Annotated in this window: 48 protein-coding genes, 4 tRNA genes, 5 pseudogenes and 1 riboswitch (1 of these 58 running past the window's edge); of the genes and pseudogenes, 23 read left to right on the forward strand and 34 right to left on the reverse strand. The window is 70.4% G+C overall.

The annotated features are described in order from the left end of the window. The 6 genes and pseudogenes from tadA to IPJ78_06320 form a co-directional block, all read left to right on the forward strand. On the forward strand, positions 1-573 hold a 573-nt coding region (tadA, locus tag IPJ78_06295; protein MBK7906163.1), incomplete at its 5' end, for a Flp pilus assembly complex ATPase component TadA. Next, on the forward strand, positions 504-1,265 hold the full coding sequence (locus IPJ78_06300) for a response regulator (protein ID MBK7906164.1): 762 nt from the start codon (positions 504-506) through the stop codon (positions 1,263-1,265). The genes tadA and IPJ78_06300, both read left to right, overlap by 70 nt. Before the next feature lie 2,456 nt (positions 1,266-3,721). Then, positions 3,722-4,009 (forward strand): hypothetical protein, encoded by a 288-nt coding sequence (locus IPJ78_06305; GenBank protein MBK7906165.1) that lies wholly within the window; start codon positions 3,722-3,724, stop codon positions 4,007-4,009. Then, positions 4,002-4,313, forward strand: a complete 312-nt coding sequence (locus tag IPJ78_06310; GenBank protein MBK7906166.1) for a hypothetical protein — start codon at positions 4,002-4,004, stop codon at positions 4,311-4,313. Before IPJ78_06305 ends, IPJ78_06310 begins: the two co-directional genes overlap by 8 nt. Then, positions 4,306-6,007: pseudogene (locus IPJ78_06315) on the forward strand (GMC family oxidoreductase). The gene IPJ78_06310 and the pseudogene IPJ78_06315 overlap by 8 nt, the downstream one beginning before the upstream one ends. After that, positions 6,004-6,900, forward strand: a complete 897-nt coding sequence (locus IPJ78_06320) for a TIM barrel protein (GenBank protein MBK7906167.1) — start codon at positions 6,004-6,006, stop codon at positions 6,898-6,900. Before IPJ78_06315 ends, IPJ78_06320 begins: the two are co-directional and overlap by 4 nt. Positions 6,901-7,079: 179 nt before the next feature. On the opposite strand, the gene IPJ78_06325 is transcribed toward IPJ78_06320, so the two are convergent. Both IPJ78_06325 and IPJ78_06330 read right to left on the reverse strand, forming a co-directional pair. Further along, positions 7,080-9,986, reverse strand: a complete 2,907-nt coding sequence (locus IPJ78_06325; protein ID MBK7906168.1) for a glycosyl hydrolase — start codon at positions 9,984-9,986, stop codon at positions 7,080-7,082. After that, complete coding sequence (locus IPJ78_06330; protein MBK7906169.1) at positions 9,983-10,204, reverse strand: hypothetical protein; 222 nt, start codon at positions 10,202-10,204, stop codon at positions 9,983-9,985. The genes IPJ78_06325 and IPJ78_06330 overlap by 4 nt, the downstream gene beginning before the upstream one ends. A 1,040-nt stretch (positions 10,205-11,244) precedes the next feature. On the opposite strand from IPJ78_06330, the gene IPJ78_06335 reads away from it, so the two are divergent. Both IPJ78_06335 and IPJ78_06340 read left to right on the forward strand, forming a co-directional pair. Further along, the gene (locus IPJ78_06335; protein MBK7906170.1) at positions 11,245-12,525 is read left to right on the forward strand and encodes an aminotransferase class I/II-fold pyridoxal phosphate-dependent enzyme; all 1,281 of its coding nucleotides are present in this window, start codon (positions 11,245-11,247) and stop codon (positions 12,523-12,525) included. Positions 12,526-12,584: 59 nt separating this feature from the next. Beyond that, positions 12,585-14,225: a transporter gene (locus tag IPJ78_06340; GenBank protein MBK7906171.1), complete on the forward strand. Its 1,641-nt coding sequence runs from the start codon at positions 12,585-12,587 to the stop codon at positions 14,223-14,225. On the opposite strand, the gene IPJ78_06345 is transcribed toward IPJ78_06340, so the two are convergent. Both IPJ78_06345 and IPJ78_06350 read right to left on the reverse strand, forming a co-directional pair. Next, positions 14,214-15,125, reverse strand: coding sequence for an FkbM family methyltransferase (locus tag IPJ78_06345; GenBank protein ID MBK7906172.1), 912 nt, complete (start codon positions 15,123-15,125; stop codon positions 14,214-14,216). The two genes, IPJ78_06340 and IPJ78_06345, sit on opposite strands and share 12 nt — an antisense overlap. Continuing rightward, the gene (locus IPJ78_06350) at positions 15,122-16,171 is read right to left on the reverse strand and encodes a DUF5009 domain-containing protein (protein ID MBK7906173.1); all 1,050 of its coding nucleotides are present in this window, start codon (positions 16,169-16,171) and stop codon (positions 15,122-15,124) included. The genes IPJ78_06345 and IPJ78_06350 overlap by 4 nt, the downstream gene beginning before the upstream one ends. 193 nt (positions 16,172-16,364) lie before the next feature. On the opposite strand from IPJ78_06350, the gene IPJ78_06355 reads away from it, so the two are divergent. Beyond that, complete coding sequence (locus IPJ78_06355; GenBank protein MBK7906174.1) at positions 16,365-17,951, forward strand: 4-coumarate--CoA ligase family protein; 1,587 nt, start codon at positions 16,365-16,367, stop codon at positions 17,949-17,951. On the opposite strand, the gene IPJ78_06360 is transcribed toward IPJ78_06355, so the two are convergent. The 6 genes from IPJ78_06360 to IPJ78_06385 form a co-directional block, all read right to left on the reverse strand. Then, a complete protein-coding gene (locus tag IPJ78_06360) occupies positions 17,843-18,922 on the reverse strand; it encodes a phosphodiester glycosidase family protein (protein ID MBK7906175.1) in 1,080 nt (359 codons plus the stop codon). The two genes, IPJ78_06355 and IPJ78_06360, sit on opposite strands and share 109 nt — an antisense overlap. A gap of 1 nt (position 18,923) precedes the next feature. Further along, positions 18,924-20,225: an amidohydrolase gene (locus IPJ78_06365; protein MBK7906176.1), complete on the reverse strand. Its 1,302-nt coding sequence runs from the start codon at positions 20,223-20,225 to the stop codon at positions 18,924-18,926. Next, a complete protein-coding gene (locus IPJ78_06370) occupies positions 20,222-20,680 on the reverse strand; it encodes an amidohydrolase family protein (protein ID MBK7906177.1) in 459 nt (152 codons plus the stop codon). The genes IPJ78_06365 and IPJ78_06370 overlap by 4 nt, the downstream gene beginning before the upstream one ends. Before the next feature lie 71 nt (positions 20,681-20,751). Continuing rightward, positions 20,752-21,003 (reverse strand): DUF2132 domain-containing protein, encoded by a 252-nt coding sequence (locus tag IPJ78_06375; GenBank protein MBK7906178.1) that lies wholly within the window; start codon positions 21,001-21,003, stop codon positions 20,752-20,754. Positions 21,004-21,047: 44 nt separating this feature from the next. After that, a complete protein-coding gene (locus tag IPJ78_06380; protein MBK7906179.1) occupies positions 21,048-22,037 on the reverse strand; it encodes a hypothetical protein in 990 nt (329 codons plus the stop codon). Then, complete coding sequence (locus IPJ78_06385) at positions 22,034-22,807, reverse strand: hypothetical protein (protein ID MBK7906180.1); 774 nt, start codon at positions 22,805-22,807, stop codon at positions 22,034-22,036. The genes IPJ78_06380 and IPJ78_06385 overlap by 4 nt, the downstream gene beginning before the upstream one ends. 155 nt (positions 22,808-22,962) lie before the next feature. Further along, positions 22,963-23,050: riboswitch (cyclic di-GMP riboswitch) on the forward strand. Positions 23,051-23,134: 84 nt separating this feature from the next. Here IPJ78_06385 and IPJ78_06390 point away from each other — a divergent pair. Next, positions 23,135-25,978 carry an Ig-like domain-containing protein gene (locus tag IPJ78_06390; GenBank protein MBK7906181.1) on the forward strand — a complete coding sequence of 948 codons (2,844 nt, stop codon included), beginning with the start codon at positions 23,135-23,137 and terminating at the stop codon, positions 25,976-25,978. Positions 25,979-26,026: 48 nt separating this feature from the next. On the opposite strand, the gene IPJ78_06395 is transcribed toward IPJ78_06390, so the two are convergent. Both IPJ78_06395 and IPJ78_06400 read right to left on the reverse strand, forming a co-directional pair. After that, a complete protein-coding gene (locus tag IPJ78_06395) occupies positions 26,027-26,806 on the reverse strand; it encodes a creatininase family protein (GenBank protein MBK7906182.1) in 780 nt (259 codons plus the stop codon). A gap of 121 nt (positions 26,807-26,927) precedes the next feature. Beyond that, positions 26,928-27,146 (reverse strand): hypothetical protein, encoded by a 219-nt coding sequence (locus IPJ78_06400; GenBank protein ID MBK7906183.1) that lies wholly within the window; start codon positions 27,144-27,146, stop codon positions 26,928-26,930. 587 nt (positions 27,147-27,733) lie between these two features. Here IPJ78_06400 and IPJ78_06405 point away from each other — a divergent pair. After that, positions 27,734-28,129, forward strand: coding sequence for a hypothetical protein (locus tag IPJ78_06405; GenBank protein MBK7906184.1), 396 nt, complete (start codon positions 27,734-27,736; stop codon positions 28,127-28,129). A gap of 67 nt (positions 28,130-28,196) precedes the next feature. Here IPJ78_06405 and IPJ78_06410 read toward each other — a convergent pair. The 21 genes and pseudogenes from IPJ78_06410 to IPJ78_06510 all read right to left on the reverse strand — a co-directional run bounded on the left by IPJ78_06410 (position 28,197) and on the right by IPJ78_06510 (position 44,455). Next, positions 28,197-28,270 (reverse strand) — tRNA-Met (locus tag IPJ78_06410). A gap of 109 nt (positions 28,271-28,379) precedes the next feature. Then, a tRNA-Met gene (locus IPJ78_06415) sits at positions 28,380-28,453 on the reverse strand. Positions 28,454-28,555: 102 nt separating this feature from the next. Further along, positions 28,556-28,933 (reverse strand): septum formation initiator family protein, encoded by a 378-nt coding sequence (locus IPJ78_06420; protein ID MBK7906185.1) that lies wholly within the window; start codon positions 28,931-28,933, stop codon positions 28,556-28,558. Positions 28,934-28,947: 14 nt separating this feature from the next. Further along, positions 28,948-30,234, reverse strand: coding sequence for a phosphopyruvate hydratase (gene eno, locus IPJ78_06425; GenBank protein MBK7906186.1), 1,287 nt, complete (start codon positions 30,232-30,234; stop codon positions 28,948-28,950). Between the two features lie 134 nt (positions 30,235-30,368). Next, positions 30,369-31,025, reverse strand: coding sequence for a 1-acyl-sn-glycerol-3-phosphate acyltransferase (locus IPJ78_06430; protein MBK7906187.1), 657 nt, complete (start codon positions 31,023-31,025; stop codon positions 30,369-30,371). Further along, positions 31,026-31,556: a hypothetical protein gene (locus tag IPJ78_06435; GenBank protein ID MBK7906188.1), complete on the reverse strand. Its 531-nt coding sequence runs from the start codon at positions 31,554-31,556 to the stop codon at positions 31,026-31,028. A gap of 1 nt (position 31,557) precedes the next feature. Next, positions 31,558-31,980, reverse strand: a pseudogene (locus IPJ78_06440) (thiamine-phosphate kinase). After that, positions 31,977-33,023 carry an NAD(P)H-hydrate dehydratase gene (locus IPJ78_06445; GenBank protein ID MBK7906189.1) on the reverse strand — a complete coding sequence of 349 codons (1,047 nt, stop codon included), beginning with the start codon at positions 33,021-33,023 and terminating at the stop codon, positions 31,977-31,979. Before IPJ78_06445 ends, IPJ78_06440 begins: the two are co-directional and overlap by 4 nt. 1 nt (position 33,024) lies before the next feature. Beyond that, a pseudogene (locus IPJ78_06450) lies at positions 33,025-33,513 on the reverse strand (bifunctional ADP-dependent NAD(P)H-hydrate dehydratase/NAD(P)H-hydrate epimerase). A 24-nt stretch (positions 33,514-33,537) separates the two neighbouring features. Further along, on the reverse strand, positions 33,538-33,924 hold the full coding sequence (locus IPJ78_06455; protein ID MBK7906190.1) for a hypothetical protein: 387 nt from the start codon (positions 33,922-33,924) through the stop codon (positions 33,538-33,540). A 40-nt stretch (positions 33,925-33,964) separates the two neighbouring features. Further along, a complete protein-coding gene (locus IPJ78_06460; protein MBK7906191.1) occupies positions 33,965-35,242 on the reverse strand; it encodes a serine hydroxymethyltransferase in 1,278 nt (425 codons plus the stop codon). Continuing rightward, a pseudogene (gene rpiB / locus IPJ78_06465) lies at positions 35,239-35,684 on the reverse strand (ribose 5-phosphate isomerase B). The gene IPJ78_06460 and the pseudogene rpiB overlap by 4 nt, the downstream one beginning before the upstream one ends. Positions 35,685-35,686: 2 nt before the next feature. Then, positions 35,687-36,762: pseudogene (locus tag IPJ78_06470) on the reverse strand (Glu/Leu/Phe/Val dehydrogenase). 149 nt (positions 36,763-36,911) lie between these two features. After that, positions 36,912-37,997 (reverse strand): acyl-CoA dehydrogenase family protein, encoded by a 1,086-nt coding sequence (locus IPJ78_06475; GenBank protein MBK7906192.1) that lies wholly within the window; start codon positions 37,995-37,997, stop codon positions 36,912-36,914. A 69-nt stretch (positions 37,998-38,066) separates the two neighbouring features. Further along, complete coding sequence (locus IPJ78_06480; protein MBK7906193.1) at positions 38,067-38,918, reverse strand: 3-hydroxybutyryl-CoA dehydrogenase; 852 nt, start codon at positions 38,916-38,918, stop codon at positions 38,067-38,069. 43 nt (positions 38,919-38,961) lie between these two features. After that, positions 38,962-39,735, reverse strand: coding sequence for a CPBP family intramembrane metalloprotease (locus IPJ78_06485; GenBank protein MBK7906194.1), 774 nt, complete (start codon positions 39,733-39,735; stop codon positions 38,962-38,964). An 8-nt stretch (positions 39,736-39,743) separates the two neighbouring features. Beyond that, positions 39,744-40,955, reverse strand: a complete 1,212-nt coding sequence (locus IPJ78_06490; protein MBK7906195.1) for an acetyl-CoA C-acetyltransferase — start codon at positions 40,953-40,955, stop codon at positions 39,744-39,746. A 17-nt stretch (positions 40,956-40,972) separates the two neighbouring features. After that, a complete protein-coding gene (locus IPJ78_06495; protein ID MBK7906196.1) occupies positions 40,973-41,506 on the reverse strand; it encodes a hypothetical protein in 534 nt (177 codons plus the stop codon). After that, positions 41,503-43,491, reverse strand: coding sequence for a threonine--tRNA ligase (gene thrS, locus IPJ78_06500; protein MBK7906197.1), 1,989 nt, complete (start codon positions 43,489-43,491; stop codon positions 41,503-41,505). The genes IPJ78_06495 and thrS overlap by 4 nt, the downstream gene beginning before the upstream one ends. Continuing rightward, a complete protein-coding gene (locus IPJ78_06505) occupies positions 43,488-43,649 on the reverse strand; it encodes a hypothetical protein (GenBank protein MBK7906198.1) in 162 nt (53 codons plus the stop codon). The genes thrS and IPJ78_06505 overlap by 4 nt, the downstream gene beginning before the upstream one ends. Positions 43,650-44,128: 479 nt before the next feature. Then, positions 44,129-44,455, reverse strand: a complete 327-nt coding sequence (locus IPJ78_06510; protein MBK7906199.1) for a hypothetical protein — start codon at positions 44,453-44,455, stop codon at positions 44,129-44,131. Between the two features lie 115 nt (positions 44,456-44,570). On the opposite strand from IPJ78_06510, the gene IPJ78_06515 reads away from it, so the two are divergent. From IPJ78_06515 to IPJ78_06550, 8 genes are all read left to right on the forward strand, one after another. Further along, positions 44,571-45,092: a BON domain-containing protein gene (locus tag IPJ78_06515; GenBank protein MBK7906200.1), complete on the forward strand. Its 522-nt coding sequence runs from the start codon at positions 44,571-44,573 to the stop codon at positions 45,090-45,092. Between the two features lie 9 nt (positions 45,093-45,101). Beyond that, positions 45,102-47,858 carry a valine--tRNA ligase gene (locus tag IPJ78_06520; GenBank protein MBK7906201.1) on the forward strand — a complete coding sequence of 919 codons (2,757 nt, stop codon included), beginning with the start codon at positions 45,102-45,104 and terminating at the stop codon, positions 47,856-47,858. After that, positions 47,855-49,333, forward strand: a complete 1,479-nt coding sequence (locus IPJ78_06525; protein ID MBK7906202.1) for an Ig-like domain-containing protein — start codon at positions 47,855-47,857, stop codon at positions 49,331-49,333. The genes IPJ78_06520 and IPJ78_06525 overlap by 4 nt, the downstream gene beginning before the upstream one ends. Next, positions 49,330-50,667 (forward strand): L-seryl-tRNA(Sec) selenium transferase, encoded by a 1,338-nt coding sequence (selA, locus tag IPJ78_06530; protein ID MBK7906203.1) that lies wholly within the window; start codon positions 49,330-49,332, stop codon positions 50,665-50,667. The genes IPJ78_06525 and selA overlap by 4 nt, the downstream gene beginning before the upstream one ends. 49 nt (positions 50,668-50,716) lie before the next feature. After that, positions 50,717-51,307: an HAD family hydrolase gene (locus IPJ78_06535; GenBank protein MBK7906204.1), complete on the forward strand. Its 591-nt coding sequence runs from the start codon at positions 50,717-50,719 to the stop codon at positions 51,305-51,307. 32 nt (positions 51,308-51,339) lie between these two features. After that, positions 51,340-51,948, forward strand: coding sequence for a phosphoribosylglycinamide formyltransferase (purN, locus tag IPJ78_06540; GenBank protein MBK7906205.1), 609 nt, complete (start codon positions 51,340-51,342; stop codon positions 51,946-51,948). Positions 51,949-52,030: 82 nt separating this feature from the next. Next, positions 52,031-53,563 (forward strand): bifunctional phosphoribosylaminoimidazolecarboxamide formyltransferase/IMP cyclohydrolase, encoded by a 1,533-nt coding sequence (gene purH, locus IPJ78_06545; GenBank protein MBK7906206.1) that lies wholly within the window; start codon positions 52,031-52,033, stop codon positions 53,561-53,563. A 111-nt stretch (positions 53,564-53,674) separates the two neighbouring features. After that, complete coding sequence (locus IPJ78_06550; GenBank protein MBK7906207.1) at positions 53,675-55,951, forward strand: DUF2723 domain-containing protein; 2,277 nt, start codon at positions 53,675-53,677, stop codon at positions 55,949-55,951. Here the strand turns inward: IPJ78_06550 and IPJ78_06555 are convergent. Continuing rightward, on the reverse strand, positions 55,942-56,295 hold the full coding sequence (locus IPJ78_06555) for an Hpt domain-containing protein (protein ID MBK7906208.1): 354 nt from the start codon (positions 56,293-56,295) through the stop codon (positions 55,942-55,944). The two genes, IPJ78_06550 and IPJ78_06555, sit on opposite strands and share 10 nt — an antisense overlap. 119 nt (positions 56,296-56,414) lie before the next feature. On the opposite strand from IPJ78_06555, the gene IPJ78_06560 reads away from it, so the two are divergent. From IPJ78_06560 to IPJ78_06575, 4 genes are all read left to right on the forward strand, one after another. Then, positions 56,415-56,497 (forward strand) — tRNA-Ser (locus tag IPJ78_06560). A 47-nt stretch (positions 56,498-56,544) separates the two neighbouring features. Further along, complete coding sequence (locus IPJ78_06565) at positions 56,545-57,237, forward strand: hypothetical protein (GenBank protein MBK7906209.1); 693 nt, start codon at positions 56,545-56,547, stop codon at positions 57,235-57,237. A 65-nt stretch (positions 57,238-57,302) separates the two neighbouring features. Then, a tRNA-Ser gene (locus tag IPJ78_06570) sits at positions 57,303-57,393 on the forward strand. A 62-nt stretch (positions 57,394-57,455) separates the two neighbouring features. After that, positions 57,456-57,671, forward strand: the beginning of a protein-coding gene (locus IPJ78_06575; protein ID MBK7906210.1) for a glutamate--tRNA ligase. Its footprint extends 1,248 nt past the window's final position; only the first 216 of its 1,464 coding nucleotides appear in the window; it begins with the start codon at positions 57,456-57,458; the stop codon falls past the right edge of the window.

The following is a 57,671-nucleotide window of genomic DNA, read 5'->3' on the forward strand; positions in this document are numbered from 1 at the left end:
ATCGTCACGGTCGAGGATCCGATCGAGTACCATCTCGAGGGGATCAACCAGGTGCAGGTGAACGAGAAGGCCGGGCTCGGCTTCGCCGCCGCGCTGCGCTCGATCGTGCGTCAGGACCCGGACATCATCCTCGTCGGCGAGATCCGCGACGCCGAGACCGCGGGCATCGCGGTGAAGGCGGGCCTCACCGGCCACCTCGTGCTCTCGACGCTCCATACCATCGACTCCTCGTCGGCGATCGGTCGGCTTGCCGACATCGGTGGTGTGGAGATGGGCGCGCTCTCGGGCGCGCTCAAGGGCGTCGTGGCACAGCGGCTCGTGCGGCGGCTCTGCGAGTCGTGCTGCAGCTCGATCACGCTCGCCGACCTGCCGGTGGCGCAGCAGGCGCTGCTGATCGGCCGGAAGACGGAGAAGCTGCGCCGTGCCGTGGGCTGCGAGGCGTGCCGCGGCACCGGCTACCGCGGCCGGATGGTGGTCGCCGAGGTCCTGCTCGTCTCCGACGGATGCGGAGCGCGATCGCGCGACGCGCCGACCGGGTGGAGCTGCTCGAGCTCGCCAAGCGCGGCGGAATGATCCCGATGTGGGAGGCGGGCCTCCGACGCGTCGTGGAAGGCCTGACGTCGCTGCCGGAGCTGTTGGACAACGTGCCGGCGCCGATGGCGGAGCAGCAGGCGGAGCAACTGGATGTCGACGCGGTCGTGGCGCGACTGCTCGGGCGGACTCCGCCGGGCGCTTCGTCGGGTGCGCCGGCCGCCGCACCCGCCCCGGGCGCGGCGACCGCGGTCGCCGCGCCGCCGATGGCGATGACTCCGGTCGTGAGCGCGCCTGCCGGCCCGTCGCACCCGGTCGTGCTGCGACCGCCGCGGCAACTCCCCGCCGACGCGCCCCGCGTGCTCGTGGCCCTCGACTCACGCGACGAGCGGCGCGCCGTCCGCAGCGCGCTCGAGGACGCCGGCTGCTCGGTGATCGAGGCCGCCGACGGCGAGGCCGCACTCGCCTACACGCGACGGCTCGCCCCCGCGCTCGTGATCACCGAACTCGTGCTGCCCAAGCTCGACGGCTACGCGCTCGCGCAGGCGCTCGGCGACGACGGCGGACCGCCCTGCATCGCCTTCACGGTGCAGAGCGACGAGCAGGCGCTCGTCTGGGCGCGGGAGTGCGGCTGCTGCGCGGTCGTGCCCGCGCACGACGGCCCGGCCGCGCTCGCGACCGCCGCACGCGAGGCGCTCGCGGCGGCGGGACGGCAGATCCGGCTCGCGATCTGAGCCGGCGGCCGGCAGCGGCGGAAGAGGTATCGACAGCTTCAGGAAGAAGCGCGTCGCTCGTGCGGAGGACGCGCTCCAGACGGAACGGCTGCGGCTCGAGCATCCGTGCGCCGTACCCGAGATAGACCACGGTGCCGGGCTGAGGCGTGTAGGCGAGGAGCAGGTCGCCGCTCAAACGGTTGGTCTGCCCGGAGGTCGTACGGACATAGGTCCCGTTGCGATCGCGCTGGAGGAGCGGGTAGTCGGTCCGCGAGTCGTCGCGCAGCGCGTCGGTGGCGGAAGCGACGTACTCGCCGATGACGCGCACGAAGAAGGGGCGGGAGACCTGGTACTCGATCTTGAGGCGCGGATTGCGCGTGATGCCGACCAGCGAGTGGTCGGTACGGCGCTTGTACTCCTGGATCTGGTACGTCGCGTCCACGCGGATGCGCTCCGACGGCCGCGCGTTCAGCGTGAACTGGGCGTACAGGATGTCCGCCGAGGCCCACTCGAAGAAGTTCTCGTCCTGCCCCCACACGAGCGACCCGCTCGCCTGGAAGTACTTGAATCGCGGCGACGTGAAGCTCGCGACCCAGTCCCGGTTCGGGAGCCGCGGCGTGCCGACGAACGGCAACGTGTCGAGCCCGCCGAGGCCGTCCGGCGCCTCGATGCGGTAGAGATCGGCGTAGAAGCTGGGGTCGTAGCCGAAGGTCTCCACGAGGAGCGAGCCGCCGATGATCCAGCCGCCTCGGAACTGCGTGCTCGTGTTGAAGTGCAACTTCTTGTCGCGCGCATCGCCGCGCTCCATGAAGCGCGCGTAGTTCCAGGTGCCGTCGAACAGCATGCTGTACGCGAAGGTCTCGATGCGGGCGCCCCGCTCGAAGAACCAGGTGTAGCGCGGCGCGATGCTGGCGTGCACCTCGCCGGGGCGCGAGATGAAGCCGGAGCGCGTGACGAAGTCCTGGTCGATGCCGCTGAACGCCGCGCGCACGCCGAAGGCGCGGCCGTCCCGCGCGAGATTGGTCTGGAACAGCGGGGCGGTCGTGACGATGCCGTTCACCGCATTGCGCGCGGCCGCGAGCTGGAACGACCCGGAGTAGATCCGGTTCGTGACCGCGCGCCCGTCGACGCTCAGCACGCGGTTGCTCGCATCGCCGTCGATGCGGTCGGTGTAGGTGAGCGCGAGGCGCGACTGCGCGCCGAGGTCACGCGACACGCGCAGGATGTTGAAGAGCGGGTTGTCCCCCGTCGCCGACGTGCTGCGGTCGTCGACCGCGGTCATGTAGGCGACGTTGGTCGCGCCCATCTTGCCGGCGACCTTCGCCGCCGCCTCCGGCCGGACCAGGCGGCGCGTGTACACGAGGTTGTTCGGGGTCTGGAACTGCTCGATGCCGTCGATGAAGAACGGACGCCGCTCGGGGAAGAAGACCTGCCGCCGCGGGTCGAAGTTCACCTGATTGACGTCCGCCTCGACCTGCGAGAAGTCGGGATTGAACGTGCCGTTGAACGTCAGATTGTTGGTGATGCCCCACCGCACGGTCGCACCGAGCTGCGGCTTCCCGGTGCTGTAGTCCCACGACGTCGGGCCCGGCAGACCGTCGACACGGTCGGTGAGTTCGGGCGTCACGTCGAGCACCAGGCCGCGGTGCAGGTCGGTCAGCCCCTTGAGCGTCCCCGACTGGGCGATGAAGCTCGCGTTGCCGCGCAACGCCGGCGTCCAGCTGTCCTCGTAGTTGGAGTGCTGCACCTTCCGGACGACGTTGAATCCCCACGTCTGATCGGCCACCGACTGGAAACGGAGGCTCTTGAACGGGATCGTGACCTCGACCTCGTACCCCCAATCGGTGAGTCGGCCCTTCGACCGGAAGACGTAGTCCTGCGAGAGATCCGCGCTCTCGCGCGCCGCGGTCGCGCCGCCGCTCATGAAGCCGCCGCCACGGTTCCCCCGACTCCTGAGCGAGCCGTCGGACTGGATGCCGAACGGATTCACCGCGAACATCACCGCCTGCCGGCCATCGTTGAACGTACCGATCAGGGAACTGCACCTGGTCGTCGGTCGAGATGCGGTCGCGCTCGGCCAGCGTCGCGCGTACCGTCCCGTGCGGCTCGAACGCGCGCACACCGAAGTGGATCGCGGTCGCCGAGTACCAGACGAGGACCTGCGTCGAGTCCGAGGCCGGGATGCCGTCCTGCGGCGAGAACTGGGAGAAGCCGTTGAGGATCGCGGCCTGCTTCCAGACCGGCTCGTCGAGCTTGCCGTCGACGACGATCTCCGCGGCGACGCGCGGGGGCCGCACCGCGGTCTCGCCGGCACGTCCGTTGTGCACCGGCGGATCGCTGGCGACGAGCGCGAGAAGGAGCGGGAGAGCGAGCATGGCGAGGGGTCGGAGGGTCGGGGTAATCTGGGGTGCCCCAGCCGCCTACGCATCCCGCGGACGAAAGGTTGCCGCCCCGCGACGGGCGGTGCAACGTTGGGCATGACTTCCCTCTCCCGCCGCGCGCTGCTCCAGCTCGCCGGCCTCGCCGCTCTCCCTTCCCTCGCCCGTGCGGATCAGGCCGCGGACGGATGGGAGGACCTCGTCCACGAGCGCGCGCACGAACGCGCGCACGACGCCGGTCGCTCGGCCCCGCCGGTGCCGTTGCGCGCCGACGAGCGCGCGACCATCTCGGCGATCGCCGACGGCCTGCTGCCGCGCACCGACACGCCGGGGCACTCGACGTCGGCGCGGTCGGATTCGTCGAGGTGCTCGTCGCGGAGTGGATGACCGAGGGCGAGCTCGTCGAGTTCCGCGGCGGCCTCGCCGCGATCGACCGGCATGCGGTCGCGACGCATGGCCGCGCTGGCCGGCGCTCGGTGCGGACGAGCGCGAGCGCGAGTTCGCCTTCCTCGAGGACACCCGCGATCCCGCGCTCGAGGAGCGACGCACCTACCGGCGGCTGCGCGGCCACCTGTTGCACGGCTATCTCACGAGCGAACGCGTGCGGCGCGAGGTGCTCAAGGTGAACATCACGCCGGGGCACTACCGCGGCGACGTGCCGGTCGCGGTGCGCGGAGGCGGCGATGCCTGAGTCCAGCGGTCGGCAGCAGCGGCGGTACGACGCGATCGTCGTCGGCTCGGGGATCAGCGGCGGCTGGGCGGCCAAGGAACTCACCGAGCGCGGACTGCGGACGCTCGTGCTCGAGGCCGGCGGGCCGATCGACCCCGCGACGGACTACGTGGAGCACCTGCAGCCGCATCAGTTGCGCTTCCGCGGCTACGGCGACCGCGACAGGCTCCAGCGCGAGCAGCCCGTGCAACGGGACTGCTACGCCTGCGACGAGTACAGCGGCAAGTTCTTCGTCAACGACATCGAGAACCCGTACACCACGCCCGACGACGCGCCGTTCAAGTGGATCCGCGGCCGACAGGTGGGCGGGCGTTCGCTGACGTGGGGACGGCAGGTCTATCGCTGGAGCGACCTCGATTTCGAGGCGAACCTCAAGGACGGACACGGCAACGACTGGCCGATCCGCTACGCCGACCTCGCGCCCTGGTACTCCCACGTCAAGCGCTTCATCGGCGTGAGCGGCGCGCGCGAGGGCTCGAGCACTCTCCCGACGGCGAGTTCCTCCCGCCGATGAACATGAGCGTCGTCGAGCGGCACACGCGCGAGAAGGTGCTCCAGGCGTTCGGCGGAGAGCGCGTCTGGACGATCGGGCGCGCGGCGATCCTCACGCAGACGCACAACGGCCGCGCCGCCTGCCACTACTGCGGCCCCTGCGAGCGCGGTTGCAGCACGCACTCCTACTTCTCGAGCAACGGCTCGACGCTCCCGGCGGCCGAAAAGACGGGACGCCTCACGGTCCGGCCATGGAGCGTCGTCGCCGAAGTGGTGCTCGACCCGCGCACGGGCCGCGCGCGCGGCGTCCGTGTGATCGATGCGCGCACGAAGGTCGAGACGGTCTTCGAGGCGCGCGTCGTCTTCCTCTGCGCGTCGGCGTTCGAGTCCACGCGCATCCTGCTCAACTCGACGAGTGCCGCGCACCCGCAGGGCATGGGCAACGCGAGCGGCACGCTCGGCAAGTACATCATGGACCATCACATGCTCTGGGGCGCCGGCGGGCAGATGCCCGGCTTCGAGGGCTACAAGAGCGAGGGGAGCCGGCCCAACGGCATGTACGTCGCGCGCTTCCGCAACACCAACCGTTCGGGCCAGCATCCCGACTTCGTGCGCGGCTACGGCATGCAGGGGGCGCGGGCGGCCGTGGCCGCTGGTCGGGCGCCGGGCACGGCGCCGACTGGAAGAAGCGGATGCTCACCGAACTCGGTCCCTGGGGCATCGGCATCAACGGCTGGGGAGAGACGTTGCCGCACGAGGCCAACCGGCTCACGCTCGACCCGACGGTGAAGGACGCCTGGGGCATCCCGGCGCTGCGGATCGACTGCAAGTGGCGCGAGAACGAGCGCGCGATGATGCGCGACATGGTCACGACCGCGACCGAGATGCTGGAAGCCGCCGGTGCGACGAACATCTACCAGAACCGGCCCGATGTGGCCCCGGGGCTGTGCATCCACGAGATGGGCGGTGCGCGCATGGGTCGCACCGCCGACGTCTCGGTCCTCGACGCGAACAACGCGCTCTGGGAGGTGCCGAACGTCCACGTGACCGACGGCGCCTGCATGGCGAGTTCGGCCTGCCAGAACCCGAGCATCACCTACATGGCGATCACGGCCCGCGCGTCCGCGCGCGCCGTCGAGCGCCTCCAGCGAGGCGAACTGTGAGCAGCTCCCGTCGTGACGTGATCAAGCGCGGCCTCGCGGCGGTGGCGGGCGCCGCGGCTGCGGGCGCCGCGCTCCCCGGCTCCGCCGGCGCCGCACTCCCGCTCGCCGAGACCCACCGCATGCTCGAACCGTTCGCACCCGCCTACAAGCAGAGCGTCGCCCGCTGGTGCTTCTCGTCGATGCCGCTCGCCGACCTCTGCATGGAGTCGAAGCGGATCGGCCTGCACGCGGTCGACCTGCTGAGCGAGAACGAGTGGGACGTGCCGAAGGCGCATGGACTCGCCTGCGCGATCGCCAACGGCCCCGGCCCCATCGCCGACGGCTGGAACCGCCCCGACCTCCACGACAAGCTCGTCGCCGAGGGGGAGCGCCTGCTCCCGCTCGTCGCGAAGTCCGGGATCCCGCAGATGATCGTGTTCTCGGGCAACCGCCGCGGCATGAGCGACGGCGAAGGCATCGCCAACTGCGTCGCCGGCCTCAAGCGACTGGTGCCGAGCGCGGAGCGGCACGGCGTCACGCTCGTGATGGAGATGCTCAACAGCAAGGTCGACCACCGCGACTACCACGCCGACCGCACCGAGTGGGCCGCGCAGGTCGCGCGCGGGCTCGGCACCGAGCGGTTCAAGCTGCTCTACGACGTCTACCACATGCAGATCATGGAAGGCGACGTCGTGCGGACGATCGGGCAGTACGCGCCGTTCATCTCGCACTACCACACCGCCGGGGTGCCGGGGCGGCACGAGCTCGACGACACGCAGGAACTCAACTACGCGCGGATCGCGCGGGCGATCGCGGCGACCGGGTTCGGGGGGTATGTGGCGCACGAGTTCATGCCGACCACCGCGCCGCTGGTCAAGCTCGCCGAGGCGCAGAGGATCTTCGCTGGACCCTGACTGCAACTGCTTTCACCACAGAGTCACAGAGGGCACAGAGAACTGCGGAGAACTGCTTCTGCCTGGGGGACCGCAACTGCCACGACCCGAACGCGCAGTCCCCCAAGGAGTCGCCTCCGCCGTCCTCTGTGCCCTCTGTGCCCTCTGTGGTGAACGCCGTTGCAGTTCAGCGAAGCACCTCAGGGCAGCGGCGCACACCCCACCACGTTGGCGCACTTCGGATCGAGGGGCGGCAACCCGAGCCGCGCGAGTTCCTTGTTCACGGCCGCGAGGTCCGTCGACCAGACCTGCTGCAGCCGGTCGGTGTACCCCTTGAGCTCGCGTTCGAGGATGCCGTAGATCTCCGGCATGTTGGTCGTCGGCCGCCCGTCGCCGCGCTCGGCCATCGAGAGCAGGTTCGCCAGCCGGTTGTTCACGCGGATCGGGAAGTTGAGCGGATCCTGCCCGCTCTGGTTCTTCACCTGGTAGACGTCGTCCTCGACGTCCGAGGCGTTGCGCACGAGGGTCGCACCGGCGGTGCGCAGGCGGCGGTCGTCGTTGCGCTTCTGCCGCTCCTCGAGCTGCGCCTTCACGCGCCGGATCTCGATCACCGCCATGTTCGCCTCGTTCGCCTTGTCGCGCACCATCCGACCGAACTGGTACTGCGCGTGGAGGTCGGCATCGGTGACCTCGGGCAGGAACGGATTGCGCTGCACCGTCAGCGGCGCGGTCATCGCCTGGCCGTCGGCGACGAGCCGCACCGTGTAGCGGCCCGCCGGCACGGCGGGCCCTGCGAGTCCCGCGCCCCAGAGGATCATGCCGTCGAAGCCGGTGATCGGCGTCGTGCGCAGATCCCACTCGAAGCGATTGAAACCCGGATTGACGGGGATGAAGGCCGCGCCGCCTCCGCGACGCCGTCCGCCTGCAGCGCCCGCGGCGGCCGGTCGCGCAGGCGACGTGTCGTTCTCCCAGCGCCGCAGCACGGCGCCCGTCGAGTCGAGCACCTCGAGGGTCGCGCGGCGCGGCGCCTGCGCGAGCCGCCACGTGAGCTGCACCGGAGTTCCCGAGCGGACCGCAGCGGGCGGCGCGTAGAGGTGCGCCGCCGCCGACGCCACCGACGCGGTCACCTGCCGCAGCGGCGCGACGTTGTCGAGCACCCAGAAGCCGCGACCATGCGAGGCGATGACCAGCTCGTTGCCCTCGACGATGAGATCCGCGACCGGCACGTCGGGCATGTTGAGACGCAGCGACTGCCAGTGGTCGCCGTCGTCGTACGAGATGTACACACCGTGCTGCCCCGCGGCGTAGAGCAGGCCGCGACGGTTCCTGTCCTCGCGCACCGCGTGGATGTAGTCGTCGGCGCGGATCCCGTCGACGATCCTCGTCCAGCTACGGCCGAAGTCGGTCGTGCGGAAGATGTACGGCGAGAAGTCGTTGAGCAGCGGCTTGCGCACCGAGACGTACGCGGTGCCGTCGTCGAACGCCGAGGCGTCGATCTGGCTCACGCGGCCGAAGTCGGGCATCCCGGGCGGCGTGATGTTCGTCCACGTCTTGCCGCCGTCGCGGGTGACGTGCACGAGCCCGTCGTCCGAGCCCACCCAGATCACGTTCACGTCGCGCTTGCCCGGCGCCACGGAGAAGATCGTCCCGTACACTTCCGGACCGTTCATGTCGCCGGTGATCGGCCCGCCCGACGGTCCCTGCGTCTCGGGCGCGTGCCGCGTGAGGTCACCCGAGAGCGCGGTCCAGTTCTGCCCGCCGTCGGTCGTCATCCAGAGCCGCTGCGACGAGACGTAGAGCCGCTTCGGATCGATCGGCGAGAAGATGATCGGGAAGGTCCACTGCCACCGCTCCTTGATGTCGCGCGACGGCTCGCCCGAGTAGAACCACGGGTACGGATTCACCTCGCGCGAGAGCCCGGTGCGGCGGTTGAACTTGTCGAGATAGCCGCCGTTGTTCGTGCCCGAGTAGAAGAGGTCGGGATCGAGCGGATCGGTGGCGATGTAGCCCGGCTCGCCTCCGCCGGCCTGGTACGAGAACGCCATCGCCCCCGCGGCGGGATCGCGATAGCCGGCGCCCGGTCCACCGCTGCCCGCCGCCGGCGCGGCGCCGAAGCGCTGGCCCCCGCCGAGGTTCCAATTGAACGGCACGCAGAGCGTGCTGTTGTCCTGCTGCGAGCCGCAGACGTGGAACGGGATGTGCTTCGTGGTGATCGCGTGGTACCACTGCGCCGTCGGGAAGTCCTGCGCGGTCCAGTTGCGTCCGAGATCGGTCGTGACCGCACCGCCGCCATCGTTCGCGCCCACCAGGTGGTTCGGGTCGGCGGGGTCGATCCACAGGTCGTGGTGATCGCCGTGCGTACCGTTGCCGATCGACGTCAGCGTCTTCCCCTGATCCGCCGACCGGAAGAGCGACGTGTTCTGCGCATACACCACGTCGGCGTTCTGATGGTCGGCGAAGAGATGCGTGTAGTAGAACGCGCGCTGCCGGATCGAGCGGTTGTCGTTCATGAGGGTCCACGTCGCGCCCGCGTCGTCGCTCTTGAAGAGTCCGCCCTTCTCGTTCTCCACGAGCGCGTAGACGCGGTTGGGATTCGCCGCCGTGAGCGCCACGCCGATCCGCCCGATCAGCCCCGCCGGCAGTCCGGGGTTTCGCGTGATCTCCTTCCAGGTCTCGCCGCCGTCGGTGCTCTTGAAGAGTCCCGATCCCGGGCCGCCCGAGCTCATCTGGTATTCCTTCCGGAACGCCTCCCAGAGCGCCGCGTACATGACGCTCGGGTTCGTGCGGTCGATCGCGATGTCGATCGCGCCCGACCGGTCGTCGCGGAACAGGACGCGCTTCCACGTCTTGCCGCCGTCGACCGTCTTGAAGACGCCCCGCTCCTGGCTCGGCACGCTGTACTTGCCGAAGCTCGCGACGAAGACGATCTCGGGGTTGGTCGGATGGATGCGGATCTTCGAGATGCCGTGCGACTCGCCGAAGCCCACGTGCGTCCACGTCTTGCCGGCATCGGCCGACCGGTAGACGCCATCGCCCGGCATGATGTTGCCGCGGATCGCGGTCTCTCCCATGCCGATGTAGACGAGGTCGGGGTTCGACTCGCTCACCGCGACCGCCCCACCGACGCCGACCGCACCTGGCCGTCGGTCACCGGGAACCAGGTCTCGCCGCCGTCCATCGTCTTCCACAGGCCGCCGCCGGTCGCGCCGAAGTAGGCCTCGTTCCGTCGTCCCACCACGCCCGACGAGGCAATCGAGCGGCCGCCGCGATCGGGGCCGATGTTCCTCCAGCGGAACGCCGAGAGGAAGGCGGAGTCGAGCGTCACCTGCGTCAGCGCGGGCGCGCGCGCCTGCGCGCGGACCTGCCCGGGCAGGCAGAGCGAGAGGGCGACGAGCGCGGCCGCAGCGGCGGCGCGGGCGAGCGGGGGGCGATTCGGATCGGCATGTCGGGACTCTGGCGGGGGGTCGGTGCGCGCACACGTTCAGGTACGTGCGGAGAACGTTGCGCCCATCGCGTTCGTTGTGCCAGCCGCGCGGTCGCCGCCGCGGGTCGATATCTTCTCCCCATGCAACGCACCCGCGCCGTCACGGTCGTCCTGCTGGTCGTGGCGATCCTCACGTCGCCCTTCTGGCTCGCGAACCTGGTCTGGCGCGCCCGGCCCTGGCGCGCCGAACGCGTCCAGCTGGTCGACTACTCGGTCCCGTACGTCTCGGGTCGCGAGCACCAAGGGGCCGTCTGGCTCCTCAATCATGAGAAGTACCGCCCGCCCACCGGCGACCGATGGGAGCTCATCGGCAGCCACGCCGGCTACGACCCGACCGACCGCGACCATCCGCGCCCGATCAGCGCGCTCGACCTCTCGAAGACCGACTGGCTCTACGTCACCGACGCCTACGGCGTGTACGAGGACGACCTGAAGCAGATCGGGGCGGAGATCGCGCACATGGACTACAACCCGAAGGTCTTCGGCGGATTCTCCGACGCCGACGCGCAGGCGATCGCCGACTTCTCGGCGCGAGGCAAGCACGTATTGCTCGAGTTCAATTCTCTCGAGGAGCCGACCACACCGGCCGCGCGTGCCCAGCTCGAGTCGCTCTTTGGCGTGACGTGGACCGGCTGGACCGGCCGTACGTTCATGAGCCTCTACGACACGCTCGACGTGCCGCGATGGGTGCCACGCGTGTTCAAGCAGCAGTACGGGCACGACCGGATGCCGCGCGGACCGACGCTCGCGCTCGTGCACCGCGACGGTCGCCTCCGCCTGATCAGCGACCCGATCCCGACCCGCGTGGCGCCGCGCATCGAACTCACGACGCTGGGCCGGCGCACGCTCCGCAACGTGCGCGACGGCGCGGCTTATCCTAACTGGTTCCCGATCTACCGGGCGGACTCGGCGACCGAGGTGCTCGCCGAGTTCGTGCTCCCGGCGCGCCCGGCCATGAACGTCTGGCGCGAGGAGGAATCGATCCCGCCGCGGATCCCGCTGCTCACCCGCCGCACCGACGGCGGCTCGCATCGGATCTATCTGATGGCCGACCTCGCCGAGACGGGATTCCCGCCCGGGCGCTACGCCTTCACGGGCCTCGCGCGCTATCGCGCGGCGACCCAGCCGGAGATCGCCTCGACGATCCAGAGCCGCGCGCCGGCCTCATCCGGCTCGACAGCAACGAGAACCCGAACGGCCCCGGAGCCCGCGCGATCGAAGCGCTGCACGGCGCGATCAGCGAGGCGAATCGGTATCCCGACGCGAGCGAGGTGACCTTGATGGCCGCGATCGCGCGGGCGCACGGCGTGTCGCCGGAGAACGTCGTGCTCGGTGCGGGCTCGAGCGAGACGCTGCGCATGTGCGTCGAGGCATTCACCTCGCCCACGCGGCACCTGGTGAGCGCATCGCCGACGTTCGAACCGCCCGCCGAGTTCGCGCGCCTGCTCGGACATCCGGTGGCCGAGGTGCCCGTCGACTCGGCGTTGCGGCTCGACCTCGAGGCGATGGGCGCACGGAGCGTCGGCGCGGGGCTCGTCTTCTTCTGCAACCCCAACAACCCGACGGCGACGGTGCACGGCGAAGCCACCGTGAAGTCGTTCATCGCGCGCATCAGGCGCGCCTCGCCCGAGACGGTCATCCTCGTGGACGAGGCGTACCACGAGTACGTCGACCATGCGGCGTACGCGACGTCGATCCCGCTCGCGGTCTCCGATCCCAACGTGGTCGTCTCGCGCACCTTCTCCAAGGTCTTCGGCATGGCCGGTCTCCGCGCCGGCTACGCGATCGCGCACCCCGACACCGCCCGTCGGCTCCAGGGCTGGCGGATCGGCTCCGGCGTGAACGTGCTCGCGCTCACCGCCGCGCAGGCGTCGATCGGCGACCTCACGCACGTCGCGGACGAGCAGCGGAAGAACCGCGAGGCGAAGGCGTACACGCGCGCGTTCTTCGAGCGCGCCGGCTTCACCGTCGGGCCGAGCGACACGAACTTCCTGATGATCGACCTGCGGCGCGATCCCCAGCCGGTGCGGGTCGCCTGCCGCGAGCAGGGGGTCGCCGTCGGGCGTCCCTTCCCGCCCCTGCACAGCTGGCTGCGCGTGTCGATCGGCACGATGGACGAGATGCGGCAGGCGACCGAGGTGTTCCGGAAGGTGCTCGGCTGACCGACGGCGCACGGTATCCATCCGCGCGCGGCGGGACTCGCGGATAGCTTTCAGGGGTCATGATCGAGATCCTCCGCGCGAGTCCGCTGCTCCTGCTCTTCGCCGTCGCCGCAATCGGCTACCCGCTCGGTCGCCTGCGCATCGGCCGCAGCAGCCTCGGCATCGCGGCCGTGCTCTTCGTCGGCCTCGCCTTCGGCGCCCTCGACCCCGCGCTGCAGTTGCCGGAGATGGTCTACCAGCTAGGCCTGGTGCTCTTCGTCTACACCGTCGGTCTCAGCAGCGGCCCCGCCTTCTTCGACGCGCTGCGCCGCAAGGGACTCCGCGACAACGCGTTCGTGGTCGTGATGCTCCTCGTCGCCGCCCTGCTCGCGATCGGATCGCACGAGGCGCTCGGGCTCGGCGCCGGACAGACGGCCGGTCTCTTCACCGGCGCCCTCACGAACACGCCCGCGCTCGCCGGCGTGCTCGAGTACCTCAAGCTGAACGCGGCGCCGGGGCTCGGCCGGGAGACTCTCGACTCCCCGATCGTCGGCTATTCGATCGCGTATCCGATCGGCGTGCTCGGCGTGATCACCGCGATCGCGGTCGCGCAGCGGCTCTGGCGCGTCGACTACCGGCGCGAGGCGCATGCGCTGCGCGACCTGGGCGCCACGCAGGCGCCACTGGTGAGCCGTACCATCCGCGTCGTGCGGCCCGACGGGCGGACCGAATCCGCCGCCGCGCTCGCGAAGCGGAGCGACTGGCAGGTGCGGCTCGTCCGCCTGCAGCGAGGAGACGAGCTCTCCCTCGTCGGCGAGGGTACGATCCTCCGCGACGGCGACCGCGTGAGCGCGATCGGCGAGGTCGACGACGTCGACCGGCTGACGGCGTTCCTCGGGGTCGAGGAGGGCGACGCGCTCGAGCTCGACCGCGGCACGCTCGACTTCCGTCGCGTCTTCGTCTCGGCGCCGCGCGTGCTCGCCCGCCGCATCGGCGATCTCGACCTGCGGCGGCGGTTCGGCGCGACCGTCACGCGCGTGCGCCGCGGCGACATCGACTTCCTCGCGACCGACGACACCGTGCTGGAGCCGGGCGACCGCGTGCGCGTCGTCGCACCGCGCGAACGGATCGAACAGCTCAACGAGTTCTTCGGCGACTCGTATCGCAACCTCAGCGAGATCGACGTCCTCACCTTCAGCCTCGGACTCGTCGGCGGACTGCTGCTCGGCCTCCTGCCCGTGCCGCTTCCCGGCGGCGGAGACTTCCGCCTCGGCATCGCAGGAGGACCGCTCCTCGTGGCGCTCGTCGTGAGCAAGCTCGACCGCACCGGGCATCTGGTGTGGAGCCTCCCGTACGGCGCCAACATCACGCTGCGGCAGTTCGGCCTCGTGCTCTTCCTCGCCGGCATCGGCACGCGCGCCGGCGACGCCTTCCTCACGACGCTCCTGAGCCGCGGCGGCCTCGCGCTCTTCGCCTCGGGCTTCGCCATCACCGTGACGACGGCCGTGCTCACGCTGTTCATCGGCTACCGGCTGCTCAAGGTGTCGATGAGCCTGCTCGTCGGGATGCGCGCGGGGCGGCAGACGAATCCCGCGGTGCTGAGCTACGCGACCGAGCAGACGGGCAACGACGTGCCGAACGTCGGCTATGCGACGGTGTATCCCGTGGCGATGATCACGAAGATCATCCTCGCGCAGCTGCTGGTGGCGCTACTCGCCTGATCGCCGGTGCCGTGCATGCAGGTCGTGCCAGCCGGGGACCTCGCCCCCGGTGAAGCGCCGAAGCCACCGCGCCGCGAAGGTGCGCAGCCGCCCATGCCCGCGGAACCGCCAGCCGTTCATCAGGCCGTCGTCGCCGAGGAGCCAGTAGCCGAGGCGGATCGCGCGGTACTGACGGAGCACCGCGCGCTCGTTGCGCCACTCCCCCGGCAGCTCCGCCCCGAAGAGCCCCGACGCTCCTTCGGGGAACCGGTGCGCCACGTACACGCCCTCGCGCGCGGGCGAAGGAGCGATCTGATCCTGCACCACCGACTGCTCCACCGCCTGGAACCTGTCGTAGCCGAGCGCGCTCAGCTCGCCGACCTCGCGCGCGATGCTCGCGAAGCTCGTCTTGTCCGACTCGAGCGAGACGAAGTCGGGACGCGCCTCGAACGCGCCGAGCGCGCGCACGCAGACCATGTCGACGCCTTCGATGTCGACCTTCATGTAGTGCGGCACCCCGTGCTCGCGGATCACGTCGGCGAGATCGAGCACCGGCACGTCGATCGAACGGCTCTCGGCGCCGAGCCGCGCGTTGCGCTCCGCCCACTCGGGGCGCACGGTGCCCCAGACGGGATTCGCGTCGTTCTTGAAGAAGCGCACGGTGCGCTGACCGGCGGCGAGCAGCGCCGGCTCGACGATCGCCCCTTCGATCAGCGTGAGGCGCCCGGCGTCGATGAACGTCCGCAGCCGCTCGCGACACGCGGCCGCGAGGTCCGGATCGGCCTCGATCGCGACGACGCGGAATCCCTTCCGCAGGTAGTACTCGGAGTCCTCGCCCCGGTGCGCCCCGATGTCGAAGATCAGGTCCCCGTGCTTCGGCGGGTGCGTCGGGCCGGACCGGGCAGCGGCGACATCACTCATACCTTGAACACGATCCCACGCCGCTGCATCACCCGCAACACGCCGTACCAGAAGAGCACGAAGCAGATCGCGAACGCGAGCGAGGCGTCGCGCGGCGGCAGCCAGGATGCGAACGCGCCGCGGTACACGATCGCCTGCACGGCGACCTGACGGCCGTCCACCTCGACCTTCACCAGCGTGTAGATGAGTTTCGCCATCAGCCCGGACCCGAGGAAGGCCGCCATCGGGTTGAGTCCGTACGTCACGAAGAAGCCGGTCCATTTCGTGACGCGATGCACGTCGGTGATCCACATGATCGTGGCGATGCTCACCGCGGCGAGGCCGCCGGTGAAGAGCACGTAACTCGACGTCCAGAGCGACTTGTTGATCGGGAAGGACCAGTGCCACATCAGGCCGAGCATCATGCCGAGCGCGCCGGCGGCGAACATCCCGTTCAGGCGCTCGGAGAGCGGTCGCGGCGAGAGGAGCCAGCGCCCCGTGAACACGCCGAGCATCGCGGTGCCGATCGCGGGCACCGTCGAGAGGATGCCCTCCGGATCCCAGGTGCGGCTCGACTTCCAGAGGTGTCCGTCGAGCAGGAGCCGGTCGAGCCAGGAGGCGATCGAGCGGTTCGGGTCGTCGAGCAGGTTCGCGCCGATGCCACCCTGCCCGGGCACCGGCAGCAGCGTCATCGCGAACCAGTAGCCGTAGAGCAGCACCACCAGCGTGATCACCTGCGACTTGAGCGATCCGCGGCGCGTGAGCAGCGCCGCGCCGATGTACGCGAGACCGATGCGCGGCAGCACGCCGGGGAGGCGCAACTCGGTGATGCGCGTGATCGGCCAGAACGGGAAGGCCGAGAGGAGCCAGCCGAAGAGGATGATCAGCGCGCCGCGGCGCAGGACCTGCCGCAGGATCGCGCCTTCGTCGTCGCCGCGCGCGCGTCGGCCCTCGGCCGAGATGTGCGTCGTGATGCCGACGATGAACAGGAAGAACGGGAAGATAAGATCGGTCGGCGTCCAGCCGTTTCCACGCCGCGTGGGCGAGGGGTGGTAGATCGCCCCCAACTGCCGGGATTGTTCACCAGCAGCATTCCCGCGACGGTCGCGCCGCGGAACACATCCAGCGCCAGGAGGCGCTCTCGGGGGGAGGCGGTCATCGGCGGAAGTTCGCGCATCCCGCGCGCCCGCGCGAGGGCCTCATTGCCACCCCCTGCGGGTGGTGCTATATCCGTCCGACCAATCCACCCGAGGCGCGCGCGTGATCTTCCGCAGCCGATTCCCCGACGTCGTCATCCCGGATGTCTCGCTCGCCGAGTTCGTGTTCGAGCACGTCGCGGGATTCATCGACCGGCCTGCGCTGATCGACGGCCCCAGCGGACGCGTCGTCACGTACCGCGCGCTGCTCGGGCTCATCGGCCGCGTCGGCGCGGCGCTCGCGGCGCGCGGCTTCGGCAAGGGCAGCACCGTCTGCATCTACAGTCCGAACATCCCCGAGTACGCGGCGGTCTTCTTCGGCGTCTCGCGCATCGGCGCCACCAACACGACCGCCAATCCGCTCTACACCGCCGACGAACTCGGCAAGCAGCTCGCCGACTCGGGCGCGCGGATCATCTTCACCGTGCCGCAACTCGCCGAGCGCGCGCTCGCGGCCGCGAAGGGCGTCGGGGCATCGGTCGTCGTGTTCGGCGAGGCTCCGGGCTGCCTCTCGTTCGCGGAGTTCCTCGCCGAGGGCGGCGCCGCCCCCGAAGGCCTCGACGCGCTTCGCCCCGCCGTCCCGATCGACTCGGCGCGCGACATCGTGACCCTGCCGTATTCGAGCGGGACCACTGGGCTCCCGAAAGGCGTGATGCTCACGCATCGCAACCTCGTCGCGAACGTGGCGCAGTGCGACTTCATCGATCCGAGCGGCCCAGGCGATCACACGGTCGGCTTCCTCCCGTTCTTCCACATCTACGGGATGGTCGTGATCCTGTGCATGGTGATGCGAAAGGGCGCGACGGTCGTGACGATGCCGCAGTTCGACCTCGAGACCTACCTGCGGCTGAACGCGGAGTACAAGTGCCGCACCGCGTATCTCGTGCCGCCGGTCGCCCTCGCGCTCGCCAAGCACCCGATGGTCGACCGGTTCGACCTCTCGTCACTCATCATGGTCAACTCGGGTGCGGCCCCGCTCGGCGCCGAGCTCGAACTCGCGGTCGAGAAGCGTCTCGGATGCCTCACGAAGCAGGGCTACGGCATGACCGAGGCGAGTCCGGTCACGCACTTCACGCCGAACGATCCCGCGCTCGTGCGCCATGGCGCGTGCGGTCTCGTCGTCCCGAGCACGGAGGTCCGCGTGGTGGACCTCAAGACGCGGCAGGACGTCGGAATGGGCGAGCTCGGCGAGCTCTACATCCGCGGCCCGCAGATCATGAAGGGCTATCTCAACGCGCCCGAGGCGACCGCCGAGGCGATCGACCGCGAGGGATGGCTCCACACCGGCGACGTGGGCTATGCCGACGCCGAGGGCTTCTTCTACATCGTCGACCGGCTGAAGGAGTTCATCAAGTACAAGGGCTATCAGGTGGCCCCGGCGGAGCTCGAGGCGCTGCTGCTCACGCATCCTGCGGTCGCCGACGCCGCGGTGATCCCGAAGGCGGACGCGGAGGCGGGTGAAGTGCCGAAGGCGTTCGTGGTGAAGCGCGGCGAGATCACCGCGGAGGACATCATGGCCTTCGTCGCCGAGCACGTCGCGGCCTACAAGAAGGTCCGCGTCGTCGAGTTCATCGAGAAGGTGCCCAAGTCGGCGTCGGGGAAGATCCTGCGGCGCGAGCTGATCGCCGCGGAGCGCGCGAAGGGCGCGTGACGTTGCGCGCCCCCAGCGCGCGCACCGCGATCCGACCGCGGACTCCAGCGCGCCCGACACCCCCGCACGATCGCCAACGCGTTCCCCACCGCGCGCTCGCCGGTCGGATCCGACGGGTGGTTCGCGAGCCGCATCATGCCGGCCGAGTCGGGATCGGCGTACACGAGCGCGGTCGAACCGCCGCCGTCGAGATTGAGCGCATCGGGTGCACCGAGCGCGAGCATGAGCGTCGCGAGCTCGCGGAGCGTCATGCCGTCGCTGTAGCCCGCCTGTCGCCCGTCCACGACGACGAGGAGGAGCCGCCGGCCGCCGTTCGCGATGCCGACGGCCGTGCGCGGATGCCTCGCGGTCGCGAAGCTCGCCTGCCCTTCCGTGTCGACACCGTCCGCGATCACGCTGTCGCGCGCCAGCACGGGGCGTCCTCCCACGGCCTCGAGCGGATGGAACGGCAGCAACGACGCCGTCGCGAGCGCCGGATCGTCGACGACCATCGTGCGCGGGTCGCGCAGCCTGAGCGTGGTGATGTGCGGCTTGCCGGCCGAATCGATCGCGAACACCGGCTTCGCCGACGGCGGCGTGACCACGCGACCCGCCGACACATGCGCGCCGGTGGGGACGCCCGGCGGAGTGAACAGGAAGAAGTCGGCGTTCACACCACCGACGACCTCGCAGCTCTGCGCGAGCGTCCGCATCAGTTCCGACGTCTTCGCGCGCCCCACGGCACCCGGTGCGCCCTTCACCGCCCGCGCCGAGTAGCCGCGATCGAGTCGGACGTCGAGCACCTGGATCGCCCACGGCCCGCGCGGCGAGTGGACCGAGTGCAGCAACGCGCCGTCGGCGACGCGGCGGACGCGCACGCTGTCGACCGGGAACGGGAATGCCGAGGGCGCGAGCGTCGCCAGCGGCGGTCGTGCGCACGCGGTGAGGAGCAGCAGGCAGGCAGTGCTGACCAGCATCGGACGGTTGCGCATCTCAGAAAGGCCCTCCGGCCGCCGTGTACACCACCTTCCCGTCGAACACCGTCAGCAGGCAGCGCATCTCCTTCAGGTCGGCCGTCGCCGCCGAGTATGGATCGCGGTCCCACACGGCGAGGTCGGCGAGCTTCCCCACTTCGAGCGAGCCGATCTTCGTGTCGAGGAACATCTGGTGCGCGGTCCAGATCGTCGCCGCGCGCAGCGCGGTCCGCACGTCCACCGCCTCGTCGCGACCGAACGGGTCACCGGCGTAGCGGTCGAGCATCGTCGTGCGCGAGACGGCGGCCCACACGCCGTAGCGCGCGGCGAACGGGGTCACCAAGAAGTCGGACCCGTTCGCCCAGATCATCCCCTTCCGCTGGAAGGTCCGGAAGGGATTGAGCCGCCGCGACCGGGCCATCCCGAAGTTGCCCGCATAGTTGTCGCCGATCCACCATTGGAAGGTCGCGCTCGGCTCCGGATAGCCGGCATCGAAGTCGCGCTGCAGTCGCGCCATCACGTCGATCGCATGATCTGTCGGGATGTTCGCGTGGATGATCCCGTGGCGCATCCCCTTGGAGGGCCGCTCGCGCAGCGCTGCGTCGTAGCTGTCCACCACCCAGTCGATCGTCCGGTCGCCGATCGCGTGTGTGCTCACGTGCATCCCCGCCGAGTGATACATCGCGATCATCCGGCGCAGCGTGTCGGGATCCATCGCCGGATAGCCGCGGTTCCCCGCGTCGGTCCCGCTGAGTCCGACGTTCCATTCGTCGTAGAGCCAGGCGGTGCGCGCCCCGCCCGAGCCGTCGGCGAAGAGCTTCACGCCACCGGCGATCACGTGGTCGTCACCCGTCGACGCGTACGGCCGCGCCAGCGCGGCACGCTCGCGGATGAGGCGCTCGGCCTGCGCCACGCTGCGGCCTCCCGAGAAGAGTACGAACACACGCAGCGGCAGCGCGCCTTCGGCGGCGAGCCGGCGATAGGTGTCGAACGTGGTGCCCGAGACCCCGGGCTCCTTGAAGCCGGTCATCCCTTCGGCATTGAAGTCGCGCACCAGCGCGCGCATCGCCTCCTCCTCCTGCGCGGGCGTGAGCGGAGGGATCAGCCGTTGCACCAGCCCCTGCGCCGACTCCTTGAGCACACCCGTCGGCGCGCCGTCGGCGTCGCGGTCGATCGTACCGTTCGCGGGATGGGGCGTGTCGCGCGTGATGCCGGCCATTCGCAGCGCGACGCTGTTAGCCACCACGTAGTGCCCGTGGTGTTCGTGGAGCACCACCGGGTGCGACGGCGACGCCGCGTCGAGGTCGGCCGCGGTGATCATGCGGCGCTCGGCGAACTTCCCTCGTCCCACCCGGCCCCTTCGATGAAGCTTCCGGCAGGCCGCGCGGCCGCGCGCGCACGGACGGCAGCGACGATGTCGGCGATGCTCTTCACCGCGGGGTAGCCGACGTCGAGCAGGAAGTACCGGTCGGTAGCTCCGCCGCTGAAGTGCGCATGCGCGTCGAGCAGCCCCGGCGTCACCGCGCGCCCGCCGAGATCGATCCGGCGCGTACCGGCGCCGGCGAGCCGCAGCACCTCGGCGTCGGTCCCGACGGCCATGATCCGGTTGCCGCGGATCGCGATCGCCTGCGCCACGCGGTCCTGCGCGTCGACCGTGATGATGCGACCGTGATGCAGGATCAGGTCGGGGGCGGCGGGCTGCGGCGCGCGCGGGGTGAACGGCACGGCGGCCAGCAGCAGGCCGACGGGAGCGAGGACGAGGGTCGTGAGGCGCATGGGCGTGAAGATGGCACCACCACGCACACTCGGCGAGCGCCGGCCCGGCGCGCCGCCGTGGATACCTGGACCTACGTCGCCTTCGATCCGTCCCAGTCGCCGCGATAGTCGAGGTAGAGGTTCTCGACCTTCTTCCGCGCCCAGGGCGTCTTGCGCAGGAACTTCAGGCTCGACGAGACGCTCGGATCGGTCGTGAAGCAGGCGATGCGAACCTCATCGGCCATCTTCTTCCAGCCGAGGTGCTCGACCATCTCGGTGAGCATCCGCTCGAGCGTGATCCCGTGCAGCGGGTTGTTGGGCTGGGCGCTCGGCGTGGACATGATGCAAAGCTAGCGGCTCCGCCGTCAGCGCGGCTCCGCGACCGGCTTCAGGGTGGCGGCGGCGCGATCCGCACATCGGCCGCGAGCCAGACGGCAGCCGGCGTCACCACGAGATCGCGCGGACTCACCTCCAGCTTGAGCTCGCGCCCCCCGCTCGGCACCGTGCGCTCCAACACGATCGGCAGTCGCACCGGGCGGAAGAATTTCTGCGGGATCCGCACGAGGAAGCCGCGCTCCACCCGCGCGACGAGCAGGTCGCTCACGCGCACCTTCTCCACCGCGATCCCGCAGAGGCCGCCCTTGGTGGCAAGCAAGCTGTCGAGCGTCGCGACCGACGCTTCGGATGGGTCGGCGAACACCCGGATGGCGAGTGCCGGGAACTCCGGGTCCACGAGAACGGCACCGTCGCGCGCACTCAGGTGCAGTTCCCCGATGGCGATGTGGCGCGAGGGCCGCACCGTGCCGCGCACCGGTTGCTTCGCCGCGAGGTCGCCGCACACGGCGTTCGCGAGCCCCTTGGAATCCCAGTCGATCGCAATCGTCGCCTGCACGCTCCCGCCGGTGACCTGCACAGGCAGCGCGACCTTGATCAGGTCGCCACCGAAGTTCAGCGCCGGCGCGGAGGCGGTGAGCCGGCCGCGGATCTCCTCGAACGCGATGTCCATGTCGTAGCTCCCGATGCGCCGACGCCCGAGCGCACCGAGCCGCGCGCGCACGTCGCCCGCCTTGTGGAAGCGCAGCCCGCGCAGCGTGATCTCGACGTCATCGAACCAGCCGGTCACGATGTCCTGAACCAGCGCGTCGACGAACGGCGTGGGCAGTCCCACGAGCACATCGCCCGCCGGTCGGCGCGCGAAGAGCGGGCTCGCCTCGGCCTCTGCCCAGACCAACGTGCGCAGGGAGTCGCGCTCGTGCGTGAGGCGAGCGATCTCGCGTTCGACCGACGCCGGCGACTGCTCCGGTCCGGCGCTGAGGAGCAGCAGGACGGCCACTCCGGCGATCACGCTCGCCGGGATCCAGACCCACCGTCGCCTCATGGCGGACCGCCTGCGGCTGTGGCCGAGTCGGCGCTTGCGCCGACCGGCGCGAACAGGCCGCGCTCCACCGTCAGGATGAACCAGAGCCGGCCCTGGAACGCGATCACGCGCGACGCCGACACCGCGAGCGGCGCCTGCACCGCGCCGACGGAGAGCGCCGCGTCCCCGCCGAACGCGGGCAGCGTCATCTCCCGATCGAGCCGCACCGGGATCGCGACGGCGGGGAGCATCGCGGCGAGCGTCGGCAGTCCACGCTCGACGATCCGTTGGAGCAGCGTGATCGCGATCGGGTCGAGCACGCCCGGCACCCCGCTCGGCGTGCCCACCGTTGCGTCGTCGATGGACATCCGGGCGCGCAGGACGCGGCCGGAGTCGACGGCGAAGCCGTCGATCGCGCCGCGCAACGCGACCGCCGCGGCGACCGCCGGGAACCGCGCCCGTCGCAGCTCCCCAGCAAGATCCACTCGCGCCACGTTGCCGCGGAACGTGACCGTCGCGCCGGTGAGCGTGACCGTCACGCCGCGCGAGAGCGGCGCCGTGACCGGGAAGGAGGCGTCGAGCAGCGCGCGGATGAGCGTGTCGCTCACGCTCACGAGCACCTCGCGGTCACCGGCGAGCATCCCGTCGCGCGCGATCGACTCGAGGCCGCGATAGCCGGCCACCTCGCGGACGAGCTGGTCACGTTCGGCGCGGCGGGAGCGGGCGGCCGGACCGGTGTCGGCGCAGGCGGCGGCGCCGAGACAGGCGAGGAGCACGACGGTGCGACGCATCCCGCATGCTAGCGCCGGGACCGTCACGGCGTGACGCGGAGCCCCCATCGCAGGATGTGACGGTCGCGTTGCATGACGTGCCGTCTCCCGGTGAGCTTCGGTGCGTAAGGACATGCCTCAAGCTTCCTCGGGACCTGCCGAGACTTGAGTCCATACGCTGCTCAGAGCAAACCCGTCGAAAGACGGCGACGCAGAGCCACGGAGCTACAGCGGGTCTTCCGCCATGCCAGCCGAGCCGCCAGCCAACGACCGCACGATCGGTCCAAGCTGGCGGTTCTTCGCTTGTGTCGGCCGATGCGGATCCCCACCTGCTGAGGAGTTGGCTCCATGGTCTACATCTCGAAGCTCACCAAGCGACTCGCGGCCGGCCGATGGGCGGTGGTGCTCGTCGCCGCACTGGCCGCCTGCTCGACGACCGACGTCGTCGCCGCCTCGGAGGAGCCGGTCCTGCCCGAGGTGACCGACGTGCGGGTGCTCCCCGAATCCGTGTCGCTGCCGGTCGGCCGCTCGGTGCGGCTGAGCGCCGACGTCCGCGACAATCAAGGCAACGTGATGTCGGGCCAGTCGATCACCTGGTCGAGCTCCGACGCGACCGTCGCGACCGTCGACACTGCCGGCGCCGTGCAACTCGTCAATACCGGGACCGTCGAGATCCGCGCCTCCGTGCGCGGCAAGTCCGCGCGCTCCCTCGTCACGAGCACGCCGATCCCGGTCGCCGCCGTCCGCATCTCGCCGTCGTCGGTGAGTCTGCAGGTGGGGCAGCAGGCCTCGCTCGCGGCGGCGACGCTCAGCTCCACCGACTCGGTCCTCTCGGGGCGCACGGTCACTTGGTCCTCCGGCAATGCCGCCGTCGCTTCCGTCGACGCCGCGGGTCGGGTCACCGCCGTGAGTTCCGGCAGCGCCACCGTCACCGCCGCCAGCGAGGGGATCCTCGGCGTGGCCTCCGTCACGGTGCAGGCCGTTCCCGTCGCCGCACCCGGTACGGTGAGCGACCTGGCCGTGACCGCCGTGAACGACACGACGGCGACGCTCCGCTTCACCGATGCCGGCAACGGGATCGGCGGCGGCGCGCGCTACGTCGTGCGCTATGCGCTGCCGCCGATCGCGTGGGCGACCGCGAGCAACGTGGCGCGCGGCACCTGCGTCACGCCGGTCAGCGCCGCCTCCGCCGGTGCGGTGGTGAGCTGCACGATCCGCGGCCTCACCCCGGGCACGGGATACCGTTTCCAGGTGATGGCGTACCGCGGCACGATCGGGACCGACGCCGTCTACGGCGCGGTCTCCAACACGGCGTCGGGCACGACGACCGTCGCCGTCCCCGTCGTTGCATCCGTCGCCGTCGCACCCGGGACCGCCTCCATCCTCACGGGCGCCACCGCGACCTTCACCGCCACCGCGCGTGATGCCGGCGGCAACGTGATCGGGGGTCAGACCATCACCTGGAGTTCCACCAGCACCGGCGTCGCCACGATCTCAGCGGCGGGGGTCGCCACGGCCGTCTCCGCGGGGACCACGACGGTCCGCGCGACCATCGGCGGCATCAGCGGCAACGCGACCCTCACGGTGAGCGCGCCGGTCGTCGCCGTCGCCTCCGTCGCCGTGACCCCGGGTAGCGCGTCGATCGTATCGGGCGCCACACAGACCTTCGCGGCGACCCCGCGCGACGCGGCCGGGAACGCATTGACCGGCCGCAGCGTGACCTGGACTTCGACCAACACCGCCGTCGCCACCGTCTCGGCTGCCGGCGTCGCCACGGCCGTCGCCGCGGGCAGCGCCACCATCCGTGCCACCGTCGAGGGCATCGTCGGCAACGCCGCACTGACGGTCACGGCACCGGTCATCACCGTCGCCTCGGTGGACGTGGCACCGAACACTCGCACGCTCTCCACCGGTGCGACCCTCACGTTCACCGCGACGCCGCGCGACGCGGCAGGCAACGCGATCGCCGGGCGCACCGTGACCTGGTCATCGACGAACGGCGCCGTGGCGTCGGTCTCGGCCGCTGGCGTCGCAAGCGCGCTCGCGGTCGGCAGTACGACGATCCGCGCGACGGTGAACGGGATCGCCGGAGACGCGGCGCTCACCGTCACCGCGCCGGCGGCGACGAGCGGCTTCACGAACGAGCCGGCCGGCTTCGCGACGCTGGGCGAGTGGCGCAACGCCGCCGGCCTTGACGCGAACGGCTGGTACGATGACGGCAATCCGAACCAATGGGGCTCGAAGACCCGAGTCACCACCGGCTACGCTGGCACGCCGCGCATCGGCGGCGCGGCGGTGATCCGGAGCTTCTATGCGGCCGGCGTCGCCGGAGGCTACGACCCGGGCCGCATGCAGCTCAACCTTCCCAGCGGCACCGACGAGATCTTCTTCGCAGCCGAGGTTCAGTTCGGACACGACTATCCGATGTCTACATCGTCGGGCGGCAACAAGCAGATGTTCGTGACCTTCTCCGGCGGCGGTCGCTACTTCCTGAACCTCGATGACGGTCAGGCGCAGGGCAAATGGGGCGTGTACCAGCAGTCCACGCCGCTGGTGCAGTCGAACATCGATCTGGTGTACGGCGCGTGGGTGAAGGTGGAGTGGTATCTCAAGAAGGACACCGGCACCGGCAACGGCATCATGCGGCTGTGGATCGATGGCGTACTGGCGGTGGAACGCACGAACCTCACTTTCCCGGCGGGCTCGATGTCGATGGCCTATGACGACGGATCGAACAACGGGAATCACCTGGTCGAGGGAGACGTCCGTACCATCCGTTATGAGCATGGCGCGGCCGTGGACGCCAACCGCTGGATGTCGGTCCTTCGGGTCTCGACGCCCCGCGCTGATGCCCGGGCGCGTGAGCGCGCGGGATTTCGAACGATCCTCGAACCGCGACGGCCTGCCCGGGAATCTCCCGGGCAGGCCGTCGTGCATGCAGCGGTGGTAGCTTCGTCCATGGATCCGATCGATCTCTTCGCGCGGTCCCCCGTCATCGGGGCGGTGGTGCTCTCGGCGTTGCTCTTCGTCGGCCTGCTCGGGGCGACGAAGCTGCGGCGGAGCAAGCGCGGGCCGAAGCCGCCGGAGGAGACGGGCACGAGATTCACGAACGCGCCCGATCTTGCGATCGTCCTGATCGGACTGCTGCTGTTGGGCCTCGTGGTGAGCCGGTTGGTGCGCTTCCTGACGTGAGCGCGCATCGCGGTCCGCGCGTGCGCGCTACGCGCCAGACGCGTCGGCTCAGCGCGTCGGCTTCTCGATAAGGTCCGCGAGCTCCGTCGCCGCGAGCTCCACGAGGAAGCCCGCGATGCGTTCGCAGACCGCGGCCGAATAGGCCTCGCCCTTCTCGCGCGTCGCGGCGCGCGGATCGCCGATGCCCGTATCCGCCGTGACGCGCGTCCACGGGCGCGGTGCCCAGGCCCAGCCTTCGCGGAAGGCCGCGATCCGCCATGCGTTCGCGTGGCCGTCGCCGGCTTCCGCGAGCGGCCGCACGAGCGCCGGCGCGACCTGCTGCATCACGCTCGTCTCCAGCTCTCCGGCGTGATCGCCGAGGTCCGCGAAGTAGGCGCGGCCGTCGACCACCTGCCACCAGTTGAGCGCGCTCAGGAAGACCGGTGTGCGCGGCTGCAGCTCGCGGATGAGCGGCTTGAAGTCGTTGCCGCCGTGCCCGTTGAAGATCACGAGCTTGCGCACGCCCTGCCCCGCCAGCGCGGAGACGAGATCGCCGAGCAATGCGAGCTGCGTGCTCGGATTCATGTTGAGCGTGAACGGGATGTCGAGCTGCGTCGTGTTCACGCCGAAGGGCACCGTCGGGAGCACCGCCACTCGCGCCCCGCGCTCCCATGCGAGCCGCGCGGACTCCGCCGCGAGCGCATCGCACTGGATGGTGTCGGTGCCGTACGGGAGGTGCAGGTTGTGCGCCTCGGTCGCACCCCACGGCAGCAGGGCGACCTCGTAGCCGGCGCTGCGGACCGCGGGAAAGGTCTGCTCGGCGAGGATCCAGGGGCGGGGTGTCGACATGCCCAAAAGTACGTCACTTGGGCCGCCAAGTCGGAAGCCAAGGGCGCGCTATTTTGACCCGCCAATCCGGCATTCCCGACTGCCCCTTCGCGAGATGTACTAGTAGGGGATCTCAAATCGCTCAGCCGGGAGGCGAGTAGGCCGCACCACCGTCCACACGCGCCCACACCGACCACGTCACCGCACCGCCGATCACACGCGTCGCACCACTGGTGAACGCCGACGCACCGGCGACGAACCGCCATGCACCGGCGACGAGCCGCGACGCACCAGCGTCGACGCCCGCTGCACCGCTCGCCAGCGGCGACGCACCGCCGGCGAGCGGGCCGCCCCGGCGCACACGCTCGTTGCACCGCCGACGAGCCCCGACGCACCAACCGCCACCCGGGAGGAACTCCCGATGAGCCGCATCGCACCGGGCACGATCGCGGACGCACTAGCGACGAATCGCGACGCACCGCCGGCGACGCGGAGTCAACCGCCGCCGACACGCATCGCACCGTCCGAAAGGCAGGCACGCCATGGATCGCAGCGGTTCTCCGTCCCTTCACTTCTCCTTCGGAGGTTCAACGATGCACGCGAAGCAGCAGCAGGTGGTCCAGTCGTTCATCCGGGTGCGCGCATTCCTCGAGGCACATCCCGCGACCGGGGAGTTGACCTATCGCGGCGCGCGGGAAACGCTCGACGAAGTCATCGATCGGTTCTGGGTGCATGCGGGAAACCAGATCTCCGGGAGAGCGCTCGACCGTGGCGAAGTGCGCGCTCAGGCGAAGCTGATCACGCGCCTGCGGGACCGGCACATGCGACCGATCGCTGACGATCGCGCGCGCGCAGATCGAGCCGCACTCGGACGCGCGCCTGCCGGTGGCGGTCCGGATGCCGAGGGGCCGGCCCGGCGTGACGAAGATGCTTCAGGCCTGCGATGGGATGATCGAGGCCGCGCGTGTGTTCGAAGCGGTACTGATCGAGCACGGACTGCCGTCCGACTTCCTCACCCGGTTCAGGACCGACCGGGACGAGTTGGAACGGACCTGCTCTCGGCGCGCGACCATGACCGGATCGCATGTGGGCGCGCGCACGGGACTGCAGGTGGAGCTGCGCCGCGGGCGTCTGGCGGTGGACCGACTCGACGCCGTGGTGCGGGTGGCGTTCGAGGGGGACGAGGTGGTGCTGGCCACGTGGCGCGCCACGAAGCGCGTGCGTCAGCTGCCCGGTGGTGCGGGCACGCAGAGACCGACTGGCGACGATGCGCGCGAACCGGTGGGCGAGCTGGTGCCGGAGCCGACCACGAGCGACGTGAGCAGGCCGCGATTGGTGGCTTGAGAAAGGTCAACGGCTTGCCCTGGGAGGAATCCGGGCAAGCCGTTGGGGTCGAGCGCTTGAACAACGATAGCTGGGGCGGGACTCGAACCCGCGACCCCGGCATTATGAGTGCCGTGCTCTAACCAGCTGAGCTACCCAGCCCTGACAGCATCCAAAGATAAGGGAGGCCGCGACCGGTTCCAACCCCGGCCCGCGGCTCCCGGAACGAGAACAGGGCACCCCCGAAAGGATGCCCTGTTTCGTGAACCAGTAGCGGGGGCGGGATTTGAACCTGCGACCTTCGGGTTATGAGCCCGACGAGCTACCAGGCTGCTCCACCCCGCGTCAGTGAAGGGAATAATAGACGGCGGACCCGGAAAAACAAGCGGGTCACGCCACCCATTTCACTTTTTTTTTTTTTTTTTTTTTTTTTTTTCCCTTCGCCGGTCACCGTTCAGGCGAGTCAGCCGGGTCCACGAACCGGTAGAGGATCTCCTTATCCCCCTTCACCATCCCGAACTCCTCCCGCGCGATCCGCTCCTGCGTCGCTGGATCGCTCTCGACGGCCTTCTTCTGCAACTTGAGCGCCTCGACGGCCTTCGTCAGCGAATCCACCGCCGCGCGCTCGCGCGCGAGCTGCCGGCGCTGGCGGAGCAGGTCGATCGTGCCGTACTCCCCGCCCTGCACCGCGAACGCCACGATCGCGAGCGCGCAGCAGCCCACCACCACGCGCCCGATGATCTGCTTGTTGGTCAGCGGCTCGCCGGGGGCGCGACGGCCCCTCGGCTTCGCGGCCCCGCCTCCCCCGGTCTTCTTCGCCGCCACGTCGCTTCCTCTGCTCAGTCGTTGAGGCCGTAGATCGCGCCGCCCGGGAACTCGGCGTGCGCCCCCAGCTCCGCCTCGATCCGCAGCAGCTGGTTGTACTTCGCCACGCGGTCGGTGCGGCTCGCCGAGCCGGTCTTGATCTGGCCCGCGTTCGTCGCGACCGCGAGGTCCGCGATGAACGTGTCCTCGGTCTCGCCCGAACGGTGCGAGATGATCGAGCGGTAGCCGTTGCGGCCCGCCATCTCGATGGTCTCGAGCGTCTCGGTGAGCGTGCCGATCTGGTTGAGCTTCACGAGGATCGCGTTCGCCACTTCCTCCTCGATGCCGCGGGCGAGCAGCTCGACGTTGGTGCAGAAGAGGTCGTCGCCCACGAGCTGCACCCGGTCGCCGAGCTTCTCGGTGAGATAACCCCAGCCCTTCCAGTCGCCTTCGGCGAGGCCGTCCTCGATCGAGACGATCGGATACTTGTTGAGCCACTTCGCGTACATCTCGACCATCTCCTCGGCGGTCTTGATGCCGGCGCCGCTCTTCTTGAAGGTGTACTTCCCCTTCACGTACAGCTCGCTCGCGGCGCAGTCGAGCGCGATCGCGATCTCGGTGCCCGGGTCGTAGCCGGCGGCGGTGATCGCTTCCATCACGACCTGCAGCGCTTCCTCGTCGCTCTTGAGGTCGGGGGCGAAGCCGCCCTCGTCGCCGACGCCGGTCGAGAGCTTCCGCTTGACCAGCACCTTCTTGAGCGCGTGGAACACCTCGGCGCCCATGCGCAGCGCCTCGGAGAAGGTCTCCGCGCCCACCGGGACGATCATGTACTCCTGGAAGTCGACCGTGTTGGTCGCGTGCGCGCCGCCGTTGAGGATGTTCATCATCGGCACGGGGAGCGTGCGGGCCATCGGGCCGCCGAGGTACTTGTGCAGCGAAAGGTCGACGCTCGCGGCCGCGGCGCGCGCCGAAGCCATGGACACGGCGAGCATCGCGTTCGCGCCGAGCTTCGACTTGTTCTTGGTGCCGTCGAGCGCGATCATCGCGCGGTCGATCGTCATCTGCTCCGTCACGTCGAGGCCGATGAGCTCGGGCTCGATCAGCTTCGAGACGTTCGCGACGGCCTTCTGCACCCCCTTGCCGAGATAGCGCTTGGCGTCGCCGTCGCGCATCTCGTTGGCCTCGTGCTCACCGGTCGAGGCGCCGCTCGGCACCGCCGCGCGGCCGTAGGTGCCGCCTTCGAGGATGACGTCGGCTTCGACGGTGGGATTGCCGCGCGAGTCGAGGATCTCGCGGGCCTGGATGCCGATGATGATGGACATGTCGCTCAGGCTGAAGGATGTAGGGAGAAAGATAGGGCGCTCACGCGCCCCGGAAGGGGGGAGAGGCGATGCCGTACTTCTCGAGCAGGCAGGCGGCCATCGCCTCGTAGGTCTTCCGCGCCAGTTCGTCGCGGTCATCGTAGTCGAGTCCGGCGGTCTGGATCGCCGGGAGATAATGCATGTGGATGGTGCCGGGATACACCTTGAACTGCCCCTTGTACTGGCGCTCGAGCGCGCCGTACACGAGCACCGGGACGATCGGCGCCTGTGTCTGGATCGCGAGCACGAACGGCCCCTTCTTGAACGGCCGCAGCGGATACGCGTTTCCGCGGGTGCCCTCGGGGTAGACGCCCACCGAGGCGCCCTGCTGGATCCGGCTCGGTGGCCGCGGTATAGCTCGCGAAGGCCGACTTACGGTTCGCACGCTCCACCGGGATCATGCCGGCACGGGCCATCGCCGGGCCGAGCAGCGGCACCCGGAACAGCTCCGCCTTGGCGACGAACTTGATCCAGGGCAGCTTCGCCGCGAGCGCGAAGACGTCGAAGTTCCCCAAGTGGTTCGCGACGAAGATGTGCTGCGCGCCGGTCTTGTGCTGCACGTCGTGCTCGATGACGTCCACGCCGCCGACCCAGAGATGCGGCAGGCCCCAGTAGTTGGGGCACCACGCATACGGCGACTTCGGCGAGTCCTTCACGCGGAAGAGCGCCGAGAGCAGCACGATGCCACCGAAGACGGTCGTCGAGATCACGAGATTGAGCGCGACCAGGCAGGCGCGCAGGGTGGCGATCATCTAGCGCACCTCGGCGAAGTGGTCATGCGTGCGCGGCAACGCGACGGGCACGCCGCGCTCCTCGGCCACCACTGCGGCACCGGCGCCGGGGGCCAACGACTCCACGCGACCGATCGCGGTGAGGCGGAGTCCGCCGTGCGCCGCCGCGAAGGCGTGGACGTCCAGCGCCGGCGCCGCCACGAGCAGTTCATACTCCTCGCCGCTCATGCTCGCCTCGCGCTCCGTCGCGCCGGCGACGCACGGCACCGCGTCGAGGACGATCACACAGCGCACGCCGCTCGCATGCGCGATGTGGGCGGCGTCGCCGCCGAGTCCGTCGCTGAGGTCGATCGCGGCGGTCGCGCCCTGCGCGGCCAGCCACTGTCCGGCCGCGATGCGTGCCTCCGGTCGGGCGAAACGCGCGCGCGCTCCGACGGTCGGGGTGCGGCCGTGCAGCCACGCCTCGAGCGCGGCACCCGGTCCCCCGAGCTCGCCGGTCACGTAGAGCGTGTCGCCGGGCCGGGCGCCCGCACGCGAGCGGGCGCCCGCCATGCCCGAGCACCGTGATCGCGAGCGCGAGGCGGTCGCCGTCGGTCACGTCACCGCCGACGATCGGCGCGCCCTGCGACTTGGCGGCGGCGCCGATGCCTTCCGCGAGGGCGCCGAGCGACGCGCGCCAGCGCTGCGGCACGGTGAGGGCGAGCAGCACGCCGAGCGGCGCGGCGCCCATCGCCGCGAGGTCCGAGAGCGCGGCCATCGTCGCGCGCCAGCCGATCTCCTCGGGCGTGAGCCAGTTCGCACGGAAGTGCACCTCTTCGACGGTGCTGTCGGTGCTCACCACGAGACGCGACCCTGCGGGCACGTCGAGCACCGCACCATCGTCGCCGATGCCGATCGCCGACGTGCCCCACTGCGCGAGCAGGCCGCGCACCGCGTCGAACTCCGCGCCGGGCCCCAGCGTGAGATGGCGGCTCATCGCTGCATCCCGACGGCGGGAAGCGAACCGATCAGGGGCGACTGGAGCGCGGCGCCGTCGATCGCCCAGACGTCGCGCAGCGCGGTGATCACGTCGCCGAGTGAACTGCCGCGCACCGAACCGGCCGATGCCGCATGCTCGCCGGCGCGGCCGTGGATCCAGGCGGCGCTCGTCCCCGCGGCGAAGGGATCGTTGGTCTGACCGAGCAACGTCGCGGCGATGCCCGAGAGCACGTCGCCGCTGCCGGCGGTGCCGAGCGTCGGCGCACCGGCGGCCGAGACCGCCACGCGGCCGTCGGGCGTGGAGATCACCGTCGGCGGTCCCTTGAGCACCACCGTCGCGCCGATGGTCTTCGCGAGTTCGGCACCGATCTCGAACCGCCGCTCGAGCACCGTCGACACCGGAAGGCGCATGAGGCGCCCCGCCTCCACCGGATGCGGCGTCACGATCGCCGGCCGCGCGCCGAGCAGCGAGCCGAGCGTGCGCGGCTCGCCCTCGAACACGTTGAGCGCGTCGGCGTCGAGCAGCACCGGACCGCGCCAGGCGACGAGCAGCCGCTCGACGAGCGCGCGCGTCATCGCGGTGCGGCCGAGCCCGGGACCGATCAAGAGCACGTGCGCCCAGCCGAGCACGCGCTCCTGATCCTCGGCGGTCACGGGCCAACGCGCCGCCATCGTCTCGGGGAGCGCCGCCTGCACGACGGGCACGTTGTTGGGATTCACCAGCAGTTGCACCATGCCGATGCCGCTCCGCATCGCGCCGCGGGCGGCGAGCATCGGCGCACCGGCCATGCCGTCGCCGCCACCGACGATCGCCAGGCGGCGACGCACACCCTTGTGCGCGTCGGAGGGGATCGGCGGGATCGCGCCGCGCACCCAGTCGGCGTCGACGAGTTGCGGTGCGCCGTCGGCGAGCTCGGCGTGGTGGGCGAGGCCGATGTCGAGCACGAGGATCGCCCCCGCCTCGTCGCGCCTGATCAGCAATCCGCGCTTGAGGGTGCCGTACGTGCAGGTGCGCGTCGCGCGCACCACCGGTGCCGCCACCACCGGTGGTGGCGTCGAGCCCGCTCGGCACGTCGATCGCGACGACCAGCGTGCCGCGGGCGCCGAGCTCGTTGAGGCGCGCGATCGCCTGCGCCGACTCTCCCTTGGCCTCTCCGGTGGTGCCGGTGCCGAGGATCCCGTCGACGATCACCGCCGGCCAGTTGGCGCGCGCCGCGTCGTCGACCGCCACGAGTGCCTCCGCGCGCGCACGGGTCGCGTCGGCGCTGCGCGGGTCGCCGAGGGAGTCGACGCTCACGGGGCAACCGGCACGCGCGAGCGCGCCGGCGACCACCCAGGCATCGCCACCGTTGTTCCCGGTGCCGGCGAAGACCAGCGCGCCGCGCTCGCGCACCTCGGGGATGCGTGCGAGGATCAGCGCGGCGGTCGTCTCGCCAGCGGCGCGCATGAGCGCGTACGACTCCACGCCGGCGGCGAAGGCGGCCGCTTCGCGTGCCGTCGATTGTGCCGCCGAGGTGATCCGCACGCTCATGCCCTCACTCCTGTCGCATGCGGGTCAGGCCGACGGCGTGGCGTTCCACGGGTAGTCGCGATCGAACGCCTGATGGAAGTCGAAGGCGCCGATGAAGTCCGCCTTGGAATCGTTCGGCTGGCTCGAGAGCAAGCCGACCTCCACGAGGGTGAAAACGACCTCGCCGAGGTCCGCCGAGTCGCGGACGCCCCAGTGATCGAGCACGGTGCGCGCGAGCACGCCGTAGCGCTGCAGCGCGAGATCGCGGCATCCCTCGGCCAGCTCGCGGCCGGTGAGGTGCCGGCGCTCGGTCAGCCGTTGCTGGCAGAACTCGAGGGCGGCGAGCACGAACAGGTACGCGCGCTCGTCGTAGCGAGCCTCGCGCAGCCTGATCCGGTCCATGACGCCATCGCGGAAAGCCAGTTCGGGCATTGATGAACTGCGGGTGGGAGGTGGGAGGTGTGAGGGGGCGCTACAGATACAGAGGGAACTCGGCGGCCAGCTTCTTCACGCCCACGTGCACGTCCTTCAGCACCGCTTCGTCGACCGGCGCGGCGAGCACGCGGTCGATGAGTTCGGCGATCCGCAGCATCTCCGGCTCGCGCATGCCGCGCGTGGTGACCGCGGGCGTGCCGATCCGGATGCCGCTCGTGATGAACGGCGACTGCGTCTCGCGCGGCACCGTGTTCTTATTCACCGTGATCCCCGCGCGGTCGAGCGCCTGCTCGGCCACCTTCCCCGTGAGCGTCGCGCTCTTGGGGCGCAGGTCGGCGAGCATGAGGTGATTGTCGGTGCCGCCGGAGACGATGTGCACGCCATGGCCGACGAGCGCGCCGGCGAGCACCTTCGCGTTCGCGACCACCTGCTTGCAGTAGTCGGTGAAGGCGGGCGCGAGCGCTTCCTTGAACGCGACGGCCTTGGCGGCGATCACGTGCTCGAGCGGCCCGCCCTGCGTGCCGGGGAACATCGCCTTGTCGATCGCCTTCGCGTGCTGCGCCTTGCAGAGGATCAGGCCACCGCGCGGACCGCGCAGCGTCTTGTGCGTGGTCGTCGTGACGACGTCGGCGAACGGGACCGGGTTCGGGTACACACCGGTCGCCGCGAGGCCGGCGAAGTGCGCCATGTCGACCATGAAGATCGCGCCGACCTCCTTGGCCGCGTCGGCGAACTGCTGATAGTCGAGCACGCGCGAGTAGGCGCTGTAGCCGGCGATGATGAGCTTCGGCCGCTCCTTGCGGGGGGTCTCGCGCATCGCCGCGTAGTCGATCAGCCCGTCGTCGGTCACGCCGTAGTGCACCGCGCGGTAGTTGAGCCCCGAGAAGTTCACCGGCGAGCCATGCGTGAGGTGCCCGCCCTGCGAGAGGTCGAGCCCCATCACCGTCTCGCCCGGCTTGAGGAAGGCCAGGTACACCGCCGCGTTCGCCGTCGCACCGGAGTGCGGCTGCACATTGGCGTGATCGGCGCCGAAGAGCTGCTTGGCGCGGTCGATCGCGATCTGCTCGACCTTGTCCACCACCTCGCAGCCGCCGTAGTAGCGCTTGCCCGGCAGTCCCTCGGCGTACTTGTTCGTGAGCGACGACCCCATCGCCTCGAGCACCGCCGGCGACACGAAGTTCTCGCTCGCGATGAGTTCGAGTCCCTCGCACTGGCGGCGCGTCTCCTCGGCGATCAGCTCCGCGATCTCGGGGTCGCTGCCGATCAGGGCGGCGCCGGGCAGGCGACGCTCCCAGGTGTTGTAGCCGGGCTTCATGCGTTCTCCGGTTCGATCTTGTCCACCCGCTTTCTGGTGGCGACCGCCCTCGAAGGGCGTGTCGAGGAAGTTCTTGAGGATCTGCACCGCGTCCGTCTCGCTCACGAACCGCGCCGGGAGCACGAGCACGTTCGCGTCGTTGTGGCTGCGCGCGAAGGTCGCGATCTCGGGGCTCCACACCACCGCCGCGCGCACGCCGTGATGCCGGTTGGCCGGCATAGCACATCCGGAGCCCCGTGCCGCAGAGCAGCACCCCGCGCTTCGCCTCGCCCGACTCGACCTTCGCGGCGAGCGGGTGCGCGTAGTCGGGATAGTCGGTGGAGGCGGCCGAGTGCGTGCCGATGTCCTCCACCTCGTATCCCATCTTCTCGAGCGTCGCGCGGAGGTGCTCCTTCATCTCGAAGCCCGCGTGGTCCGATGCGATCGGGATGCGTTCGGCCATGGTCAGCTCTTCCGCGGCCACTGCGGCCAGGTGCGGAGCATGCCCTGCACCGCCGCGATCCGGCGCTCGGCGAGCTTGTCGGCGGCGTCATACGTGAGCATCCCTTCATCCTTCGCGATCGCGTAGACGCCGAGCACCGTGTCGAAGATCTCGTCCGCCTTGCGGAGGGCGCGCTCGCGCGTCCAGCCGGCGACCTCGCCGTAGACGTTGATCACGCCGCCGGCATTGGCGACGAAGTCGGGGGCGTAGCTGATGCCGCGCTTGTCGAGCGCCGCGCCGTGCTTCTCCGGCTCGAGGAGCTGGTTGTTGGCGCCGCCGCAGACGATCTCGACCTTGAGCTTGGGGATGGTGTCGTCGTTGAGGATCGCGCCGAGCGCGCAGGGGGCGAAGATGTCGGCCTTGGCCGAGTAGATCTCGTCGCCCTGCACCGCGGTGGCGCCGAACTCCTCGACCGCGGCCTTCACGCGCTCGGGGCGGATGTCGGTCACGATCAGCTTGGCGCCGACGGCCTTGAGCTCGCGGCAGAGGTAGGTGCCGACGTTGCCGAGGCCCTGCACGGTGACGGTCTTCCCCTCGAGCGAGGACGAGCCCCACTTCTGCTTGGCCGAGGCCTCGATCGCGCGGAAGACGCCGCGCGCCGTCACCGGCGACGGATCGCCCGACTTGTTCGCGAGACCGGCGACGTACTCGGTCTCCATGTGCACGAAGTCCATGTCGGCGGTGCCGGTGCCGACGTCCTCGGCGGTCACGTAGCGCCGCCGAGGGACTCGACGAAACGGCCGTGCGCGCGGAAGATCATCTCGCGGTTGGTGGTGCGGTTGTCACCGATGATGACCGACTTGCCGCCGCCGAGGTTGAGGCCGGCGACCGCGTTCTTGTAGGTCATGCCGCGGGCGAGGCGGAGGGCGTCGGTGATGGCCTCCTCGTCGGAGCCGTAGTTCCAGAAGCGGGTGCCGCCCAATGCGGGGCCTAGCGTGGTGTCGTGGATCGCGATGATGCCGCGGTAGCCGGCGGATTCGTCGGCGCAGAGGACGAGCTGTTCGTGGCCGAGTTTGGCGATGGTGTCGAAGAGATTCATCTTGGGATGAAGGCTGAAGGATGAATGATGAAAGCGTTGTGATGCGGAGCGAGGGATGCGGGGGTGGTGCGGGACGCGGGATGCGGGGAGGGGCGGGATGCGAAGGCAGTTCACTTTCACCCTTCATCCTTCAGCCTACATCCAAGAGGTCACATCCCCGCCGCCACCGCCCGCCCGATCACGATTCTCTGCACTTCTGACGTCCCTTCGTAGATCTCCGTGATCTTGGCGTCACGGAAGTACTTCTCCACCGGATAGTCCTTCACGTAGCCGTATCCGCCGAAGACCTGCACTGCCTGTGTCGTCACCCACATCGCGGTCTCGCTGGCGAAGAGCTTCGCCATCGAGGGGGCCGCGCTCATCGCTTCGCCGCGGTCCTTTGCGGCGGCGACCATGTGCAACAGGGCGCGCGCGGCGTGGATGCGGGTCGCCATGTCGGCGAGCTTGAAGCTCACGCCCTGGAACTCGGCGATCGCCTTGCCGAACTGCTTCCGCTCGTTCGCATACGCCACCGCCGCGTCGAGGGCGGCCTGCGCGATGCCGATGGCCTGCGCGGCGATGCCGAGGCGGCCGTGCTCGAGCGATTGCATCGCGTAGATGAAGCCCCGCCCTTCCTGCCCGAGCAAGCGGTCGCCGGGCACGCGCATCCCCTCGAATACCAGCTGCACCGTCGGCGACGCGCGGAGGCCCATCTTGTCCTCCTTCTTCGTCACCTTGAAGCCGGGGAGGTCGGGGGTGATGATGAACGCCGAGACGCCCTTCGACTTGCGACGGTCCTCCGGCGTGTCGGTCCGCACCATCGCGATGATCACGCCGGCATGCGTGCCGCTGGTGACCCAGGCCTTGGTGCCGTCGAGGATCCAGTCGTCGCCGTCGCGGACCGCCTGGCAGCGGATGGCGCTCGCGTCCGATCCGGCGTCGGGCTCGGAGAGCGCGAAGGCGCCGAGGAGCTCGCCGCGCGCCATCGGCGCGAGGAAGCGCTTCTTCTGCGCTTCGTTGGCGAAGGTCTTGAGCATCTGCGTCGGCAGCGAGTTGTGCACCGACATCATGACCGCGACCGAGGCGTCGGCGCGGGCGATCTCCTCGAGGGCGATCAGGTAGCTCCGCGCGTCGAGGGCGAGGCCGTCGTACTCCGCGGGGAGGAGCATGCCGAGGAAGCCGAGCTCGCCGAGCTTGGGGATGAGCGACGGCTCGAAGTGGCTGTCGCGGTCCCACTGCGCGGCGAAGGGGCGCACGTGCTCGTCCGCGAACGCGCGCCGTGTCGCGGATGGCGCGCTGCTCCTCGGTGAGGGCGAGGAGTTCCATCAGGCGGCGTAGGTGTAGAAGCCGCGGCCCGACTTGCGGCCGGTCCAGCCGGCGGCGACGTACTTCTTGAGCAGCGGGCAGGGGCGGTACTTCGGGTCGCCGAGCCCGTCGTGCAGTACCTCGAGGATCGCGACGCAGGTGTCGAGGCCGATGAAGTCGGCGAGCGTCAGCGGGCCCATCGGGTGGTTCATGCCGAGCTTCATCACCTGGTCCACCGCCTCGGGCGTGCCGACGCCTTCCATCACGGCGTAGCAGGCCTCGTTGATCATCGGCATCAGGATGCGATTGGCGATGAACCCGGGGAAGTCGTTCGCCTCCACCGGCACCTTGCCGAGGGCCTTGGAGAGCTCGATGGTCCGCGTGTTCACGGCGTCGCTCGTGGCGAGGCCGCGGATCACCTCGACGAGCTGCATCACCGGCACCGGGTTCATGAAGTGCATCCCGATGACCGACTCGGGGCGCTTGGTGACGGCGGCGATCTCGGTGATGGAGATGGAGCTGGTGTTGGTGGCGAGGATCGCGCCGGGGTCGGCCTTGGCGTCGAGGTCGCGGAAGATCTGGAGCTTGAGCTCCTTCCGCTCGGTGGCCGCCTCGACGATCACGGTGGCGCCCTTCACGGCGTCGAGCGAGGTGGCGGTGGCGATGCGGGCCATGGCGGCCTCCTTCGCGGCCTGGTCGAGGGCCCCCTTCTTCACTTGGCGGTCGAGGTTCTTGTCGATCGTGGCCTTCGCCTTGGCGAGGGCGTCGGCGGAGACGTCGATCAGCGTGACATCGAAGCCGGTCGTGGCGCAGACATGGGCGATCCCGTTGCCCATCTGTCCGGCGCCGACGACGGCGAAACGGTCGGTCATCGTGAGTGCACGTTGGAGGCGGCCCGCGCGGGGACGCCGGTGGTCAGGCGTGCCCCGGACCGACGGCGCCGGGGCGACGGACGAACAGGAGAAAACTAACCACGCCCGACAGGACGGCGGTGACGAAGGGCACGCTGTCACGCCCCGCGGCGTCCACCAGCAGGGTCATCGCGAGGTGGGCGAGCCAGGCGGCGGCGAGGCTCCCGGTGCGGAGCCGGACGGTGCCGAGGAAGGCGGCGGTCCCCGCGGCCAGCAGCGCCGCCGAGAGGGTGGGCGTGTCGCCCAGCACGGCCAGCGCCAGGGCGATGAACGCGGTCGCCCCGACGGCCGCGACCTCGCCCCAGTGCGCCGCCAGGAGCCCGATCAGGTAGCCGCGCAACATGAGCGCGTCCACGAGCGTGGAGGCGACGGCGAGCAGGAGCAGGTCCCGCGTCGGCCACGCCCACGCCGCAGTCCCCGGCTCGCCCAGCCCGGTGAATGCCGCCACGCCGAGGGGCACGCCCTGCACCACCAGGCCGAGGACCAATCCCATCGCGATCCCGAGTGGCGCCCACCCCGTCGGGCCCATCCCCGTGAGCGCCCACTTGGACTTCTCGCCCACCGCGACGACGATCAGCTGGGCGAGCCCGAGCGCCACCACGAGGAGGATCAGGTACAGCTGCCGGCCTTCCTCGCCGAGCGGCAATCCGTCCGGGAAGAGCGGCTTGAGGACGACGCCGAACACGAAGAAGACGACCGCCGCGAGTCCCGCGAACGCGACGAGGCGCCCCGTGACCCGGAGCGCCTCGTCGATGCGTGCCGCCGCCGTCTTCGGCACTGGCGCGCTCAGACCTTCTCGACGCTGAGCGCGACGGCGTTGCCGCCGCCAAGGCAGAGCGTCGCGAGTCCGGTGCGCTTGCCCTGCTGCTCGAGCGCATGGAGCAGCGTGACGAGCACGCGCGCGCCGCTCGCGCCGATGGGGTGGCCGAGCGCGATCGCGCCGCCGTTCACGTTCACCCGCTCGAAGTCCCAGCCGAGGCCGTCGCCGTCGGCCAGCGCCTGCGAGGCGAAGGCCTCGTTGGCCTCGATGAGGTCGTAGTCGCCGATCGTCGCGCCCGTCTTCTTCATGAGGTTCTGCACGGCCACGATGGGCGCGAAGAAGAGGTCCTGCGGGTCGCCGCCGCCCGACGCGTAGCCGGTGATGCGGGCGAGGATGGGGAGGCCGTGCGCCTTGGCGTAGGCCTCGCTCGCCACGACGAGCGCGGCGCCGCCGTCATTGAGCCCCGGCGCGTTGCCGGCGGTGACGGTGAGCTCCTCGGGCTTCATGTCCTTCGGCGCGTCCTTCGGGAAGGCGGGCTTGAGCTTGCCGAGCGCATCGAGCGAGGTGTCGGCGCGCGGCGACTCGTCGGTGTCGACGATGGTCGGGCCCTTCTTCCCCGCGATCTCGACCGGCGCGATCTCGGTCTTGAAGCGTCCGGCGGCGATGGCCGCGACGGCCTTCTGGTGCGACTGGAGCGCGAACTCGTCCTGCCGCGCGCGCGTGATGCCGGCCTTCTTCGCCGTGTACTCGGCGTGCCCGCCCATGTGGCGGTCGTAGAAGGCGCACCAGAGGCCGTCCTTGATGAGGCCGTCGGCCATCGTCTGCGGGCCGAACTTGATGCCGTTGCGCATCCCCTGCACGTAGTGCGGCGCGTTGGACATCGACTCCTGTCCCCCCGCGACGAGCAACTGTTCGTCGCCGGCGCGGATGGCCTGCGCGGCGAGCATCACCGCCTGGAGGCCGGAGCCGCAGACCTTGTTGACGGTGTACGCGGGGACGGTGCCGGGGACGCCGGCCTTGATGGCGGCCTGCCGCGCGGGGGCCTGGCCGACCGCGGCCTGCAGGACGTTGCCCATGATCACCTCGCCGATCGCGGCGGGGTCGATCTTCCCGCGCGCGATGGCGGCGCGGATGGCGACGGCGCCGAGCTCCGGCGCGGTGAGCGGGGCGAGCCCGCCGAGGAAGCGGCCGATCGGCGTGCGAGCGGCGGAGACGATGACTGGCGTGCGGTCCGACATGCTCTTGTTGCTCCTGACTAGCGATGCCGCAGGGTGGAGTTGAAGCCGATGGTCGCCCCGATGGCCGGGAGCAGCGCGATGACGTTCGCCGCCGCCCAGCGCGAGGCCGTGCTCATCCCTTCGCGCGGCCGCCCTTCGGGGCCGAGGACCATCTTGGCGATGCCGAGCGCGGCGACGAAGCCGATGCCGGTGCCGAGATAGGTCGCGTCGAAGTCACCGGTCTGGTCGCCGATGTTGCCGATGGCGTAGACGGTGCCGGCGGTGGCGAGTCCGCCGCCGATCACGCCGCCGGCGAAGCCGAGCTTCTTGAGCGTCCCTTCGTGGTCCACGCCGAGGAGGCTCGACGTGCCCTCGGCGACGAAGCGGCCGATGACGAAGCCGCCGATGCCGGCGTAGCCGCCGACGACCGTCTCGGCCGCGACGCGCAGCGGTTCGAGGCGCGGCGCGTCCACCGGCTGCGCGGCGGCGGTGGTGCGCAGCGCGGTGAGGGCGAGCGCGGCGCCGATCGCGATGCGGCGCAGCGCGACGCGGCGGAGCGCGGGGGCGCTCATGCCTCCGCTCCGGTGGACGCGGGCGTCAACGCACGGGTCTTGATCTCGTCCACGAGTCGCGCGGTGAAGGCCTCGACCGAGACGACCTCCTGCTTCTTGCCGGCGCCGCGCACGCGGATGGCCACCTGCCCCGCCTCCGCCTCGCGCTTCCCGAGGACCGCCATGTAAGGGACCTTCATGATCTCGCCGTCCCGGATCCGGTAGTTGAGCGTGTCGCTGCGATCGTCGCACACAGCACGGATGCCGGCCGCCCGGAGTTTCGCCGTCACCTCCCGGGCATACCCCAGCACCTCGTCCGAGATCGGGAGCACGCGCACCTGCTCGGGCGCGAGCCACACCGGGAAGGCCCCGGCGAAGTGCTCGATGAGGATGGCGATGAAGCGCTCGAACGACCCGCTCACCGCGCGGTGGATCACCACCGGGCGGTGCGCGGCGTTGTCCTCGCCCGTGTAGGAGAGGTCGAACCGCTCCGGGGCGTTGTAGTCGAGCTGGATGGTCCCGAGCTGCCAGGCGCGGCCGATCGAGTCCATGACGTCGAAGTCGATCTTGGGGCCGTAGAACGCGCCGTCCCCTTCCTTCATCTCGTACGGACGGCCGGTGCTCTCGAGCGCCGCGCGCAGCGCGCCCTCGGCGCGGTCCCACAGCTCGTCGGAGCCGATCCGCTGCTCGGGCCGCGTCGCGAACTTGAGGCGCGCGGTGAGGCCGAAGGTGTCGTAGTACGAGAGGATGAAGTCCATGAGGAACTTCACCTCGCTCGCGATCTGGTCCTCGCGGAGGTAGATGTGGCAGTCGTCCTGCGAGAACTGCCGCACGCGCGTGAGGCCCGAGAGGGCGCCCGAGATCTCGTTGCGATGGAGCACGTCGAACGTGACGTACCGCATGGGGAGCTCGCGGTACGAGTGCTTGTGCGAATGGAACAGGAGATGGTGCGAGGGGCAGTTCATCGGCTTGAGCGACATGCCGAGCGCATCCTCGGTGCCGGCGCCGGCGGCGGCCGCCTCGCTGTCCCACACGAGGAACATGTTCTCCTTGTACTTCCCCCAGTGTCCCGACTGCTCCCAGAGCTTCTTGGTGTAGAGGAGCGGCGTCTTGATCTCGAGGAACTGCTCCTGCTGCCGTTCGCGGACGAAGCCCTCGACGGTGTTCCAGAGCGTGGTGCCCTTGGGCGTCCAGAAGGCGGCGCCGGGCGCGTGCGGGAAGAACTGGAAGAGCTCGAGCTGCTTGCCGAGCACGCGATGGTCGCGCTTCTTGGCCTCCTCCATCTGGTGGAGGTGCGCGTCGAGCTCGTCCTTCTTGAAGAAGGCGGTGGCGTAGATGCGCTGCAGCATCTGCCGCTTCTCGTCACCACGCCAGTAGGCGCCGGCCGCCGAGAGCAGCTTGAAGTGCTTGAGGTACGAGGTGTCGGGGACGTGCGGGCCGCGGCAGAGATCGGTGAAGGGGCCGTCGGTGTAGGTCGAGATGATCTCGTCCGACCCTTCGAAGTCCTCGAGCCGCTCGAGCTTGAGCGGATCGTCGGAGAAGACCTGCTTCGCCTCCTGCTGCGAGACCTCGGCGCGGACGAACGGATACTTCTCCGCGGTGACCTTCCGCATCTCCGCTTCGATCGCCTCGAGATCCTCGGGCGTGAAGGGCTTGGCGACCTGGAAGTCGTAGTAGAAGCCGTCGTCGATGGCCGGGCCGAAGCCGATCGCGGCCTCCGGCCGGAGCCGGCGGACGGCGGTCGCGAGGATATGCGCGCCCGAGTGCCGCAGCACGGCGAGCGCGCGCGGATCCTTCTCGGTGATGACCTGGAAGGCGCCGCCGCGACGGATGGGCGTCATCAGGTCCTGCACCTCCCCGTCGATCGAGACCGCGATGGCGGCGAGGAGGAGGCGCGGGCCGATCGTCGCGACGACGTCGCGGGCGAGCGTGCCGGGCGCGACCTCGCGGGTCGCGCCGTCGGGAAGGGTCAGGACCAGCACGGCTGGCGCGGGGGCAGCGCTCATGGGCTCATCATGTCGAGCAGGACCGGGACCGCCCGTCCGCGCCAGATCGCCGCGCCGAGTCCGATGAAGACGAAGACGTAGAGCAGGCTCCAACCGAGCACGAGGCGCGGCCGGAGCGGCGTGTCGGCCGTCTGGACTCGGGGTGGTTGCTCGGACATGGGGCGGGCCGGGAGGGCGAAGAGGGCGCGCGGCGGGGACTTCCCTGCTTGCCGTGCCGCACGCGAGGGGACAGCCTTCAAAGTAGCGGGGCGTGTGTGGCCCCGCCAACGCCACACCTGAGGCGCCACGATTCCAATGGACCCGGGCAGTCGCGGCCCCCAAGTGCCAGAGGCCCCGCCGTGTACACGACGGGGCCTCCGAGACTTCCCATCCTGGCAGTGCTAGTAGTTCAGCGTCATGGTCATTCCCTCCGTTGGCTACCCTGAATTGTCGGCTCGTCCGGCCGATTTATCAAGGCTTACTGCCTACTTCCTCGGTGGAGCCTTGAAGACACCAGCATCCTGCAACTTGGCGACTTCGTCCTGGATCTTCGCCATTCGGTCCTTCCTGTACCACTTGCCGAACAATTCGACAACGTTCTGGTATGGCCCGCTATTGGGGTCGTTGTGCCGTTGCGTGATGATCGAGGCGTAGAGCACTACGACGACCGTGGAGTAGACTGTGCCGGGAATGAGACCTTGCTCCCATCGGACACGAACCGCTTCACCTTGTGCGCAGCGAAGTTCGACAACATCTGTTCCAGTAGCGGCACGATATCCTTGCGCATCTCCTCGCAGAGAATGACCGCGTCCTCCACCTGGGCGCGCTTCGCCTGACTCAGTAGTCCCCATCGCGTCACGAGGATGGAAACGATACCCGTCAAGCCCAGGATCGCTACGATCGCGTCACTGACGCCTTGTATCTTCGCCCAGTAGAGCGTTTCCTGCACGAGCGCGATCCGGGTGCTATCAGCCTGAAGGAGCATCGGCCGAATATCGAGGCGCGGCAGAAGTCCGCGACCCCGGATCATTCCATCAGCAACCCTTTTGTCGCGGGCGAAACTGGCCCGCTACCACCCCCCCCCTCGAACCCCCGTCGGCATGCGCCCCATCCGCCTCGAAGAACCCGACTCCGACCACACCTGGCTCTGGCTCGCCGGTGGCGCCGCGCTCGGCCTCGTCGCCGGTCTCCTCATCGCCGACCGTATGAAGGGCCGCACGCGCGGAATTCGCGGGCTCGTGGGGCGCGGGCGCGCCCTCGCGTCCACGGCGATGCGCACCGTGGGGCCGTTGCTCGAGACCGCGCGATCGATCAAGGCGGCGTGGGACGACCCGACCGAGGAAGAGGACGAGCCGGCGGACGCCCCCGAGGCGGAGCTGATCGAGGCGGACGAGGACGACGCGGAGGACGGGCTCGACGCGCGCGTGCTGGAGGCCTTCGAGAACGACCCCATCCTCGCCGAGCGCTCCGTGGAGATCGACGAGCCGCGGCCGGGGGTGATCGTGCTGCGGGGGCGGGTGCGGAGCGCGCGCGAGATCCGATTGGCGGTGACCCTCGCGCACGGCGTCCCGGGCGTGACGCGCGTGCGCGAACGGCTCACGGTCCGAGAGCGTCCCCGCTAACTTGCAGGGATGAGCGACCCGACCGAGCCCACGCCGGCCCCCGACTTCCCGACCCACTTCGATTTCGCCTCCGCCGAGCCCGCCCTGGGCCAGGCGTGGGAGGCGGCCGGCGTCTTCCGCGCCGAGGCGTCACGCACCACCCGCGGCGGTGGCGATCGCGACCCGTTCACCATCCTCATCCCGCCGCCGAACGTGACCGCCGTGCTCCACGTCGGCCACGGGCTGAACAACACGGTGCAGGACGTGCTCGTCCGCTGGCGCCGCATGGCGGGGGACGAGGCGCTCTGGCTCCCCGGCACCGACCACGCCGGCATCGCGACGCAGAACGTCGTGGAGAAGCTCCTCGCGAAGGAGGGGAAGACCCGCTTCGACCTGGGCCGCGACGCGTTCGTGAAGCGCACGGAGGAGTTCGTCGAGGAGACCGGCGGACAGATCCTCAACCAGCTCAAGGCGATCGGCGCGTCGGCGGACTGGTCGCGCACCGCGTACACCTTCTCGCCCGCGCTCTCGCGCGCGGTGCGCGAGGCGTTCGTGCGCCTGTGGGAGAAGGAGCTCGTGTACCGCGGGCACCGCGTGATCCACTGGTGCCCGCGCTGCCTCACGTCGCTGTCGGATGAAGAGGCCGAGTTCCACGACACGGAGAGCAAGCTCTACCACGTGCGGTATCCGCTGGCCGACGACCCGTCGCAGGGGATCACCATCGCGACCTCGCGTCCCGAGACGATCCTCGCCGACGTCGCCGTCGCGGTGCACCCGGAGGACGAGCGGTACGCGGCGCTCGTCGGCCGGTCGCTGCGCCTGCCGCTCGTGGGGACGGAGATCCCGGTGATCGCCGACGGGTACGTGGAGAAGGACTTCGGCACCGGCGCGCTCAAGATCACGCCGGCGCACGACGCGAACGACTACGAGGTGGGCAAGCGGCACGGGCTCGCGATGCCGGTGGTGATCGACGCCACGGGGCACATCGCGGCCGGGCATCCCGACGACGCGCACCGCATCCCTGCCTCGCTGGCGGGGCTCGAGCGCTTCGCCGCGCGGAAGGCGGCGGTCGCGCTGCTCGAGGCGGCCGGCCTGCTCGTGAAGATCGACACCTACGCCAACTCGGTGCGCCGCTGCTACCGCTGCGACACGGTGGTGGAGCCGCGCCTCTCGATGCAGTGGTTCGTGCGGATGGAGCCGCTCGCCAAGCCCGCGCTCGCCGCGGTGAAGGACGGCACGGTGCGCCTCCTCCCCGAGAAGTGGGAGAAGGTCTACATCAACTGGCTCGAGGGCATCCGCGACTGGAACATCTCGCGGCAGCTCTGGTGGGGCCATCGCATCCCCGTCTTCACCTGCGCCAACGGGCACGAGCTCGCGTACCGCGAGGACCCGACCGTCTGCGCCGGCTGCGGCGCGGCGATCGTGAGCCAGGACGAGGATGTGTTCGACACCTGGTTCTCGTCCGGCCTCTGGCCCTTCTCCACGCTCGGCTGGCCCGACGAGAAGAGCGCGGACCTCAAGGCGTTCTTCCCCAGCGACGTGCTCGTCACCGCGCCCGAGATCCTGTTCTTCTGGGTCGCGCGCATGATCATGACGAGCTACGCCTTCCTCGGGCAGGCGCCGTTCCACACGGTCTACCTGCACGGCACCGTGCGCGACATGCAGCATCGCAAGATGTCCAAGTCGCTCGGCAACGGGATCGACCCGCTCGACGTGGTGGAGCGCTTCGGCGCCGACGCGCTCCGCTGGACGGTGATCCAGGGGATGGGACTGGGCGTGGACGTGATGCTCGACCCGCAGGACCTGGAGAAGTCGTTCGCCCCGGGCCGCAACTTCGCGACGAAGCTGTGGAACATCGGACGCTTCATCCTGCTACAGGTGGGGGATGACCCCGTCACGCCGCTCGCCTCCGTCCGTCCGGAGCAGCTCACCCTCGCCGACCGCTGGATCCTCGGCCGGCTCGACGCCGCGATCGCCGAGTGCGATGCGGCGCTCGGCCCGGCGCGCCCGGCGAAGGGCCGCTGGCCCGAGGCCGACCGCCAGCTCGGGCTCCGGCTCGACGCCTACGCCGAGTCGGCGCGCAAGTTCGTCTGGAACGAGCTCGCCGACTGGTACGTGGAGACGGTCAAGACGCGTCTCACGCAGCCGGGGACTGACCGCGAGATCGCCCGCGCGGTGCTGGTGCACGTGTTCGATCGCGGGCTCCGCCTGCTGCATCCGATCATGCCGTTCGTGACCGAGGCGCTCTGGCAGCGGCTGCCGGGCTACGCGGCCGGGACGTTCCTCGCGCAGGCGGCGTGGCCGGTGCGCGGCGGCGGCGATGCGGGCCTGGAGTTCGAGATCGTGCGCGAGGCGATCGACGCGATCCGCGGGCTGCGCTCGGAGTACGGGGTGCAGCCGGGCGCGCCGATCCATGCGTACGTCGCTGCGGGCGCGGGGACCGACGTCCTCGCGGCCAACGGCACGCTCGTGCAGCGGCTCGCGCGGTGCGAGATCCATCTCGATGCGGCGCCGGCCGGGGCCGCGGCGCATGCGGTGCTGCCGAGCGGGCTCGAGCTGAGCCTGCCGCTCGCGGGGATGGTGGACGTGGCGAAGGAACGCGCGCGCCTGCAGACCGAACGCGACGGGCTCGTGAAGCAGCTCGACGCGCTGCGCGGCCGGCTCTCGAACGAGAAGTTCACCGCCAAGGCCCCCGCGGCCGTGGTGGAGGCCGAGCGCGCGAAGGAGCGGGAGTGGAGCACGCGCGCCGACCAGCTCGCCGCCAAGATCGCGGAGCTCGGCGGGTGAGCGGTCGCCGCCGGCCGATGCCGTCCACCGCGCGCGCGGTGGCGCGACTGAGCGCGGCCGCGGCGCTGTTCGTCGTGGCCTGCGCACAGCCCGGCATCCCGCCCGGCGGTCCGGTGGACAAGGATCCGCCGCAGGTCGTCGCGATCTCGCCCGAGACGGGGAGCGTGAACGTGCGTCCGCGCTCGGTGCTGCTGCGCTTCGACGAGGTGGTGAACGAACGCTCCGCGCCCATCGCGACGTCGGGCGGGCGGAGCGGCACGATCGGCGGAGGGAACGGCGGGTCGTTCGGCGGCGGCGGCGGGAGCCAGTACGGCAGCAACCAGATGGGCTCCACGCTCGGGTCGCTCGTGATCCTCTCCCCGGGCGACGGTCGCGAACGCGTCTCCTGGCGGCGCACCGGGATCGAGATCGAACCGCGCGACGGGTTCCGCGCCAACACGACGTATCGTCTCACGCTGCTCCCGGGGCTGAGCGACCTGCGCGGGAACGTGCTGAAGGAGCCGATCGAGGTCGTCTTCTCCACCGGCGCGACGCGGACGGAAGGGACGGTGCGCGGCGTGCTCTTCGATTGGGTCGCGGGGAAGCATCTCCCCGGTGGGCGCATCGAGCTCTTCGCGCGCGCCGACACCACGCTGCGCTGGCGGACCACCGCCGACTCGCTCGGCTTCTTCTCGGTGCGCGACCTCGCGCCCGGCACCTACCTGCTCCGCGGCTGGAGCGACGGCGACAACGATCGCCGGGTGGGGCTGCGCGAGTCGTTCGATTCGCTCACGGTCACCGTGGACTCGACGCTCAGCACCGAGCTGTACGCCTTCGTGCACGACACGCTCGGGCCGCGCATGGAATCGCTCGAGACGATCGATTCGACCGGACTGCGCGTGAAGTTCGATCGCGGCGTGGCGACCGACTGGCGCCCCGACGAGCGGACGGCGGTGGTGCTGCGCGCGGATTCGTCGGTGGTCGCGCTCGCGCGGATGGTGCCGACCGCGGTGTTCGACTCGGCGCGGAAGGTCGTGACCGATCGCGCGGACAGCGTGGCGCAGGCGGCGGACTCGGCGGCGCAGGCCGCTGACACGTCGGCGGCGGCCGACACCGCGGCGGCGCGCGATACCACCGGGCGCGCGGCACCGCCGCCGCGTGCGCCGGGGCGTGCCCCGCCGCGCATCGAGACGGTGCGCGAGGGCGTGGACATCCGCACCGGCATCGACACGGTCGTGCGCATCCCGCCGCCGAAGATGACGCGCGCCGCACCGATCCTCACCTGGGTGATCGAGTTCGCGGCCCCGCTGCCGCCGGGGGCGTACACGCTCAAGCTGAATGGCGTGAAGAGCCTCACGGGGTACGCGCGTCCGTCGGAGCGCGAGTTCCGGCTCCGGCCGCCGCCCCCGCCGGGGGACACGGCCGCGCCGCCGCTCCCACCCGACCGGTGCGCCCGCCCGCATGAGCGACACGCGACGCGCCCTCCCCCTCGGTGAGCGGGATCCTCGAGCGTCGGGCCATCAAGGAGCTGACGCGACATCTCCCCGGCCTCCTCGTGACCGAGGCGGTGCGCACGATCATCGCCGCGGCGCGCGCGGGCGCGGCGTTGCCGCCGACCGACGAGGCGTGGGAGGAGGCCGTCCGCGCGCATGTCGCGGCGCGCACGCGTCCCTCGCTCCGCGCGGCGCTCAACGCGACGGGCGTGATCCTGCACACCAACCTCGGCCGCGCGCCGCTCGCGGCGGTCGCGCTCGAGGCGATGGTCGATGTCGCGCGCGGCGCCTCGACGGTGGAGTACGATCTCGAGCGCGGCGCGCGGGGCAGCCGGCATGTGCATTGCGCGGCGCTGCTCGCCGAGCTGACCGGCGCCGAGGACGCGATGGTGGTGAACAACTGCGCCGCCGCGCTCGTGCTGGCGCTGCAAGCCTTCGCCGCCGGACGCGAGACGATCGTGAGCCGCGGCGAGCTCGTCGAGATCGGCGGGTCGTTCCGCGTCCCCGACATCATGGCGGCGAGCGGCACGCGACTCGTCGAGGTGGGCACGACCAATCGCACGCACGCCGACGACTACCGGCGCGCGCTGGGGCCGGAGACGGGCGCGATCGTGAAGGTGCACCGCAGCAACTTCGCGGTGAGCGGGTTCGTGGCCGAAGCGTCGGTGCACGACCTCGCGCCCATCGCCGCCGAAGCGGGGGTCCCGCTGGTGCATGACTTCGGCAGCGGCCTGATGCTCGACCTCTCCGACTTCGGGCTGAAGGGCGAGCAGACGGCGCGCGACGCGGTCGCGTCGGGGGCGACGCTCGTCCTGATGAGCGGCGACAAGCTCCTCGGCGGACCGCAGGCGGGGATCATCGTCGGGACGCGCGACGCGATCGGCCGGCTCCGCAAGCACCCGATGGCGCGCGCGCTGCGCGTGGACAAGCTCACGCTCGCCGCGCTGGAGGCGACGCTCGCGCTCTATCGCGACCCCAAGCGCGCGCAGCGCGAGATCCCGGCGCTGCGCATGCTCACCACCGAACTCAAGTGGGTCCGGTCGCGGGCGCAGGTGATCGCCACCGCGCTCGCGCCGGGGGGCGAGGACGACGCGCTCGATGTGCGCGTGGAGCCGAGCGAGGCGACGGTGGGCGGCGGGGCGTTCCCGACGGCGCGGATCCCGTCGGTCACCGTGTCGATCGGCGGGGACGTGGTCGCGATCGAGCGGAAGCTGCGGCTGGGCGAGATCCCGGTGATCGCGCGGATCGAGGATGGGCGGCTGCTGCTGGACATGCGGACGATCGATCCGGACGACGATGCGACGCTGACCGCGCTGCTGCGCGCGGCGCTCGCGTGACGTCGCGCGAGCGGGACGACGCCATGTCCGCCCGCCAAGGACGCCAAGGATGGACGCGCTCGACGGCCAGACGGGTCCCTTCCCCGTCAGCCGCACGCGTCGCGGCCGGCGCGCGCTCTTCGCGGACCGCGACGGGACGCTCATCCACGATGCGCACTACCTGCGCGACCCGGCGCTCGTGGAGCTGCTCCCTGGCGCCGCCCCGTTCCTGCGCGCCTTCGCCGAAGCGGGGTGGCTGCTGGTGGTGGTGACCAATCAGAGCGGCATCGCGCAGAAGATCGTGACGGAGGCGGACTACCAGGCGGTGCGCGCGCGCTTCGAGGCGTTGCTCGCCGACCAGGGCGTCACGCTCGACCTGACGAAGTACTGCCCGCACCACCCGGACGTGACGGGCCCCTGCCGCTGCCGGAAGCCGGGGACGCTGATGTACGAGGAGGCGGCCGCGGCGCTCGGCATCGACCTCGCGTCGTCGGTCTACGTGGGGGACCGGTGGCGGGATGTCGCACCGGCGATCGCGATGGGCGGCCGGGGCTTCCTCGTGCGGAGCCCGGACACGCCGGACGCGGACCGGGAGCGCGCGGCGCGCGAGGCGGAGGTCGCGGCCTCGCTCGACGAGATCGTGGAGCGCGTCCTGCGGTGACAGGCCGGGCCTCGGGGCGATAGATTCCCCGAGTGACGGATCCCACCGCGCGCCTCGCCGTGTTCGCATCCGGCGGCGGCAGCAACCTCCAGGCCATCCTCGACCATTTCGATGCCCTCGGCGCGACCGCGCCGGGCGTGGTCGCGCTCGTGCTGAGCGACCGGAAGGCGGCGGGGGCGCTCGAGCGGGCCCGCGCGCGGGGCATCCCGGCGGTGTGGCTCCCGAAGGACCGGCAGGGGGAGATGGAGGCGACGCTGCGCGGGCACGGCATCACGCACATCGCGCTCGCCGGCTACCTGCGCCTGATCCCGCCGGCGGTGGTGCGCGCCTACGAGGGCCGGATGGTGAACGTGCACCCGGCCCTGCTCCCCGCCTTCGGCGGTCCGGGGATGTACGGCCATCATGTGCACGAGGCGGTGGTGCGCGCCGGCGCGCGCACGAGCGGCCCGACGGTGCACTTCGTGAGCGAGCAGTACGACGAGGGCGCGATCATCGCGCAGCAGGAAGTCCCCGTCCTCCCGGACGACACACCGGAATCCCTCGCCGCCCGCGTGCTGAAAGCCGAGCACGCCCTCTACCCCCGCATCGTCGCCGATCTCTGCGCCGGACGACTACAGGGAAACCGCAAGGCGGAAGGCTGAAGGACCCTGGTCCCTCCCCCTCCTCCCTCCCTCTTTCCCTTCTCCCTCGCTCCTTCCCCTCGCTCCTCGCTCCTTCTCAACGATGCCCGCCGCCCTCCTCTCCGTCTCCGACAAGTCCGGCCTGATCGAGTTCGCCACCGGTCTCCGCGCCCTCGGCTTCACCCTGCTCTCCACCGGCGGCACGTCCAAGGCCCTGCGCGCCGCCGGCCTCGCCGTCACCGACGTCGCCGACGTGACGCAGTTCCCGGAGATGCTCGACGGCCGCGTGAAGACCCTGCACCCCGCGGTGCATGGCGGCCTGCTCGCGCGCCGCGACCTCCCCGAGCACATGGCGGCGATCGCCGAGCACGGGATCGCGCCGATCGACCTCGTCTGCGTGAACCTGTATCCGTTCCGCGAGACCGCGGCGAAGGCGGGGCTCGCGCCGGAGCACGTGATCGAGCAGATCGACATCGGCGGCCCGTCGATGCTGCGCAGCGCGGCGAAGAATTTCGCCGCGGTCACGGTGGTGGTGGATCCGGCCGACTACACCCGCGTGCTCGAGGCGATGCAGAACGGCGGCGACGCGAGCGAACTGCGCCGCGACCTCGCCGAGAAGGTCTATGCGCACACCGCGGCGTACGACGCGGCGATCGCCGGCTGGTTCGCCGGGCAGCGCGGCGACCACTTCCCCGAGAAGCTCACGCTGGCGTTCGAGCGGCAGCAGTCGCTCCGCTACGGAGAGAACCCCGGACAGCAGGCGGCGTTCTACGTGGAGCGCGCCGGCGCCGGCCTCGGCGCCCTCAAGCAGCACGGCGGGAAGGAACTCTCGTTCAACAACCTGCTGGATCTCGAGGGCGCGATGCTCGCCATCGACCCGTTCCACGGCGAGACGGCCTGCGCGATCGTGAAGCACACCACGCCGTGCGGCCTCGCGACGGGCGCGACCCCGTTGGAGGCGTACCAGAAGGCGCTCGCCTGCGACCCGGTGTCGGCGTTCGGGTCGGTGATCGCGTTCTCGGTGCCGGTGGACGAGGCGTGCGCGCAGGCGGTGGCGTCGCTGTTCGTCGAGTGCATCGTCGCGCCGAGCTTCACGCCGGAGGCGCTGGCGGCGCTGGGCGCCAAGAAGAACCTCCGGGTGCTCGAAGGCTCGGCGCGCGAAGGGGCCGGGGCGCTCGACATCAAGCGCGTCCGCGGCGGCATCCTCGTGCAGGAGCGGGCCCCGGCGGTCCTCGATGACGCCGGCTGGAAGGTGGTGACCAAGCGCCAGCCGAGCTCGGCCGAGCTGAAGGACCTGCTGTTCGCCTGGCGGGCGGTGGCGAGCGTGAAGTCGAACGCGATCGTCCTCGCCCGCGACGGCGCGACGATCGGGATCGGGGCCGGCCAGATGAGCCGCGTGGACGCGGCCTTCCTGGCGGTCCACAAGGCGAAGTCGGTGGGGCATGAGACCCAGGCCGCGGCGCTCGGCTCGGACGCCTTCTTCCCCTTCCGGGACGGGGTGGACCAAGCGGCGCAGGCAGGGGTAACCACCATCGTCCAGCCGGGGGGATCGGTGAGGGACGAGGAAGTGATCGCGGCGGCGGATGAGCATGGCATTGCGATGGTGTTCACCGGGCAGCGGACGTTCAGACATTGATGAAGGCCGAAGGATGAAGGGGGAAAGTGACTTCCATCCTTCACCCTTCCGCCTTCATCTTCCACCCACCCAGCCGTAGCTTTCGAGCTTCCCCAAAACTCAGCGCCCCCGATGTCCAACGAGCTCGACTACCGCCCGTCCTACCTTGCCGCGTCCATCGCGGCCGGGCTGACGTTCCTCCTCTACCTCATCACCCTCTCCCCCGAGACGGCGATGTGGGACACGAGCGAGTACATCGTGGCGGCCTACACGATGGGGCTCCCGCACCCGCCGGGGAATCCGTTCTTCGTCCTCATCGGGCGCGTCTTCACCATCCTGCCGATCGCGCCCACCGTGGCGATGCGCATCAACCTGCTGGCCGCGATCTCCAGTGCCGTCAGCGCCGGGATGTGGTTCCTGATCACCGAGCGGGTGCTGGTGGGGTGGTTCGAGAAGCGGTGGCAGCGGATCGTCGGCGGCGGGCTCGCGGCCCTCATCGGCGCCACGGCGTTCACGGTCTGGTCGCAGTCGGTGGTGAACGAGAAGGTGTACACCATCTCGCTCGTCGGCCTGGCGATCTCGGCCTGGCTGACGGTCCGCTGGTGCGACGAACCCGATGGCAAGAAGGCCGACCGGACGCTGGTCCTCCTCGCCTACCTCGCGGGCCTCGGCTACGCGAACCACATGGCCGGCATGCTCGCGATCCCGGCGATCGGCCTCGCGGTGCTCATCCGCAAGCCGGCGACGATCCTCCGCTGGCAGCTCATCCTCGCCGCCGTCGCGGCGATGTTCCTCGGCGGCAGCTCGTTCGCGACGCAGCCCATCCGCGCCGCGCACTTCCCCGAGATCAACGAAGGCGAGCCGACGGCCTGCCGCAACGGCCTCGAGTTCTCGTGCACCTTCAGCAAGGGCACGTACGACGCGTTCAAGTACAACTTCGACCGCGGCCAGTACGCCAAGCCGCCGGTGACCGAGCGCCAGGCGCCGTTCAAGGCGCAGATCGGGATGTGGTGGCTCTACTTCAAGTGGCAGTGGCTCCGCGACGCGCATGGGGAGAACCCCGGCCTCCAGGGCGGACTCGCGGCGCTCTTCCTCGTGCTGGGCATCCTCGGCGGGTGGGTCCACTACCGCCGCGACCCTCGAAGCTTCGCGTTCTTCGGGCCGTTGATGCTCACGCTGACTTTCGTGCTCATCTACTACCTGAACTTCAAGTACGGCGCGTCGCAGGACCCTGAGCTCGGCCGCACGGTCGACCGCGAGGTCCGTGACCGCGACTACTTCTTCCTCTGGAGCTTCTCGGCCTGGTCGGTGTGGGCCGCGCTCGGGCTCGTGTACCTCTGGGAATCGATCGCCGTCCTCCTCGGCAGCGAGAAGGTGAAGGTCGGGCTCGAGACGTTCGACCTGCCGACGACGCGCGCGTTCCTCATCGCGTCGCCGCTGCTCCTCATCGCGTTCGTCCCGCTGGTGGGCAACTGGAACGCCAGCACGCGCAGCGGCCAGACCGACACGGCCGACTTCGCGATCGACCTGCTCAACTCGGTCGAACCGTACGGTATCCTCGTCACCGTCGGCGACAACGACACCTTCCCGCTCTGGTACGCGCAGGAAGTGCTCGGCATCCGCAAGGACGTGACGGTCGCGAACACCTCGCTGCTCAACACCGACTGGTACACGCGGCAGCTGATCCGCCGTCCGGTGTTCGAGTATGACGAGGCGGCCGGCCCTGCCGCGTTCCGCGGCAAGACCTGGCCCAAGCCGACCGGTCCGGTCCTGAAGATGACCACCGACGAGGCTGACCGACTCCCGTTGTACGAGGAGGTCCGCTCGCCGGTGCTCTTCAAGAAGGGCAACATCAATGCGCTCATCCAGCCGCGCGTGCTCCCGCGCGCGGAGATCCTCGTGCTGCGCATGTTGAACGACAACAACGAGCGCGCGGTGCACTTCAGCCGCACCTCGGCGGACCTCGCCGAGTCGCTCGGTCTCGGCGAGTACGTGGTGATGCAAGGCCACTCGCGCCGCGTCATGCCGGACACCGTCCGCGAGGGCGGCGGCATCGTGCGCATCGGAGGCGAGGGCTTCGTGAACGTGGACGTCTCGAAGGCGCTCTGGGACGAGTTCAAGGCGCCGGCCTCGCTCATCCGGAAGGGCGACTGGATCGACCAGCCGTCGGCCGGCATCCCGTATCTCGTGGTGACGACGGGCCTCGCGACGGCGGAGGCGCTCATCCAGTCCGGGCGCGGCGCCGAGGCGAACGCGATCATCGACAAGGCGCGCGACGTGGCGGTGGCGATGCGCTTCGCGGAGCTGGCGGCGGCGTTGCCGCAGACGAACGTGGCGATCCCGACGACCGACTCGAACGCGCGCGTGACGGTACCGCTCCGTCCGCCCGCCGCTCCGCGTCAGCCGTAGGCGAGCGGCTCCATCCAGGCGCGCGCGTCGATGAAGGCCGTGCCGGCCTCCTCGGTCCACTTGAGGAAGCCGGCCACGTCCCCGCCGCGCGCCGCGAGCTCGGCCGAGGCGCAGACCTCGGCGAGATGCATGGCCCCGAGCTGACGCGCGCTGGACTTGAGGGTGTGGGCGATGGTCGCCCCCAGCTCGAGGTCCCCGTGGTCGGCGGCCTCCTGCAGCCGCGCCGAATGCGCGGTGGCGAAGCGCACGAAGGTCGCCATCATCTCGCGCACGAGCTCGTCCCCTCCGATGGAGCGGATCTCGTCGACGGCGGGCCTGGCGTCAGCGGGGAGGGTGGTCGGCATGGGGTGGGTGGACGGGCGGTACCACGATGTGGCTTTCCGTCCCTACGCGCCAGACCCGGTGGGTGCTGTGATGGCCTCCCCACTTCTTGCCGGCGATCCTGCGGGTAGATTTCGCCGTTGGAGGGCTGGCAGAATGGCTAATGCAGCGGTCTTGAAAACCGCCGACCGCAAGGTCTTACAGGTTCGAATCCTGTGCCCTCCGTTCCCGATGATGACCGCGCCGCGTGGGCCTCTCAGGCCCCGGCCGTGATGCAGGACGCTCCCGCCCGTCGGCCGCGGATCGCCCCCCTGCCCTTCCTGGTCGTCCTCGCCGGGCTCGTGCTGATGGCGATCCAGCTCGGCGCCGTCTGCGGCTCACGCGAAGCGGGATTCCGGGCGAACATCGTGGCCGACCTGCGGAATCTCGTGACGGCCCAGGAAGGACTCCAGGCCGACTCGGGCCGCTTCGGCACGGTGGACTCGCTCATCGCGTGGGGCCGCTACCGGACGTCCGCGTCCGTGCACCTCGAGCCGGTCGGTGCGAGCGACACGTCGTACGCGGTCCGGGGGCGGCACGAGTCGCTCGGCGACATCGACTGCACGGTGTCGGTGGGGCACGACGGGAGCCCCGACGGGGAGCCGCAGTGCACGCGGTTCGCACAGGAGACGGCGCACGATCGGCGCGCGATCCTCTACGGCGCCCTGCTCCTCGTCGCGATCGCCCTCGCGGCGCGAGGCGCATTCGTCCATCGCGGCTGGGGCACCGCGGGGCAGGCGCTGCTCGTCCTCACGCTCGCGCTGGCTCATCCGTTCTGGGATTCGTTGCAGGGGACCACGCGGATGAGTTGCCGCCTGGGCACGGCGGATCCCATCGCGCTCGGGCTGGCGATCTTCGCCGTGGTGTACCTCTTCCTGCGGTCGCGCACGGGTGCCGCGCGCGAGGCACGTGCGCTCGGCGGATGATCCGCCACCGCTTGCCCCACGCCCCGCGACCGGCGAGATTCACAGGTTCTGGGGCGACCCGGAAAGGAGACGTGGCCGAGAGGCTGAAGGCGGCGGTTTGCTAAACCGTTATACGGGGTTAAACCTGTATCGAGGGTTCGAATCCCTCCGTCTCCGTCGCGCGGGCCTGCCGGTGTGATCCGCCGGCAGGCCCGTTCGCTATTCCCCGCCAGACGACGATGACCGACGCCACCCCGCGCCTCCGCTTCGCCCCCTCCCCCACCGGCTATCTCCACGTCGGCGGCGCGCGCACCGCGCTCTTCAACTGGCTCCTCGCGCGGCGCACCGGCGGGAAGTTCCTCCTCCGCATCGAGGACACCGACAAGGCGCGCTCCACCGACGACTCGACCCGCGCGATCTTCGAGGGGCTCGAGTGGCTCGGCCTCGACTGGGAC

The sequence above is a fragment of the Gemmatimonadota bacterium genome, assembly GCA_016714015.1.
Taxonomy (GTDB): domain Bacteria; phylum Gemmatimonadota; class Gemmatimonadetes; order Gemmatimonadales; family Gemmatimonadaceae; genus Pseudogemmatithrix.

Coding starts and splice junctions, on each gene's coding strand:
- IPJ78_06385 (MBK7906180.1), bottom strand. CDS start 22,807: ATGCGTCGCACCGTCGTGCTCCTCGCCTGTCTCGGCGCCGCCGCCTGC.
- IPJ78_06365 (MBK7906176.1), bottom strand. CDS start 20,225: ATGATCACCGCGGCCGACCTCGACGCGGCGTCGCCGTCGCACCCGGTG.
- IPJ78_06455 (MBK7906190.1), bottom strand. CDS start 33,924: ATGCCCGAACTGGCTTTCCGCGATGGCGTCATGGACCGGATCAGGCTG.
- IPJ78_06405 (MBK7906184.1), top strand. CDS start 27,734: ATGATCGAGGCCGCGCGTGTGTTCGAAGCGGTACTGATCGAGCACGGA.
- purH (MBK7906206.1), top strand. CDS start 52,031: ATGCCCGCCGCCCTCCTCTCCGTCTCCGACAAGTCCGGCCTGATCGAG.
- IPJ78_06520 (MBK7906201.1), top strand. CDS start 45,102: ATGAGCGACCCGACCGAGCCCACGCCGGCCCCCGACTTCCCGACCCAC.
- IPJ78_06305 (MBK7906165.1), top strand. CDS start 3,722: ATGACTTCCCTCTCCCGCCGCGCGCTGCTCCAGCTCGCCGGCCTCGCC.
- IPJ78_06460 (MBK7906191.1), bottom strand. CDS start 35,242: ATGAAGCCCGGCTACAACACCTGGGAGCGTCGCCTGCCCGGCGCCGCC.
- IPJ78_06505 (MBK7906198.1), bottom strand. CDS start 43,649: ATGTCCGAGCAACCACCCCGAGTCCAGACGGCCGACACGCCGCTCCGG.
- IPJ78_06510 (MBK7906199.1), bottom strand. CDS start 44,455: ATGCTCCTTCAGGCTGATAGCACCCGGATCGCGCTCGTGCAGGAAACG.
- IPJ78_06565 (MBK7906209.1), top strand. CDS start 56,545: ATGCAGGACGCTCCCGCCCGTCGGCCGCGGATCGCCCCCCTGCCCTTC.
- IPJ78_06480 (MBK7906193.1), bottom strand. CDS start 38,918: ATGACCGACCGTTTCGCCGTCGTCGGCGCCGGACAGATGGGCAACGGG.
- IPJ78_06535 (MBK7906204.1), top strand. CDS start 50,717: ATGGACGCGCTCGACGGCCAGACGGGTCCCTTCCCCGTCAGCCGCACG.
- IPJ78_06345 (MBK7906172.1), bottom strand. CDS start 15,125: ATGAGTGATGTCGCCGCTGCCCGGTCCGGCCCGACGCACCCGCCGAAG.
- IPJ78_06300 (MBK7906164.1), top strand. CDS start 504: ATGCGGAGCGCGATCGCGCGACGCGCCGACCGGGTGGAGCTGCTCGAG.
- IPJ78_06550 (MBK7906207.1), top strand. CDS start 53,675: ATGTCCAACGAGCTCGACTACCGCCCGTCCTACCTTGCCGCGTCCATC.
- IPJ78_06340 (MBK7906171.1), top strand. CDS start 12,585: ATGATCGAGATCCTCCGCGCGAGTCCGCTGCTCCTGCTCTTCGCCGTC.
- IPJ78_06380 (MBK7906179.1), bottom strand. CDS start 22,037: ATGAGGCGACGGTGGGTCTGGATCCCGGCGAGCGTGATCGCCGGAGTG.
- IPJ78_06395 (MBK7906182.1), bottom strand. CDS start 26,806: ATGTCGACACCCCGCCCCTGGATCCTCGCCGAGCAGACCTTTCCCGCG.
- IPJ78_06515 (MBK7906200.1), top strand. CDS start 44,571: ATGCGCCCCATCCGCCTCGAAGAACCCGACTCCGACCACACCTGGCTC.
- IPJ78_06435 (MBK7906188.1), bottom strand. CDS start 31,556: ATGGCGGGCGCCCGCTCGCGTGCGGGCGCCCGGCCCGGCGACACGCTC.
- IPJ78_06360 (MBK7906175.1), bottom strand. CDS start 18,922: ATGCGCAACCGTCCGATGCTGGTCAGCACTGCCTGCCTGCTGCTCCTC.
- IPJ78_06490 (MBK7906195.1), bottom strand. CDS start 40,955: ATGTCGGACCGCACGCCAGTCATCGTCTCCGCCGCTCGCACGCCGATC.
- eno (MBK7906186.1), bottom strand. CDS start 30,234: ATGTCCATCATCATCGGCATCCAGGCCCGCGAGATCCTCGACTCGCGC.
- IPJ78_06390 (MBK7906181.1), top strand. CDS start 23,135: ATGGTCTACATCTCGAAGCTCACCAAGCGACTCGCGGCCGGCCGATGG.
- IPJ78_06370 (MBK7906177.1), bottom strand. CDS start 20,680: ATGCGCCTCACGACCCTCGTCCTCGCTCCCGTCGGCCTGCTGCTGGCC.
- IPJ78_06495 (MBK7906196.1), bottom strand. CDS start 41,506: ATGAGCGCCCCCGCGCTCCGCCGCGTCGCGCTGCGCCGCATCGCGATC.
- IPJ78_06555 (MBK7906208.1), bottom strand. CDS start 56,295: ATGCCGACCACCCTCCCCGCTGACGCCAGGCCCGCCGTCGACGAGATC.
- thrS (MBK7906197.1), bottom strand. CDS start 43,491: ATGAGCGCTGCCCCCGCGCCAGCCGTGCTGGTCCTGACCCTTCCCGAC.
- IPJ78_06430 (MBK7906187.1), bottom strand. CDS start 31,025: ATGATCGCCACCCTGCGCGCCTGCCTGGTCGCGCTCAATCTCGTGATC.